At 61.8% G+C, this 50,767-nt stretch carries 37 protein-coding genes, 1 tRNA gene and 2 pseudogenes; 20 read left to right on the top strand and 20 right to left on the bottom strand.

The window, feature by feature from the left end; genetic code table 11:
• Positions 1 to 829: 829 nt before the first annotated feature.
• Positions 830 to 2,041 carry an MFS transporter gene (locus ASF08_RS08530; RefSeq protein ID WP_056143819.1) on the bottom strand — a complete coding sequence of 404 codons (1,212 nt, stop codon included), beginning with the start codon at positions 2,039 to 2,041 and terminating at the stop codon, positions 830 to 832.
• The gene (locus ASF08_RS08535; protein ID WP_056143822.1) at positions 2,038 to 3,240 is read right to left on the bottom strand and encodes an MFS transporter; all 1,203 of its coding nucleotides are present in this window, start codon (positions 3,238 to 3,240) and stop codon (positions 2,038 to 2,040) included. Before ASF08_RS08535 ends, ASF08_RS08530 begins: the two co-directional genes overlap by 4 nt.
• Before the next feature lie 832 nt (positions 3,241 to 4,072).
• Between ASF08_RS08535 and ASF08_RS08540 the strand changes: the two genes are divergently transcribed.
• The 6 genes and pseudogenes from ASF08_RS08540 (at position 4,073) to ASF08_RS24660 (ending at position 11,184) form a co-directional block, all read left to right on the top strand.
• Positions 4,073 to 5,008, top strand: a complete 936-nt coding sequence (locus tag ASF08_RS08540; protein ID WP_056143824.1) for a helix-turn-helix transcriptional regulator — start codon at positions 4,073 to 4,075, stop codon at positions 5,006 to 5,008.
• 163 nt (positions 5,009 to 5,171) lie between these two features.
• A complete protein-coding gene (locus ASF08_RS08545; protein WP_056143827.1) occupies positions 5,172 to 7,367 on the top strand; it encodes a TonB-dependent receptor in 2,196 nt (731 codons plus the stop codon).
• Positions 7,368 to 7,435: 68 nt separating this feature from the next.
• Positions 7,436 to 7,858 (top strand): hypothetical protein, encoded by a 423-nt coding sequence (locus ASF08_RS08550; protein WP_056143830.1) that lies wholly within the window; start codon positions 7,436 to 7,438, stop codon positions 7,856 to 7,858.
• A 202-nt stretch (positions 7,859 to 8,060) separates the two neighbouring features.
• A pseudogene (locus ASF08_RS23925) lies at positions 8,061 to 8,491 on the top strand (transposase); the annotation flags it as partial.
• 683 nt (positions 8,492 to 9,174) lie between these two features.
• Positions 9,175 to 9,360, top strand: coding sequence for a hypothetical protein (locus ASF08_RS25710; RefSeq protein WP_082473131.1), 186 nt, complete (start codon positions 9,175 to 9,177; stop codon positions 9,358 to 9,360).
• An 834-nt stretch (positions 9,361 to 10,194) separates the two neighbouring features.
• On the top strand, positions 10,195 to 11,184 hold the full coding sequence (locus ASF08_RS24660) for a hypothetical protein (RefSeq protein WP_156629515.1): 990 nt from the start codon (positions 10,195 to 10,197) through the stop codon (positions 11,182 to 11,184).
• A gap of 240 nt (positions 11,185 to 11,424) precedes the next feature.
• Here the strand turns inward: ASF08_RS24660 and ASF08_RS08555 are convergent, their stop codons facing one another.
• Positions 11,425 to 12,723, bottom strand: coding sequence for a Y-family DNA polymerase (locus ASF08_RS08555; protein ID WP_056143834.1), 1,299 nt, complete (start codon positions 12,721 to 12,723; stop codon positions 11,425 to 11,427).
• Positions 12,720 to 13,175, bottom strand: a complete 456-nt coding sequence (locus ASF08_RS08560; RefSeq protein WP_056143837.1) for a LexA family protein — start codon at positions 13,173 to 13,175, stop codon at positions 12,720 to 12,722. Before ASF08_RS08560 ends, ASF08_RS08555 begins: the two co-directional genes overlap by 4 nt.
• A gap of 289 nt (positions 13,176 to 13,464) precedes the next feature.
• On the opposite strand from ASF08_RS08560, the gene ASF08_RS24665 reads away from it, so the two are divergent.
• Together ASF08_RS24665 and ASF08_RS25715 are read left to right on the top strand one after the other, a co-directional pair.
• On the top strand, positions 13,465 to 14,469 hold the full coding sequence (locus tag ASF08_RS24665; protein ID WP_162238948.1) for a hypothetical protein: 1,005 nt from the start codon (positions 13,465 to 13,467) through the stop codon (positions 14,467 to 14,469).
• A gap of 52 nt (positions 14,470 to 14,521) precedes the next feature.
• Complete coding sequence (locus ASF08_RS25715; RefSeq protein ID WP_056143841.1) at positions 14,522 to 17,146, top strand: serine protease; 2,625 nt, start codon at positions 14,522 to 14,524, stop codon at positions 17,144 to 17,146.
• 184 nt (positions 17,147 to 17,330) lie between these two features.
• Here ASF08_RS25715 and ASF08_RS08570 read toward each other — a convergent pair whose 3' ends face one another.
• Positions 17,331 to 17,924 (bottom strand): hypothetical protein, encoded by a 594-nt coding sequence (locus tag ASF08_RS08570; protein ID WP_156629517.1) that lies wholly within the window; start codon positions 17,922 to 17,924, stop codon positions 17,331 to 17,333.
• A 2,423-nt stretch (positions 17,925 to 20,347) separates the two neighbouring features.
• Entirely contained in the window at positions 20,348 to 21,277 is a 930-nt protein-coding gene (locus ASF08_RS24670) for a hypothetical protein (RefSeq protein WP_156629518.1), read from the bottom strand.
• A 632-nt stretch (positions 21,278 to 21,909) separates the two neighbouring features.
• On the opposite strand from ASF08_RS24670, the gene ASF08_RS08585 reads away from it, so the two are divergent.
• On the top strand, positions 21,910 to 23,574 hold the full coding sequence (locus ASF08_RS08585; RefSeq protein WP_274534479.1) for a VPA1262 family N-terminal domain-containing protein: 1,665 nt from the start codon (positions 21,910 to 21,912) through the stop codon (positions 23,572 to 23,574).
• Between the two features lie 68 nt (positions 23,575 to 23,642).
• Positions 23,643 to 25,526: a hypothetical protein gene (locus ASF08_RS08590; RefSeq protein ID WP_056143858.1), complete on the top strand. Its 1,884-nt coding sequence runs from the start codon at positions 23,643 to 23,645 to the stop codon at positions 25,524 to 25,526.
• A gap of 46 nt (positions 25,527 to 25,572) precedes the next feature.
• On the opposite strand, the gene ASF08_RS08595 is transcribed toward ASF08_RS08590, so the two are convergent.
• The gene (locus ASF08_RS08595; protein WP_056143861.1) at positions 25,573 to 26,829 is read right to left on the bottom strand and encodes a hypothetical protein; all 1,257 of its coding nucleotides are present in this window, start codon (positions 26,827 to 26,829) and stop codon (positions 25,573 to 25,575) included.
• 259 nt (positions 26,830 to 27,088) lie between these two features.
• Positions 27,089 to 29,158: a calcium-binding protein gene (locus tag ASF08_RS25980; RefSeq protein WP_162238949.1), complete on the bottom strand. Its 2,070-nt coding sequence runs from the start codon at positions 29,156 to 29,158 to the stop codon at positions 27,089 to 27,091.
• Positions 29,159 to 29,338: 180 nt separating this feature from the next.
• Here ASF08_RS25980 and ASF08_RS23940 point away from each other — a divergent pair, with 180 nt between their 5' ends.
• From ASF08_RS23940 to ASF08_RS08625, 6 genes are all read left to right on the top strand, one after another.
• A complete protein-coding gene (locus ASF08_RS23940) occupies positions 29,339 to 29,566 on the top strand; it encodes a helix-turn-helix domain-containing protein (RefSeq protein ID WP_082473132.1) in 228 nt (75 codons plus the stop codon).
• A 370-nt stretch (positions 29,567 to 29,936) separates the two neighbouring features.
• A complete protein-coding gene (locus ASF08_RS08605) occupies positions 29,937 to 30,260 on the top strand; it encodes a HigA family addiction module antitoxin (protein ID WP_056143865.1) in 324 nt (107 codons plus the stop codon).
• A complete protein-coding gene (locus ASF08_RS25735) occupies positions 30,257 to 32,056 on the top strand; it encodes a site-specific DNA-methyltransferase (protein WP_056143868.1) in 1,800 nt (599 codons plus the stop codon). Before ASF08_RS08605 ends, ASF08_RS25735 begins: the two co-directional genes overlap by 4 nt.
• A gap of 4 nt (positions 32,057 to 32,060) precedes the next feature.
• On the top strand, positions 32,061 to 34,652 hold the full coding sequence (locus ASF08_RS08615) for a DEAD/DEAH box helicase (protein WP_056143873.1): 2,592 nt from the start codon (positions 32,061 to 32,063) through the stop codon (positions 34,650 to 34,652).
• Between the two features lie 21 nt (positions 34,653 to 34,673).
• Positions 34,674 to 34,889: a hypothetical protein gene (locus ASF08_RS08620; protein ID WP_056143876.1), complete on the top strand. Its 216-nt coding sequence runs from the start codon at positions 34,674 to 34,676 to the stop codon at positions 34,887 to 34,889.
• Positions 34,886 to 37,384, top strand: a complete 2,499-nt coding sequence (locus ASF08_RS08625) for an AAA family ATPase (protein ID WP_056143880.1) — start codon at positions 34,886 to 34,888, stop codon at positions 37,382 to 37,384. Before ASF08_RS08620 ends, ASF08_RS08625 begins: the two co-directional genes overlap by 4 nt.
• Positions 37,385 to 37,840: 456 nt before the next feature.
• Here the strand turns inward: ASF08_RS08625 and ASF08_RS08630 are convergent, their stop codons facing one another.
• On the bottom strand, positions 37,841 to 38,596 hold the full coding sequence (locus ASF08_RS08630) for a recombinase family protein (protein WP_082473133.1): 756 nt from the start codon (positions 38,594 to 38,596) through the stop codon (positions 37,841 to 37,843).
• A gap of 220 nt (positions 38,597 to 38,816) precedes the next feature.
• Here ASF08_RS08630 and ASF08_RS26200 point away from each other — a divergent pair, with 220 nt between their 5' ends.
• Positions 38,817 to 39,014, top strand: a complete 198-nt coding sequence (locus tag ASF08_RS26200; protein WP_156629522.1) for a helix-turn-helix domain-containing protein — start codon at positions 38,817 to 38,819, stop codon at positions 39,012 to 39,014.
• A 34-nt stretch (positions 39,015 to 39,048) separates the two neighbouring features.
• Here the strand turns inward: ASF08_RS26200 and ASF08_RS08640 are convergent, their stop codons facing one another.
• The 5 genes from ASF08_RS08640 to ASF08_RS08660 form a co-directional block, all read right to left on the bottom strand.
• Positions 39,049 to 40,269: a tyrosine-type recombinase/integrase gene (locus tag ASF08_RS08640; protein ID WP_056143889.1), complete on the bottom strand. Its 1,221-nt coding sequence runs from the start codon at positions 40,267 to 40,269 to the stop codon at positions 39,049 to 39,051.
• A gap of 142 nt (positions 40,270 to 40,411) precedes the next feature.
• Positions 40,412 to 40,501 (bottom strand) — tRNA-Ser (locus ASF08_RS08645).
• A gap of 387 nt (positions 40,502 to 40,888) precedes the next feature.
• The gene (locus tag ASF08_RS08650; protein WP_056143892.1) at positions 40,889 to 42,142 is read right to left on the bottom strand and encodes a glutamate carboxypeptidase; all 1,254 of its coding nucleotides are present in this window, start codon (positions 42,140 to 42,142) and stop codon (positions 40,889 to 40,891) included.
• 162 nt (positions 42,143 to 42,304) lie between these two features.
• Entirely contained in the window at positions 42,305 to 43,603 is a 1,299-nt protein-coding gene (locus ASF08_RS08655) for a sensor histidine kinase (protein WP_156629520.1), read from the bottom strand.
• Positions 43,604 to 43,616: 13 nt separating this feature from the next.
• Positions 43,617 to 44,270 (bottom strand): response regulator transcription factor, encoded by a 654-nt coding sequence (locus ASF08_RS08660; protein ID WP_056143898.1) that lies wholly within the window; start codon positions 44,268 to 44,270, stop codon positions 43,617 to 43,619.
• Positions 44,271 to 44,772: 502 nt separating this feature from the next.
• Between ASF08_RS08660 and ASF08_RS08665 the strand changes: the two genes are divergently transcribed.
• From ASF08_RS08665 to ASF08_RS08675, 3 genes are all read left to right on the top strand, one after another.
• A complete protein-coding gene (locus ASF08_RS08665; protein ID WP_238254145.1) occupies positions 44,773 to 45,666 on the top strand; it encodes an antibiotic biosynthesis monooxygenase in 894 nt (297 codons plus the stop codon).
• Positions 45,667 to 45,724: 58 nt separating this feature from the next.
• Positions 45,725 to 46,207: a nucleoside deaminase gene (locus ASF08_RS08670; protein WP_018043743.1), complete on the top strand. Its 483-nt coding sequence runs from the start codon at positions 45,725 to 45,727 to the stop codon at positions 46,205 to 46,207.
• Between the two features lie 87 nt (positions 46,208 to 46,294).
• Positions 46,295 to 47,689, top strand: a complete 1,395-nt coding sequence (locus ASF08_RS08675) for an FAD-binding oxidoreductase (protein WP_056143904.1) — start codon at positions 46,295 to 46,297, stop codon at positions 47,687 to 47,689.
• A 217-nt stretch (positions 47,690 to 47,906) separates the two neighbouring features.
• Here ASF08_RS08675 and ASF08_RS24675 read toward each other — a convergent pair whose 3' ends face one another.
• From ASF08_RS24675 to ASF08_RS25740, 6 genes and pseudogenes are all read right to left on the bottom strand, one after another.
• A complete protein-coding gene (locus ASF08_RS24675; protein ID WP_156629521.1) occupies positions 47,907 to 48,053 on the bottom strand; it encodes a hypothetical protein in 147 nt (48 codons plus the stop codon).
• Between the two features lie 25 nt (positions 48,054 to 48,078).
• On the bottom strand, positions 48,079 to 48,354 hold the full coding sequence (locus ASF08_RS08680) for a hypothetical protein (protein WP_244474486.1): 276 nt from the start codon (positions 48,352 to 48,354) through the stop codon (positions 48,079 to 48,081).
• A gap of 78 nt (positions 48,355 to 48,432) precedes the next feature.
• Positions 48,433 to 49,566, bottom strand: a complete 1,134-nt coding sequence (locus ASF08_RS08685) for a hypothetical protein (protein WP_056143907.1) — start codon at positions 49,564 to 49,566, stop codon at positions 48,433 to 48,435.
• A 112-nt stretch (positions 49,567 to 49,678) separates the two neighbouring features.
• The gene (locus ASF08_RS08690; RefSeq protein ID WP_056143909.1) at positions 49,679 to 50,179 is read right to left on the bottom strand and encodes a YidB family protein; all 501 of its coding nucleotides are present in this window, start codon (positions 50,177 to 50,179) and stop codon (positions 49,679 to 49,681) included.
• A gap of 161 nt (positions 50,180 to 50,340) precedes the next feature.
• The gene (locus ASF08_RS08695) at positions 50,341 to 50,544 is read right to left on the bottom strand and encodes a CsbD family protein (protein ID WP_018043750.1); all 204 of its coding nucleotides are present in this window, start codon (positions 50,542 to 50,544) and stop codon (positions 50,341 to 50,343) included.
• Positions 50,545 to 50,620: 76 nt separating this feature from the next.
• Positions 50,621 to 50,767, bottom strand: a pseudogene (locus ASF08_RS25740) (PhnA-like protein); the annotation flags it as partial.

Here is a 50,767-nt window from a genome sequence, read left to right on the forward strand (position 1 = left end):
GGAGCGGAGCGATCTCATCCCAGAGATCATCGGGGAGAAGCGGTCTGGCCATGCCAAACCAACGCTGAAAGCAACGCTCGGTGCCGTTCTGTTAGGCGCTCTAAGTCCAGACGTTCGGCCTGCGAACTCGAAACTTGCAGAGGTGGAGCCAGTAGAACCTGTGCTAGGGCCGACTGATCCCACGAGACCCAGGCTTGAGTTGCAAATAGAACCGCGACTGTACGCGTGTACGAGAATGTCGCTTGCCGCATATTTGCACCCTTGCACCTTCCCGCCTGCAACTGAATGAGCAAAGACGGGGTAGAATTAAAAATCTGCTTTATCAGAGATGCAGAATACCTCTCCTTTATAATTGTCCGTAACTTGGTTTAAAAACGCTTAATGACGATGAGATATCTGCTTAAAGTTCGAACTTGTCTCATATTTTCAGTTTATGTATTTACGAATATAACAAAATGACATGAGTAATTGCGAAAAATATCACACAAAGCCCTTCGATAGTAAAATCATCACAAAGTAATGCTGTTTCGGGAAATTTATCGCAGAATACGGGATCGATAACGCTGGAAAGAACGAGCTGGTCTATCGCATGGCGATGAGGATGGCCGCGAATCTTATGGAGGCCTTTTATGCCAATCGGCGATGAGGGGGACTCACGGGGTCTGTTCGGCGGAGCCGTTGTGATTCGATAAGGCGGACCGGGCGGCTTTGGACCGCGCCGGGTTTTCCGGAGGCCCCGACGCTTGCGAGGATGGAGCCATGAGGCCGAACCCCTCGATGATCTCGCGGAGGACGGTCTCGGGCGCATACCGGTCGATGCCGGCTTCGATCATGGTCGGCCCCCTTCCACGGCAGGGGTGGCGGATCTGGTGGTGGACGCGACCAGAGCCGAGGTCGCGACGCCCAGAGCCGCCACCAGGAAGACCGCGGGCCAGCCGAGAGCGGCGACGGCCAGGCCGCTCAGGACGCCGCCGGCGATTCCGGCCAAGGTCCAGCCCGACTGGACAATGGCGTAGTCCGTCGCCGCCTGATCGGAGGCGCAGGTCCGCATCGCGAGGGCGCACAGGGCGGAGTAGAGGATCGCATAGGCTGCGTAGCACGCCGCGACGAAGGCGGAGGCTATCAGCCCCGTAGCCGGGAAGGCCGTGCCCGCTGCAGCAGCCAAGGAAAGCAGCAAGGCCAGGCCGGTTCCGCTTGCGGCGAGCGTCGCACTCGAACCGAGCGTCCGGCCCAGGACGCCGGCGAATGCCGCTCCAACGATGGCTGCCAATCCCCCTGCCACTCCGAAAGCGACGCCGATGCTGGCGAGGGGAAGGCCGATGGCCACGAGAAGCAGGCGAAATCCACTGATGCCGAGACCGAGCGCACTTCCCAGAGCGACGCTCGACACGACGAGACGCAGTCCCTTGGGACGTCGCGTCAGTGCGGAGAGCGTCGGCCAGGGTCGGCGGAGACGCCCGCCGCCACCCGGCTCACAGTCTCGAGCGAAGCCGAGGGGTGCCAGCAGCGCAAGCGCTGCCAGAACCAGTATGGCATTCGTCCATCCCAGCCGTTCGTAGATCGCTAGGATGGCGGTCGAACCGATCAGCATGCCGCCATACACTCCGCCGACCTTGAGCGGTCCACGCAAGGCGCGTTCGGCATCGTCGCGGGCCGTCTCGACGAGGAAGCCGTCCAGGGCGACATCCATGGTCGCTGCCGCCACACCCATGGGCAGCAGGAGCAGCATCGCCGTATGGGGTTCCAGAGCGGCGCAGATCAGCAGCGCCGCGACGACGATCCCTTGGCAGACGAGGATCCAGCCTCGCCGGCGGCCGAACCGCTCCGAACCGTAGCGATCCACGAGGGGAGCCCATAACGCGGACAGGCCGAAGGGCAGGAACAGCAGCGTGGCGAAGCCGACGAGGGTGAGCGGGACACCTTCCCGTTGCAGGATCGCGGGCAGCGCGGTCTGGATGAAGCCCAGCAACGCGCCGAAGGCCACGTAGAGCGGTAGCACCGCAAACGTCGCTCTGCCGAGGGAGATCGGGCGCGTGATCATCCGATCCTCCGGGCGACGGGAGCGAGGCGATCCGATGCGACCGCGGCCAGGAGGCCGATGCTGAGGCCGATGGCCATGAGGAAGGGGAGACGCGGCTCGACGTAATAGAGGGAGGTGCCGAGGATCGGCCCCACCACGAATCCGAGAGCCATGGCGGCGGAGACCAGTCCGGCGGCGGCGCCCTGCTCAGCCTGCCCGACCGCCAGGGAGGCCGTGGTCTGCAGACCCGGCATGATGACGCCGTAGCCGACGCCCAAGGCGATGCAGCCAGCGACGATGAGGGCAAGATTCTGTGCCAATGCGAGGGCGACGAAACCTGTCAGTAGTCCTGCCGCCCCGAGTCTCAGCATCGTACGCGGCGTTGGCGAGAGCTGTCTGACGATGAGGATCTGGCTCGCCAGGGCGGCCAACGCGAAACCGGCCAGGGCGAAGCCGACCTGTCGCGTCGCAGCCGCAGAATCGAGGCCGAGCAGGTCCTGGACGTAGAAGGACAGGGTCTGCTGGGTTATGGCGATCGTGACGAAGGCGAGCGCGGCAAGGAGCAGGGTCGGCCATAGCCGCGGATCGCCGGGTTTCACCGCGGCCTTGGCTGCCTTCGTCTCAGGTCCCATCGGTGATTCGACCCATACCAGGGTCGCGATCGCCGCGAGGCCTGCCAGGCCGGCGGTGGCAAAGAGCGGTGTCAGCAATCCCCAGCCGACGAGACCGGCTCCGATCACCGGGCCGAGGATGGTTCCGAAGACAAAGCCTGCGCCGACCAGTGCCATGCCGGAGGCACGCCCCGCCTCGTCGGTTGCGGCCGCAACGATCGCCGACGCGGAGGGTTGGATGGCGGCGGCGACCAGCGCGTAGAGAACCCGGCTCGCGAGCATCAGTCCGAAGACCACGTAGACCGAGATGTCGCCGATGAGGCCAAGATGCAGCACATAGGCGAAGAGCGCGGTCGTGAGGGCGTAGCCGGCCAGGCCCAGCGTCAGCGTGCGCCTTCGTCCCCAGCGGTCGGCGGCACGCCCCCAGAACGGTGAGACGACCACGACGACAAGCGCCGAGACCGTGACGACGAGACCGACATCGACGACGTCGAGGCCGATATCGCGGGCGACAGGGCCGAGCATCGCGAACAGCACGGTCTGGCCGGTCCCGAACACGATCAATCCGAACAGGATGGTGGCCAGCGTCTGACGGGACAACGAAGTCATGCGGCGATCTCCTGGGTCGCGATGGCGCGAAGACGAATGATGGTGTGACGCGGAGCAGACCTTCATCGGGCCATTCGTGCGCGCGTCCCGGCCATGGCGGGGCGCTCGACCCGCAGGCTGAAAACGGCCGACAATGAGGAGACCTCATCGTCGGCCGCGCGCGCGACTGCGCGGCGGCGGGCGTCCGCCGAATGCGCTGAGGACGACCATCGGTCGGGATCAGCGCCGCTTGGTATTATGTGGCGAAGAGGGAGAGGCGGTCCTCGCCGATGCGGACACGCATCTCCGGACGCTCGATGCCGAGTCCTTCGCGCGGAGCGAGACACGGCCCGGCCGCCGCGCAGGAAACAGCGCATTCGATCATGACATAAGGGAAGAGCTTACCCGAATTCTTGTTATGAAAATGTGATCTCACCCGGCGGACAAAAGCATAATCTGGAATTGTTCCAGTAATGCACATGACTGCCCCGCACTTCCGAAGCCTGGACGGCAAATCCTATGCATCATTGCGAGGGCCGTTGCGCGAAAGATCGCATTTGCGATTCGTCAAAAGATCTTTGCTGCGATCGTCCAAACTGGAAGAATTTCGATCTCGCCCTGCAGTCTCAGGCCGCCCCATAAGCGGTCGGTTGAGGGGCTGCCACAACACAGCGTGGGGTCAAAAATTCTTGTTTCCGGCAAGGCGCGCTGCTAGCACGGCGATTGACTGAGTTTCGGCGCGATAGAACATCGTCATTGTAATAGTTCTACATCGTAAAGACTGTTCACGCTTTCAAGTGCACGGGAGCTGTTGCGTATCTTGGAGCGCGGTCGGCATGGAAGGCGGAATGGCATGGAGTGTCGCTGCGACGCCATCTGCGATTGGGAGAATCCGGATACGGCGGTCCACCCACCGGAGACGCTCAGCGGAAAATCGGCGAAGTACGATGTCGTCTTCAAGGAGGATGGCGTCACCCTGCTCTCCACGAACTTCCAATCGGTCGAGCCGATTTTCGTCGAGGCGCAGACCTTTCCTTGCGTCTGCATGAGCATCGTCCTCGATGGGCGCGCCGAGGGGCAGACGGCTGGGTTCGATGCCAGCTTTTCACCGAACGAGGTATGGGTCGCGACCTCGAACGCGCGCATGCACATCCAGAAAGTGATCATGCCGGACCTCCCGGTCCGGACAGTTGAACTCATCGTCCTGCCGGAATGGTTCGAGCGGAACGAGCAGCGCTTCCTGAAGGACCAGCCCTTCATGCGGATGTGGGCGGCCTTGAATGGCCCGACATCGGTCCGGCGCCGCCCCCTCGACGCGCGTCTGAAACGCATCGCCTGGGCGGTCCACCATCCGCCGCGGACCGACGGACTCATCGCGTTGCACTACCAGAGCCGGGCTCTCGATCTCCTGAGCGCCCTGGCGGACGAGTTCGACCACGTCGATCCCAAACCGAAGGCGCCTTCCCTCAGTGCTCAGTCGATCGAACGCATCATGGCGGTGCGCCAGTGGATCGACGGCAACCCAAGCGGCACGACCTCGATCGTGTCCCTGGCGAGTGAGTTCGGCATGAGCCCGAGCAAGCTCCGGCAGGATTTCTGCGTCGCTTTCGGGATCTGCATCGGCAGCTACATCTCCGACCGCCGGCTCAACTACGGGCGGGAGCTCATCCAGACCATGGGCCTCACCGTGTCGGAGGCTGCCTATCGTGCCGGCTATGCGCATCCAGCGAACTTCGCGACGGCGTTCAAGCGACGATTCGGCCATCCCCCGAGCGCGGCGCGCAGCTGAGACCGTATCCCGAACTCGTCGCCCGCCCCCCTTCGCGGCGGCCCGGGGCGGGGGGCGTCATGCCCCCGCATAGGCCTTTTGTCAGACTGCAAACGGGATACCGGTAACCTTGGCCGTTGTCGTTTGAGAGACTGGCACCCGGTTCTTCCCTCCGAGTGTCATCATGATCGTCCGCGGCAGCCTTGCCCTCATTCTTGCGTCCGCCGCATCCCCGGCTCTCGCCCAACAGGTCGCGGCACCGGCGGGCCCCGTGACCCTCGATGAACTCAGCGTGACGGCGCAACACCGGCCGGAGCGGGCCGGTGACGTGCCGATCAGCCTCGGTCTGCGAACAGCGGCCGATCTCGACCGTCATGAGATCCGCCGCGCCGATCAGGCGATCAACGAAATTCCGAATGCCCAGATGGGGACGCTGAGCGGCAGCCTCTACACCAACTTCACCGCCATTCGCGGCATCGGCTCCGGCCTCATCGACACCGACCCGGCGGTCGGCTTTTACAAGGACGGCGTGTCCGTCGGGAATTCTCAGGGCTATTCGGGTGGGCTGCTCGACGTCGACCGCGTCGAGGTCTTGCGGGGCCCGCAGGGAACTCTCTACGGCCGCAACAACCTCGCAGGAGCGATCAACGTCATCTCCAGCTTGCCCGATCCCGCACGGGTGTTCGGCGAAGTCGGGATCGAGTACGGCCGCTTCAACCAGTTGCGCGGCTTCGGCATCGTCAACATGCCGATCGCCAACTCGGGCTGGGCTGTCCGCGGCGCGCTATCGGGCAGCCGGAACGACGGATACACGCCCAATCTCGCCACGCACCGCGATCTGAATTCGCTTGAAGACCTTCACGGGCGCTTCAGCGTGAAGGGGGACATCACCGACACGCTCGAATTCATCGGCAGCGTCGAGAGCCAGAGTCAGCGCAGCTACGACGCGGCTTTCCAGCGGGATCAGGATTTCCGCGCCGGCCGCGCTCGTGTCGATATCCTCGACCCCTTCAACGGCACACTCAACACGACGACGGCCCGCACCCAATTCACCCTCAAGCGCGAGAACGGCGACCGGATCGTCTCGATCACAGGCTTCCAGGACAGAAACAACGAGTATCGCGGTAACACCTTTCCCCGCGGCTACTTCGCGCCGCTGGAGGCGCAGTATCAAGCCTTCGGAATCGCCGGATTTCGCTACCGCACCGACAACCCGTTCCGCGGCAGCTACCAGCAGTTCTCGCAGGAATACCGATACATCTCCGATGCCGACGACCGGTTCAAATGGCTGGCCGGCGCCTATGTGGAGCACAGCAAGGGCTCGAGCACCTACGGCCTCAAGAGCACGTTCTCTCCCGGTGGCTTCCTCACGGGCGACAGCGTGAGCCTGGCGTCGAAAGCCGACATCGCGACGACCGCCGTCGCGGGCTTCGTCGACGGGTCCTATGCCCTGACCGAACGTCTCAAGCTCTTCGCCGGCGCCCGGGTCGGACATGACTGGAAGGACATCGATTATCGCTTCAGCGTCGACAACCCGTCCTTCGCAGCCCTCGGATTCACCGCCGCCTTCGCGTCCTCGTTCCGCAATACCCTGTCGGAGGCCTACGTGACCCCGCGGGCGGGACTCCAATTCGCGCTGAATCCGGAGGTGAACATCTATGCGAGCGTCAGCCGGGGCTACAAATCCGGCGGATTCAACTCGGCATTCGTCAGTGTGGGTGACGACCGACCATACAAGTCCGAGTCTCTGATGACCTACGAGGCCGGATGGAAGGCGCAGCTTCTCGACAACCGGCTGTCCATCGACGGAGCCGTCTTCTTCAACGATTGGAGCGACCAGCAGGTCCAGGTCAACAACATCGCGACCCAGTCGACCCCGATCCAGAATGCCCTCAGCAGCCAATCCTATGGTGCCGAGGCCGAGGGCCGGTTCCGTATCGACGAGCATTGGTCGGTCCGCGCCGGCGTGGGCTACGTCGATGCGACCTACGAAGATTTCAAGAATGCCATCGCCACCGGGCGCTCGGTCGCGATCGACGCAAGCGGCAACCAGCAGCAATACGTTTCGAAATATAACGGCTCCATCGGCGGAAGCTATGCATGGAAGACAGGTTACGACAATCTGACCGGGACCATCGATGTATGGTACAATGCAAAATCGGGTTTCTACTTCGATGCGGAAAATACGCTGCGGCAACCGGGATACGGTTTGCTCAATGCGCGCATCTCGTTCGAGAACGAGCGTTATGCGCTGAGCCTGTTCGGCACGAATCTGACCGACACGCGCTATCGCAGCATTGCTCTCGACGTCGGCTTCGGTCCTTTGGTCGCCATCGCTCCCCCTCTCATGGTTGGCGGTTCGGTTCGGCTCAAATTCTGACACCGGGATAGGCCCAGGCAGCCAATGCGACGCGCCGCCGAGACATCGTATTCTGACGGGAAAACGGAATGACCGAAGGACGACGCTCCTCCGTGCCGACCGAAGACGATCTGGGTCAAAGCTTCGATGCGCCGCCGGTCGTCGTGCTCGACCTGCCGCCACCGGGCACCCCCGACCGGCTGCGCTCGCAGCATGATGCGCTCGACCGTCTCATCCAAGACAAGAGGGCGTTCGCGATCGTCACGACCGCCTCAGGCGGAGACGAGACCGCGGAGGAACGCGCGGCCCAGGCCGCATGGCTCAAGGTGCATCTCCATGAGTTTGCCCAGGTCTGCCGCGCGTACTTCATCGTTGAACCCGATGTTTCACGGCGTGCTGTGCTTCGACAGCAAGCAGACAAGCTCTCGAAGGCGTTTCCAATCCCGATGTATTTCGCAGAGTCGAAGGACCATGCCGTTGCTCAAGCATATAAATTCATGACAAGCCGGTGAGCGCGAATTGTACTCCATCGACGTATATTGGCCTGCCACCTGAAAAGTGGTCCTCCCTGAAGTATGGCTTCGCACCGTGTGGAGGATGTCATCATGGGGCGGAGGAATCATACGGCTGAAGAAATTGTCGCTAAGAGTGCCTCACAAAATTCCCGACCACGGTCGGTTCTCGCTCCGCGCACGACAGCGCAGCGGGAGTTCTGTGAGAGACACTCGGCTGCGCCAGGTCGATGTCTTGGTCTCGCAAGGCCGCAAGGTCGCTGAAGCAATTCGGTCCAGCGAGGTGACGGACGCCACGTATTATCGCTGGCGCTCCGAGTACGGCGGCCTGAAAGGGCGATCAGGTCAGGCGGCTGAAGTCCCTGGAGACCGAGAACCAACGACTTCGTCGGGCAATCGCCGACCTGACCCTGGAGACGCTCATTCTCACGGAGGCGGCTTCGGGACCCAAAGGGCAGCGCCAGCAAAACTTCTGAGCGCGGCGTGTCGGAACGCTTCGCCTGCCGTGTCCTGGGCCGGCATCGTTCGACGCAGCGCAGGACTGCCGTCGCGGTCGAGGTCGCACCGACGACCGCCATCGTCGCTCTCGCTCTGCAGTATGAACGCTGCGGCTACCGTCGGATCACGGCCTTACAACAGCATCCGTCCGCACTCCTCGCTCGGATACCAGCCACCTGTGCCGGAGGTCGTCATCTGGCCAACGGAACCGAGCGGATCAGCGCCGCTCGCTCACCCCGCCATCGTCACGCGACCGACGATGCCCTAACTTCGGACTTCGGCCACCGCATGGGGGCAGGCCACATTGGCGCGATCCGCCTGGACGCACCGAAAGGTAGAGATTGCCACCGTCGCTGTGCAAGCCGAGGGGTCGCGTCGCGATCTGCTTGGCAGTCAACTTGTTGATGGTGGGCACGGTCCGGCCCCTGCACGACAGTGCCCAATCACGACGTGTGCCCTTGGCAGTCCTGGCGCACCCCGATGCGACCACGTCAGTGCGGAATATGGTGTCAGCTCAACGGGTTCGACAGCCCGGAAAACCACGGACGACCTTGCAGCTCTGATATCTGGCGGAAGGGGTGTCCGCTTCATCAACAGAAATAAATTATATTTTTCAACAGCATAAGCAATAAAACCCGACGGCTACCCACGTTCTTGCCCACATGTAATCGTCGGACGGTAGCGAATAACAACGAATATAGGCGAAGAACGAGGGGTCTGTAGGCTCGACAAGATTATGCCTCGCGCTACCGTACCGATGTCTCGCGCGATCCATCAAACAAGCGTATGCTGAGCGCCAGCCCGAAAGGAGACCCACTTTGTACAAAGTTAAGGCAAACGACCACGCTGGGCGCGCGCGCATCTTTGCGTGCGGAACCGCCGATCAAGCGCTCGAAAAAACATGGGAACTCGCAGGCCGAGGCTTCAAAGACATTTTGGTAGCTGATCCTTCAGGCCAAGAGGTCAACGCCAGCGCTTTTGAACGCTCAATGAACCTTGATTGATATTGATCAAACCCCAGGCACAAAGTCAGCGCTTAGGTAACTAAATAGCAAGTGCCGGGTTCGGTATCTTGATGTTCAACCTTTGAGGCGAGCGCGTGACTGGGGCCGCGACGCGGACGCAAATCACCAACTTCCTGACTTAGACCTAACGCATCAACCTGACGGCGATCCAGACGATGGTGGAAGCAGCATTCAATCAGGCCTAAAGTGGCAACCGTACCCAGGCGCCTCACCCCGAAAGCAACCGCTCCGCCTCCGACCCAAGCTGGCCGTTCGACTCGCTTTGGTCGCGTCCCATAAGCGAACGTTCGTTGGTCGACCGGCAACGTCACCCCGGGGTGCAGGCTGTATGAAAACGTCGAAACGTCGAGACTCAGCAGCGCAATTTTCTACCGAAGGCTGATATACATCGCCTTGGATGACTTTTACAGCGGCTGAAAAGGGGTATCGTAGACGATATTTCTATTTGCGACGCACAGATATTCGTTTTCACACCGCCTCGGTGGGAAGCGGAACCTAGCCAAGCGTCCGAAAGCGGATGCTCCGCCTTCTACAGATATAAGGTGTTCAGGCCGCTACCAGACATTCCTGAAAGCAATCGTTTTTCGTTTATAATGCAAATTCGGCTCGGCGGAAGGTAGAAATGTTTAAAGCAATTCGAAGTTTGCTTGACTTTGATTTGGGCTATCTATGTCGTGCGAAAAATATCAAAGAGACGAATGGGGCTTGACAGCAACGCTTGTTTCGAAAAATCCTGACTAGGTCTGCCTGATTGAGTTTGTTTCTCGAGCTGTAATTTTGCAAGAATTAATGCCACATCGGAGTTGCGGGCGCATGCTAAAGTCTGTCTTTTCTACCACAGCTATAATAATGTCGATATATTCGAGCGCAGCCTTGGCGCAATGCGATCCCAGGCTTTTTATGTCTCAAGATATAGATTTTAGTCATAGCAGTAAGACATTTAGATTAATCTACGCGCGAGATATCACACAGACAATATTTGAAGAACTTAAGAGAAGCGGAAAAATCAGCACTATTATTCCAGACATCGATTTGCCCGTTGATATCAGTTTTTCTGATTTTAAAAAGCTTGTTTACTCTTTGCTCGATAGATCGAATTTAGACGTAACACAGGCCCAAGCCGATACAATTTACAAATCTCGGCTATCTCAAGCTTCGGCGCAGATGTACGCTGAATGTTTGAAATCACATCAAATCTACACAGAGCTTCAAGTGCCAGAAAATGCTTCATCCTTAAAAAAATTCTTTGCTATTTTAACTTGGCATGGTCCGGCTGAAGCTAAAAAAGGCACTATTGATATAGTCGGCCGAGATCGATTCCAAATTTTGGGTGGAGAAATTATTGATCGAGAAAGTTATAACAAGATTGGCGAAATAAAAAGCGGCGAAAGCATTAGAATTCCCGTTGAAAGAGACTTAAATGATGATTTCTCGATGAGCATGTCGGTCGATGGGCATTCTGCTCAAGTCGATCTTCCAAAGCAGGCAGTAAGTATTCCCATTCAATATGTGCTGAAAAGAAGTGCCGATGTATCAGCGTACGGAGATAGTGGTAACGATCAAGAAAATCAAGGATGCCTTAACGCAGATAGCGATGAAGAATTGTTAGTGAGTTCAGCTAATATCGTAAATACAGTAACGCAGAAGCCGAGTGGTGGTCGCATAGCAACATTTTTTGTTGGCCCCAAAACCTCAAAGTCTATATGCATGGCGGCGAAAGCCGACGTGGATGGGCCGGGCAAGGTCTCTAGAATAATTGGCCATATCGAAGCTATAGCGATCAAATCTTTAAAAAGTAAGTAAAAATGCGAGATTTTAAAAAATATGAGAATATAGATCGAATAATTGGTACCGGCTGCGGGTATCAGTCTCAATTGGTGCCCGCGGCAATGTCGACTTCGCTGCATCCGCCACCCAAAAGCAAAGCGGCGGAAGTCCATTCCTGCGGCCCAAGGTCCTCTTACTTACGGTGCAGGAAAGCAGACCTCGCAAGGGCCCGCTGTGGGCCGAAAGCATTCTTATCGCGAGTGAAGTGCAGAGCCTTTAAATCGTCGCGTGCGCAGTCGGCAACTCACTGACTTGCGTTGTGTAACGCGGGCTGCGCATCTCGAATTTGGTCGACCACGTTCGCTTCGCTTCAAGACCAGCCCGCGCCGGCACGACGGCCCCCCGGCCAAAGCGCCGATTGCACTCGTCCATCGCGGCCATCAGCGGCCCGCTCCGCTCGCGGTCGAGCTGCCCGATCAGCGCGCGCTGGCCATTTTCCAGCGGTGCAAGGTCGGTCGTAATGATGCCGGCCTTGCTGAAGCGCCAGGGGCGGTCCCCTGATGACTCGCACCATGTCTTCGCCACGCCGGCCCGGGCCGCTTTGATGAGGGCCAGGGTGTCGTTCGTAGGCTCCGGTAGGGTGACGGTAGTCGAGACGGACCGCATCGGGTCCCCGCGGTCGTGCTCCGACGTGTGGTAGAAGACGGTGACGTGGGTAGTGCCGAGGCCACCGCGCCGGAGCTTCTCCCCGAGCCGGGTCGCATACGCGGACACCGCCTGCTCCATCGTCTCCCGATCCTCGATCCGGCGGGAGAACGAGCGTGTCACCGCGCAGCCCTTACGCTGCGCCGGCAGCTCTTCCAACGGCAGGCAGGCGAGGCCTCTCAGCTCGTGGATAATGCGCTCCCCCACCACCGTCATCGCCTTACGGACGGGCCGGGGATCGAGGTCGCGCAGGTCCGCCACGCTATCGACGCCCATGGCTTCGAGCTTGGTGAGGGAGGCCCGGCCAATGCCCCATACCTCGCCGACGTGGATACGGCAGAGCCATGCCGCGCGCTCGTCCTCGTCCGACAGGTCGCAGACGCCCCCTAGCTCGGGGATCGTCTTCGCAATGTGGTTGGCGAGCTTGGCGAGGGTCTTGGTCGGGCCGATCCCGACGCAGGTCGGGATGCCGGTCCAGGCCCGTACCGTCGCGCGGAGGTCGCGGGCAAGCTCCCGACGCCGATCCTCGCGGACGTCCGAGATGTCGAGGAAGCTCTCGTCTATCGAGTAGATTTCCACCCTCGGTGCGAAGTCGCGATACACCGCGTTCGCCCTGGCGCTCATGTCCCCATAGAGCGTGTAGTTGGATGAGAACGCCCGCACGCCCTCGCGCTTGCATAGGGCCTGGATTTTAAACCAAGGCTCGCCCATGCGGATGCCGAGGGCCTTGGCCTCGGCGGTGCGGGCCACCGCACAACCATCGTTATTGGACAGGACGATCACGGGGACGCCGATCAGCTTGGGATCGAACACCCGCTCGCATGAGCAATAGAAGCTGTTGCCGTCGATCAGGGCGATGGCCCGGCTCATCGAACTAAGCCGGCGCGGGCGATGTGCCACCGGATCGAGAAGCGCACCACGCCCCATATCTCGGCCTCGGCGGCCTCTTCGACGGCGAAGGCGGGAAGGTCGGGATTGTCGAATGCGAGGCGCGCCACACGCTCCTCAACGAGGAAGCGCTTGATCGACATCTGCCCGTCGACAGCAGCGACCACGACGCTGTCGTGTGTGGGCTTGAGGCTCCGATCCACCACGGCGAGGTCGCGGTCGAAGATGCCGGCGCCGCGCATGGAATCCCCGGAGATGTTCCAGGCGAACGTTGCCGGCGGGTTCGGGGCGAGCCAGCGCGGTAGCTCAAGGGCGCCTTCGAGGAAGTCGTCGGCGGGCGACGGGAAGCCGGCGCAGAGCGTCGGCCCCATGATCGGCACGCGCACGACGCTGTCGCCATCTCGCGCCAGCTCCTCGATCCGGTACACGCCCACGACCGTTCCCTTCCCAAAACTAGAACAGAAAGAGAACAACCGCCCTACCGGTTCCCGGTCAAGCTCGTTGTTCGGTCTCGGTGATGACGGCCCCAGCATGTTGGGAGCGCCAAAACATTGTGCCTGGGCTCTGTCGCTGGACGATGCTTCCGAAGCTTTGGTTGTGATCGCGGGCCTGCGTGCGGGCGAGATTCACCACCTCATCCTCGCGTAGGTCGAGTTGTACCCATCCGAAATGACGGCACAGGCGGCTTGGAATGTGGGCGCCGATCCATGGTTCTCGGCTGGAATGACGGATTGGACGTGCGCGTTCTCGGCGGACGGGGCCATTCGCTGGTACTACGCCGCCTGCTGTGGCGTCTTTAATGCCGTGCTGGAGCACGACGGGTCTTTTTCGGTGCTACCCGCCGCAAGCTCGGCCGAGCGAGCAGTGAAACGGTCGGCTTTGGATGTTATCACCCATCAGGGCCTGGATTTTTGGCAACCAAGGCTACCTCCGGCCTTCCTCGACTGCTCATTTGCCCTTGCCATAAACCAACAGCGGGTCCTTACGCTTGCAACTAAATTTTCTCGTCAGGATCATTTGATGACGCTCGCCGAAGCCCTACAGCGGTTTAACCGTAAGGAGCGCCACTGGCTTGTGCGCGATGCCCTCGGGGAGACTTCGCGACGGCTGGACTGCAATTTCCTGAAGCGCGTCGAGGCCGCCGTTCGGTGCCGTGATTCTACCTTCTCCGCGGACCCAGCAGCATGGTGGGCCATCGATTTTCACATTGATTGGCTCGTGGCGGCCCTGCACGCGCATTGTTCGCCGGACGCGGCGACAGCCCGACAGTCAAATGGGGACCGGCGGGTAACCGGCAGCCAACAGGACATCGATCTAGTCGTGGTCTCAGGCACGACCCTGATCCTAATTGAGGCAAAGGGCGTTGGCTCCTGGAGAGGAGCAGGCTTAGATCAGAAAATAGGACGGTTGGCGGCCCTTACGCCGTCTGTGTTCGGTGCCGACGGCCTATTGGGGGACGTCCGGACACATTTTCTACTCTGCTCGCCCGGCCCAGCTCCATCTCTCGACGTCACGCCTTGGCCAAGCTGGACATTGGTTGATGGACGACCACTCCATATCCCGATGAAGGTCAGCGCCGAAGGCGGGCCACTCCTACGGGTTGAGCGATGCAACGATAAGAACCGGTCCGACGCGGGCGGGGAATTTTGGCACGCCGTCGAAGATCGTCCCGGCAACAAGCTCGTGAGAAACGTCGATCTTCGACCAATTCTGAAACCAGTATCTTGACTTGCTCCAGGCACGACGAAATTCGAATGGGCTAGGAGCAGGGGGCATCGGCATGTTCAGGGAAGCCCTGGTCACGATTGGGTTTATTGCTTCGCTGTCCGCCGTGTCGGCAGCCGCTGGCGACCTCACGCTCGCTGGGAATGCCCGGTGGGTGGTCCTCGCGTCTCGCGCCGATCTCAACGAGGCCATTGGCATCGCACGCTATCACCGCTGGCGGCACCCAAACATCCGAGTGATGCGGTCGGCAAATGGTTGGTTTGCCGTCGCCTACGGCCCGGAACAGGCCGCCAACCCTCGTTTGGTTCGCGAGCGGCTCGTCCGCGAGGGAGGACTGCCGAAAGATTTCATCCTGTCCCGCGGCGACAGCTATGTCGAACAGGTTTGGTCACCGCCGCCCCCGACGCGGACCGAGAGCGTCAAATACGATGGCCTCCGTGACAGCGTGATGCGAATTGGCGATCTCTCGGTCGCGATGAGCAGTGCCGCGACAGCCGGTGGGCCTGAGCGCTATCCTGTCGCGATTGGGCGCCTCGGGGGCCGCCAGAGCTTCAGAATGGCGTTGGAGCGATCCGTTCGCGAAGCCCCGGAAAGTCCGGGGACTGATGTCGCCGAATTGAAAGCGGTGCGCCTCGACCCGGCGGCGACGAGACCCAGCCTCGTCTTCACGTCGTTTTGGGGCGGCGCCCATTGCTGCACCGTCACGCAGATTGCGACCGAGGATGGCCCTGCGGGCCGGTGGACCGTGGTGGATGGCGACACGCTCGACGGCACAGGGGGGTATGATTTCGAGGACCTCGACGGGGATGGGTTCCACGAACTGCTCAGTGGAGACCAGAGCTTTTTGTACGCCTTCGGCGCCTATGCGACGGCCAATCCGCCGTCCAAGATTCAGCAGCTGCGCGGCGGTCGCATCGAGGATGTCACCCGGCATCCGGCGTTTGCCTCGTACCAGCGCCAGGAGCTCGCCACGATGGAGCACGGGGCCGACCTCAATCCGGAGCGGTGGCGAGACAACAACTTCCTCGGCGGGTGGGTGGCGCAGAGCATTCTCGCCGGCCGCGGCGATGCGGCGTGGCCGCGGATGCTGCAGCTGTACGACCGCAACGACGAATGGACGTACGAGGTCTGCGCGGTCAGCCTGCCGCTCCACAAATGTCCCGACGGCAAGCGACGCAAGACCGATTTTCCCACGGCCCTGCGGCGGCACCTAGACGAAAACGGCTACGGCTCTTCCGTGCCCGTGTCTCGTCCGACAACGGCCAATGATGTCCCGTTCGGCCCACCGCGATACGAAGCCGCCGCAGCCCAGTTCGACCGCCTTCCCTTTGAGGAACGCATGCGGCTCCAGGTCCTCCTGACGGCTGCCGGCCATCAGGTGGCGGTACCCAATTCCGCATTTTCAAAGCGGCTCTTTGAGACCGTGATCCGCTACCAGACTCAGGCCGGACAACCAGTCACCGGCATGCTCGATGAGAGCGGTCTTGCCACGCTTTCTGCCGAGGCGACGCCGCTAATGCGCAACTGGGGCTTCCGCGAGGCCACGCACCCAACGCGCGGTCGCCCGATCTGGGTCCCGTTCGGTCTCGGGCTGCGTGAAAAGCGCGGTGACCTCGGTGTGACCTGGACCGACCCTGCGGGACGCGTCGTGCTGAGCTACACCAGCGCTCCCGACAGCTTGGAGGACAGCTACCGAAGCGCATTGGCGCGCTTCAGCCAGAACGGTGGCCGCGTCAATTACAAGGTTCTCCGGACCGACTTTTTCGCCATCTCGGCCACCGCCGCAGACGGCCTCGACTGGTACATTCGCTTCCATCGAGATGGAGCGGGCGTTCTCGGCTTTTTCCTCGCCTGGAAGACCGCTGAGACCGATTTGCATATGGAGCGGGTTGCCGTCCTCGTATCCGGCTCCCTATCCGCCGCAATGACCGGCGCACCCTTTACGAGTCCGCCAACGTTCGCGCCAGCACCATCGGCCGTGGCCGTCGCACGCCCGTTCGAGCCGGCCGTACCACCGCCACCCGCGGTCGTTCCGAAACCGCCAGAGGATCGGCCGCGCCAGTCCTCCTCGGGCACCGGCTTTTTTGTCAGCCGTGACGGACACCTCCTGACGAACGCGCACGTGGTCAGCGAATGCACCACCATCGAGGTCAACGGGCCGAGCGGGCTTGTGCCGGCGCGTCTTGCGGCCAAGGACGCAACCAACGACCTCGCCCTGCTAAAGACCGACATTACGCCGCTGAAGGTGGCGGCAGTGCGCTCGGGCGTGCGCCTTGGCGAGGCAGTAGCCGTGTTTGGCTACCCGCTGTCCGGCATGCTGTCGACGTCGGGAAACTTCACCCTCGGCAACATCACGGCCCTCACCGGGCTGGGCGACGATTCGCGGTACTTTCAGATTTCGGCGCCGGTGCAGCCGGGCAATTCCGGAGGCCCGCTTGTCGACTCGAACGGAAATTTTATCGGCGTGGTGACGGCAAAGCTGAATGCGCTGAAGGTGATGGTCGCCACGAACGGCGACATTCCTCAAAACGTCAACTTCGCAATCAAAGGCTCCGTGGCGAGTACGTTCTTAGAGAGCAACGGCGTGGCCTTCACCGCCGGGGCCGAAGCAAATGCGCTACAGCCCGCTGACTTGGCCGAGCACGCGAAATCGATGAGTGCCTTCGTGTCATGCAGATGAATTTGCCCAGCAAACCCATGCGTGCACTTCCTAAAGGCACCCATCGCCTCCCGTAGGGGCGGTTGCAAATGAATGCGGGGCGCACGATTGGGCGCTTTATACTGATTCAACCAGACACTGAAATTCGTTTGGCTGTTTCAGTATATACACCTTAAATACACGTTGCCCCCGCCGCGACCAACCATCAGCCTCTCTCCGGCCCTTTCGGCCTATTCCTGGTCCCACGCCGTGTGAGTACCGACTTGGCCTCCTCCTGATCCGCCTTCGGCTCACTGCGCGACCATCGACCAAAATCCTTGATGGGCACCAAGACCCCGCGGCCCTGCCACTGGTAGCCCTGGAGGAACAAGCGGTCGCGTGCTCGCTGTGTCGCCAGAAATTTCATCATGGGTTCGGCCTCGCGGTTGCTCATCTGCCGCTTGTATGGCCGCCTCCTTCTCGGATCGTGGATGCGCTTACCGATGCAAGCCGGGTCTTTGATCAGGTATTTGGTCCAGCCCAGCTGCGGGCCGGATTCTGAAAACATAAACGGTCGATTTGTAGTTATCGTCGGGGCAAAGGCTCGCCGAAACATGGACCTGATCTCGGCCTGCCGCCCGTCGGTTCGAATGAAGCCATGGACGTGAATCGACCACCGCCCTACGGCGAACTTACCATCCGCAGTGCGGAACACCTCCCAGTCGATGTCGAAACCCGCTACAATGGCCAATCCGTTCAAGCCGTTAGCACGAAGCTTGTCCCGTAGCGCACGCTCACATCTCGCAAAAGACGCCAGCATCAATTGGGCGTCGTCATAGGTTTCCGCTCCCCAAACGAGGGTGAATGGCAGCCACTCGCCGTCGGACCGAATTTGGGCCCGGAGCTGGGGCCATAACCGGGCCAAGAGTGCCGCTCTACAGGTACTGCAATGGGCCAGCCCGCACGGTTCAGATTCGTCGCATTTGATTGGCTTACGAAGGGTGCGTTTGGAGGATTTGCAATCGTCAAGCGCTTTTTTGCGACACGGGGGTGAAGGCCGACGGGGGACATAAACTGACATGCGTGGTCTCCGTGGTTACCACGGTGACTTTACAAGGCCGATAAATTGCGATGCTGGGGTCGGCGTGTCCCTAATTTTTCATGTCGGAATAGCTCGCAGAAGGCGCCGTCTATTTGATGGGGGAACGCGTCCGCCGGACGGGCGCCCCCTGATATTGACCGAGCACCTGCCCCTCGGCCTTTGAGGGGCGATGCGGAGCGGTGAAACCCAACTATCGCATGGTCGTCCACGCGCGGTGCATCAATACCCGAGACCGGCTGTGGAACCGGCGGCCAATAAGCAGCCCCTGTAAAGTCACGGTGCAACCGGAGAAAGTCGCACCGATGAGACCCCTCGACACCCTAGCCTTCGCCCCAAGTGTCTATCCCCCTGAGACGGGTCGGGGTCCCCGTCCTGTCCCCGCTGAAACGAGTTGGTCGTCCCACGTGGGACGAACGTCTAAAGACGCCCGGCCACTTCCACGCGATGGTGCGCCCTCCCATCACAGCGCTTACTCCCGGTTCCGGCAGCCGCGCCGGCCAATGCGCCCCTCTATTCAAACCACCCAGTCCGATGGTGAGCCCGCCAACGCAGGCGAGACCGCGGCGGCCCCTTTAATTTGGCCAGAGCCGTCCCTTTGCGTTAGCGCACTGGCATCAGTTCGAACGCGGACCTCAGGACTTGGCCAATTCCGGGCAAATGCAACAACGCCCGCCACCCTGGCAATCGCCCCGAGCATAACCAATGAACACCCTCAACGGGCATCGGCTGTTGTCGCCGACCGCGATCCCGCACGGGAGATTCTGAGCCGGTGCTTCGTCGCGTTCGAGGCATTCGCTCAAAGCGAACGGGATGGGCGTGAACGGGTTAGCGGCGCCCAAGACCACTTCCTTTTGCTCCTTGCCAATGCGGTGCGGCTCCATCTGCACGAAAGGCAAAATCCAGGTACGCTGGACTCGTTGTACGTGCAGTACCACGTCCCTACGATTAAGGAGGGGCGAAACCCCTACGTCCGGTTGGCGCGACTAGTACTTCGCCCCCGAGTGGGGGATGGAAACGCAGGGTCATCGACCATTCAACGGGCGGCTGCCACGCTGCGGTACGCAGTCGAAAACGAGTTTTCACCTAAAGCACTGCCTAATGAGGTAAAAGCGAGAGGCGGCGTGAAGGGGTGCGCAGCCCTTGACGCAAGGGCGCACGAGAGCCCGGAACGTCAACGTGCAAAACAGCGCGACAAGGACCGAATCGCCGACATGCGTCGTCACGCGCCCCCTCTATCCACGTCTTTGCCGCTCGATCAAATGAGACCAGGACAATTTTACGCTCTCCTCGTCGAGGTCACCGACGAAGGCCTGCGAATGATGGGCTTGAAGCAGGAAGACGAGCATGGAACTCGGAGGTACAATCCGCTTGGCCGCACCGGCTAAAAGAGCGGTTCAGCCCGAGCCGCACCGTCGGACGAGGACAGGGCTCCATGCTCTACGGGTCGCTAGAGTACGCATTTGCGCAGCCCTTCGCTGAGGCCCTTGTCCACGCCTCAGATTTCAGGGCTTGGGTGATCAGGCAGACAAAGTTCGCGGCCTCGGCCGACACAGCGCGGCTGCTCCATGAAGAAATGTGGGCACATCGCAGCCGGGGGGCGGCCACATGGTGGCGATCACACTTCACCGAACGGTGTCGGTGCGAGGGTTGTCGGGGGCAAGAGACGGACGTCCTCGCCGTTTTCGAAGCCCAGTGTGGAGCGCGCTTCGCGCTCCATGTTGAGGTGAAGGGACCAACCGACAGGTTCCCGGCCCGCCGTGATCAGGCAGCAAACTACGGGCTTCGTGCCTCCTGTTGGGCTAAATCTGCGCCGAAGGCCGTGCTGCCACATGGGGATGCAGCGACTATGCTGCTGTGCAGCGCCTCGAAGCTCGCCGAGTACGCGGCCCATCTTCCGAACTTTGGCTCCGTGATCACATTCGAGGCCATCGCTGCCCGCTGGCCGGATGCGACAGCACCCGGCGTCATGAGCCTCAGGGACGCGAGCATACCGTAAATAGCAGTCGGGATATCGAGGCCGCCCCCGGCTGATAGGCCAGAACGTGACAGCGCCCACGTTCGCCCCCAACCATGAGCGAACCGTTTTACCTACAACGCTCGTTCTACATGGCAGCGTGTGGAGCTGAGGCCGCTATGATCTTCTATTGCTCTTGCGCTCCCACCGCGATGAGGGGTCTGTACCGGCGAACGTGTTCGAACGTTTCCGTCCGTAACCCGAGCACCTGCAGATTTCCGTGCTGATCCTTCTCGATCAAAACAGCGGTGAGCCCGCTCTGCAATTCATCAGCAACCTCCGAGAGATCAGCGCCATGAGCCTGTGCTTTTAACGCCTGAAGGTGGGCGGCGTGTTTCGTAGATGCCGCCTGTCGCTCCGGGCTCGGATGAGCCTCGCGGTCTTTCTCAGCGCAGCCGTCAAGGCCCCCTTCCTCCTTGAACAGATGAGGAAACGCATGCGGCTCCACCCCCTTTTCGTGGGCGAAGCGTAAGACGCCTGCGTATCGGCTCAGGTTGGTGCGCTGGCCCTTTTCCACGGCACCAAAAACGAGCTTTACGATGGGCAAGAAGGGGTTATGCGTACGTGCGGTCACCCTAATCTTATGGTGGGAAAGGAGGAGCGCGTAGCCCTCGGGGTCTTGGGATTCCCCATACTCGTAAAGAAGCGCCGCTTTCTGCAGGCACTGCATCAGCAGGTGTTCTTCCCGCTTTTTTGAGTTTTTGAACTGCTGCGCGGCGTCGGTGCATTTACGAAAAAGTTGATCAATAGGCCGTCCATTTGTGGCGCCTTCTGTGACGCGCGGAGAGCGAATTGGGTCCTGTTCGAGTTTCGTGGGGCCAGTTTTGGAAACGTTCGCGCGCGCTAGTGTCGGCCCTCCCACGGCGACCTCCGTGCTCTGAGCCGGCGCCGCGAGCATTGACCGTTGTCCCCGTGTGGGGATCGTGGCGAATGGGTCGTCGTCCAAGCCGAGTACCGGCGGGAGGACCTTCCTTGTGTATCGCCGCGGGGACAGGACACGTAACGGGCCGGGGGTATCCAGCTCATCGATCACGTTGGGTATGGGTTCGTCGCTCATGGTCGCTCATCGCCATAACGAATTGGGAGATCGAACTTAACGGCCCGTTCAGCGGTTGCAAATGTTCCGTGCGGAACAGTTCGTTCAGCGGCAATTTCCATGATTAGCGAGGCTTGCCTCTCTTGCGACGGAAGGCAGTTGCGACGGCGTGCCAAATTTTGGGTGGCTGTGGGGTGACATTGGGTTGGAGTGATCCAGCCCCTAATTTAGGTTTGGCGTACCGCTGGCGGCGGCAAGGGCGCCTAACTGTTCGCACAGGCCCTCTGTTAGGCTGAAAAGCGTATCCTTAAGGTGGCGTTAGAACGGGCAGAACCACTGTCCAAGCGACTAGAATTCCTATCCGGATCACCGTTCGCACCAAGGGGCATCGACGCCCGTCTGTATGTCCAGTCCGGCTGATCTCACGAGAATAAGCGACCGAGTCGGCTCACGCAGACTTGGCGGTTGCACGCCGAACTCCGAGAAAGCCTAATTTGGTTTGAACACGTCTTCGTTCTCGAATGTTCGCAGCGCAGACGTGCTGCTGGTTAGCAGTGAGGCCCCAATGCTAATTTTTGGACGTGAACCAGGGCAGTCCCGCTCACTGCGCGGACAGCGTCCCTCGCCAATTACAGAAAGGCGCACAACGCCCAATGACGCAATTTGACCCCGGCCCTGACCCAGGAGTGGAGCGCGTGCCACCGAAAGGCGCGTGGCCCCTACTCCTAGAAGATTATCCCGAGGCCGTGGTTCGGATCGCAAACCTGCGTGCGGAAGGGGTGCAACATCTCGTTTTCGCGTGGATTGAGCTATTCCCGTTTGACACGACACCGCCGGCTGGTTGGTTCGCTGGCACTAAACCCTGGTCCGTTCCCAGAACAGCGAACTGGTCGTGCGGCTTCTCGGCAACGAAGGTTTCGACGGCCGATGCGGTCCGTTGGTACCTTGAGGCCAGTGCGGGGCTTGTAAACATTGCTCCGGCGGTCAGTAAGCGCGTTCTGGTACAGCCTATCCAATTTGGGGCCGAGCCGGCTTTCGGCAGGTTCGCTCTGGGCGTGGAGGCTCCGTTCTTGCTGCCTTGGCACGACGGGCCGCGGGTCCATCGGCTCGTGCCGCTGCAAGGCCCGCCTCGCGCTGTTCGCGTACTGAGCCGATGCCCGGAGGCGCGGGAATGGATGGGAGAGCACCTGGGTTTCGACCCGTTCGCGTTCGACGAGTGGCTGGGGTCTGTGGCGATGATCGCGCCCGATCCCCTCTGTTGCGCCATCGAAACGTACCCGGGCCAGCGAGAGGCTGACGGTGGTGAAACCCTCAGAATTCGCGTTACGCCGAGGCGGAATGCCGGCCGAACCGCAGACCTGTCGACAGCGACGTTGCTTGTGGGCGAGCGCCGCTCGGGCGCGTGGACGTCGGTAATGCCCCTCCCGCTCGAGCCAACCCGCAGGACCATCGCGTTCCCGCAGATGTTGGGGGAGATGGGCCATGCGCTCGTTTGCACCCAGCGAGGCTTGCTTCGGCTTGTTGAGCCGCACCAATGGTTGCGCCAAGTCAACCTACACCTTCTTATGGGCGTCGGGCGAGCAACGATTGAAGTCCCATCGGGTGGGCGCCGCAAACAGGCACACGACTACGAAGTGAGCTTGCGGACCAACGCGACAAAATCTGTCGTAGGGGAAGCCGTGCACGAGGGAGCGGCCGCCCGGCTGGATCGTTTGATGGGCCGCCGCAAAAGCCGGGAAAAGCGCGGGCGCGCGCCTCAGTACGTCTTCGGACGAGACTCTGGGGGCGTGACCTCGGGGGCGGACAGCAAGGCGGCGCGGGACCTAGCTCACGAGTTCGTTCTTGACCTTATCCGACGCGCATCGCGGCGGCTCATTTTCGTTGACCCCTATTTTGGGCGGCGGGAATTACGTGACCTCGCTTTGCGCAATGAGAACCCGGCTGTGAAGCCTTATATCCTGACGGGCCATCCCGGCCTAAGGGCCAACGTCGGTGATGCTCCGGGATTTCAGGTGCAAGCCGGGCTCGCGCTCGTGTCGGACCTCGTCGTGCTGAAGGAGCAATACGGATCACGAACCCCGGTAGTACGTGTCATGCCGGGGGGGAATACGCCTGACATTCATGATCGCTTTTTGATTGTCGACGATGAGGTTTGGCATTGTGGTCCGAGCTTCAATGAGATCGGCGAGAGAACCGGCGTGATCGTTCGTCTCCCCAACGCGCTCGAAATCCGCCGGGCAGTAAGCCGGGTATGGGCGCGCTCGCAGTCAATCGAGGATTTAGCTCCACAAATTTGTAGCGAGCAGGGCCCCGTATGACCTCGTGGGAGGAAGTACGCGCCGCTGGCGTCACAGGCGCCAAATTTAGACTAAACTCTCGAGACGATATGGAGGTGTTGCGCGGGCACATGGTTGCTTGGATCGAGGCTGCGCGCACTGACCCGGCCACGGACCAAGAAGGCGCCGGTGAGACCACCGCCCTCGTTGACGCCTTTCGAGCCGCCGGCTTACCCGACCTTGCCGCATACGCGTGCTCACCGGCGCCCAGAGAGGGCCCCATTCCGCACGAATGTTGGCTATTTTCGACCCTGCTCGGACGGGCATGCGCCGTCGATTTAGTTAATGGTCTAAAAGTGGGTGTTTGGCGCAAGCCTCATCTCTTGGGCCTTCAGGCGTTCGGTGCCTGGGACGCGTTTCTCGCTGAATTGACCGAGCTTATTGCGTCCAATGAGTGGTCGCGCGTGAGCTTTTGGGCCGCGGTATCCGAGGTCGTTGACACCATGGCGGCCGATCCCGGTGCGTTCGCCTGGGGCAGGGTCGAGGTGAAGAACAGCTTGCGCGCCGCGGTTGACGATTACCGAGCGAAGCCATCTCTCAAAGAGGCCTGGGAAACGCGCCTCGACAGCCACGTGTGGCTTGAACACAGTTTCATTTTTGACATCGCGCGGCAGCTCGACGCCGCGCGCCTGTTCGGCTTGGCTGAGCGGCTGCCCCACCCGGTATTTCTGAGGCTCGGGCTTGGAGAAGCCGATGCCGTGAACGAGCACGAAATCGCTCGTTTGCTAATGCTTGCGCAACCCGCCTTCGACCCCGCAGGCGTGTTCCAGAGCGTCGGCATGATCGCGGCCCACCTACTGAGTAAGGCTTCGCTACGCCTGCGCTGGCTATGCGGAGACGGCCAAGTTTTTGATGCGCCCTGCAATGCGGAGGACGAGGCGCGGATCGTCTCGGATATGGAGCGCGCGACCGCGGGACTCGAGGTAATTCTCGACGCCCTATTCTCGCGGCGCGATGCCACGTTTATTGGCTGGGCTTGGTTGGAGCGGCTCGTCTTCGAGGGCGAGCATCGTGGCTGCTGGCGCCCGCGACACCATGTTGGCGAGGGCCGGTATGTCGATGCCTGGATCATCGTGGTTCACGGCCTTGCCCAACGCCTTGGGACTCGTACCGACGCACTCTCTTGGACGCTGGCACAGAAACCGCTGTGGCGCAGCAACCGTATGACCGCGGTCCTCGCCTCCGTCATTTTCTCTGAATTGCCCGACCGCGCGGCCATCGCGATGCTGCTTCGGTCGATGCTGATGTCGGTTGAGCCACCATACTCTGGCGCTGCCAGAGCAGTATCCGGATCGGGCTCTCCGCTGGCCAAAATCGGCTGCGACTGCGTTCTCTCGCTCGACGAGCCTTCCACGTTTCTCGCGTCAACATGGCAGGACTTAAGGCCGTACAGAGAGCGTGCTTGGCGAGGGCGCAATCGTGCCGACGAGACCGCTGGTAATCCCGCAGAAATCCTCGTGCTTTGGGCGCTGTATGCGCTTGAGAAGGCGCCCCCCGGATCGGCAGCCGAACTGTCTCGAACGGTGAAGGCTATGTTGTGCGACGCCTTCCAAACCGACGCCCAGGGGGCGGTACGTGCTTTCTGGCTTGCGGCGACCGAGCGATTTAGCCGGATATTTGGCGCAACGCGCCCCGAGGGCGCGGACGAGGTCCGCGCCGACGTCGTAGAATTCCTTCGGCCCTATCTCCGTGACGATGAGTACGTCGTACGAATCAGCATGGCGCTTCATAAATCTGGAGTATCGGCGTCGATCATCATCGCCTCACTTAACTCATTCGGCTTTGATTTGACCGAAGCTGTTTGCGAATTTATTGAAAATGAGGCAAAGGCAGGAGTGTATCACAGTCACAACCCATTGTGGATTGGCGAACTCGCGAAAGCATTTTGCTCAGCCACGGCTTCAGCCGCTCCCCACGCCAGGGTTAAGGCTTGAGAAATTGATCTCACACGATCCAGAACTACTGTTATTTAACATGGGACTAGCTCGAGCACGCCCCGGCGACCATGGCCATCGCAAAGCGCCAATCTCTTTCGTTAAACGGGTTGCGGTATTCCGCCGAGTAGCCGCGGACCTCAGGAATGTGGGCTTGGTTACCCGAGGCGATGACGACGAATTCCGCCCATGAGACGTCGGCTTTGTTCTCTGTGCGAATGACGTAGCGGCTCCGGTGGCCGTCTTCCCGGATCGTAACCGTCCGCTCGCCCGGTTTTTTGCTGAGGCAGTCCCGCAAACCACCAACCGTGAGACCGCCGAACTCGGAAATCCCCGGACGAACCGAGACTATCAGATCGTCGACCGGACTTGCGACCCTGGTTGGCTGCGAGCCGGGTCCAGACCTCTCGCCCCCACCTCCTGCCGGAGCCTGACGCTGGCGCTGGTGCGCCTCCAGCTGTTGTTTGATCTCGGTGCTCGCGTCGATCAAATCGGTATCGAGCCCAAAAAGATCGCTGCCGAGTTCGCCCCGCGTCTGGTTCTGAATGGCCCTTATCTGGGAGCGGAGTAACGCGATCTCGGAGATGATCTCGGCTGTGGCATTGCCCTTTGCCCGGCTCAACAGGGACCGCGCCCGCTCGACCAGTTCTCGCGCCTGCGCCTCAGCCTGTTGTCCGGCCGTCGCCCGCTCTGCCACCATCTGCTGCGTTCGGCGCGCGGTCTCTTGGCCCGATGCCACATCCTGTTCCCGGCGCCGTTGCTCCTGCGTTTGGAACTCGGTCTGTTGGGCCCTTATCGCCGCTTGTCGTTCTCGAAGACCTGCCTCAGCCTGCCGTCTCTGTCGATCCTGGTTCGCGTTGACCTCGGCGTACTCCCTCTCGTTCTGGGCGCTGTCGCGATCCCGAATGGATCGGTCTCGCCCCTGCGATTCGGCAATGCGCTCGTCCACGTCGCGGTCACCATCGTCGACAAGCGCGTGGCGTCGGGCCTCGACGACGCCACGCCGGAAGGCGGCGGTCGCCTGCTTGAAGCGCGCGCCGGGGCTCCCAGGCATGACCGGTGGCGGGCCGGCCACGCACGACAGGCCGATGTCCTCCAATTCATCGACATCGCTCTCTGTCCACGCAGACATCGGACGGCCGAATGGCTGGGGTGATGCGATCTCGCGGCCGAGCCGCTCGCGGAGGAGCCCGCACCCGCCATTCGCAGCCATGTAGGACTCGACGGACCCGGCCCCTGCCGGTGCTGCCGCGAGAGCCCCGATGCCGCTCACCAGCAGCAACGACAACGTGAGTGGGCGCATGGTTGTCGTCCTTCGAAAAGTGAAAGGGGGCCTGAGATGCCTCGGCCCCTATGCGGTCACGCATGCCGCAATGGGGCCGTGCATGGTCAAACCGTCGGCGGGACCGTGTCGCTCGGGGCGACCGGGATTGCTGTCCCGGCGCACCCTGTGCTGGCGAACGATGGCGCCGGAAACGCAGGACAGGGGGAGTTATGCAGACGAGTGCCCCGGCCGCCCCGCCAGCAGTGCTGGAGCGACACGAACCGGAGCCGCAGATTTCTCAAACGACGAAGAAATCGGCGCTTGTGATCGTGGCCTTGTCCGACAGGGTGGCAAACTGAACGGCCGCATAGGCGGTCTCGCTGCCGTCTCGGTCATAGGACAACGCCCCGGTGCCGGAATTGTAGATCACGCGGTCATCGGCATCGACCTGACCCGTCGCCAAGTCCTTGAACTGGTTGGGTGTGAGGTAGCGGCCTGGGGTCAGACCGGCGAACACCCCACGGCCGAGTTGGATCACGTCATCGGCCGCGGCAAAATCCTGGATCACGTCGACGTTGCCGGACCCGAGCGCGGTGTTGAAAAGGAACGTGTCCGCCCCCGCTCCCCCGTTGAGGATATCGGCGCCCGTCCCTCCGCTCAACAGGTCGTCGCCGTCTCGGCCGTAGAGTCGGTCTGCTCCTGCGAGGCCGTAAAGGTAGTTGGTTGCTGCGTTGCCGAGAATGGTCTGGGCAAACTCGTTGCCGCTGAGGCTCAGGTTCGCGGTCCCCCTTGCGCCGTCCACGGTCTCAACCCGCTCGACCTCGGCGCCGACGCTGAGCCCCCCTCCGCCGTTGGATGCGCCGAAGCGAACGATGTCCGTCCCACCACCAGCCCCTTCGACCAATTTGTCGTCAGCGTCCGCGTAGTAGACGTCGTTGCCCAGGCCACCCACCAGCCGGTCCGCGCCCGCAGCACCGTCCAGCGTGTCGTTCCCCTCGCCGCCATACAGGGCGTTCGCTCCCGAATTACCGAGCAGCACGTTGTCCCCGGCGTCGCCGGTTCCGGTTGTGTTGCCGGCCCCGATCAGCGTCAGGTTCTCGACCCCGTTGCCGGTGAGTGAGAACGAGAAACTGGCCTCGACGGTGTCGATGCCGCCATTCACGGCCTCGATGACGCGATCAGCCGCAACGTTGATAACGTACGTGTCGTTGCCGCTGCCACCTTCCATGGTGTCGACGCCCAGGCCTCCGTCGAGACGGTCGGACCCCGCCTCGCCGTACAGGTTGTCGTCCCCTGTCCCGCCCTGAAGCGTGTCATTTCCACGCCCCCCGTACAGGATATCGGCGCCCTCGCCACCCGAAAGGCGGTTCGCGTGGCCATTCCCGTACATCGAGTTTGGCTGCCAGTTGCCGAGGGCAATGCGAGCCCCTCCGACAAGGGTGACGTCCTCGACATCGTCCGGCAGCAGCACATCGACGTAGGCGATCACCCTGTCCTGGCCGCCCCCTTGGGCGTTCGCGACCTCTTGGATCGTCTCCCCTCCGCGGTAGACGTAGGTGTCGCCGCCCAGGCCCCCTTTAAGGGTGTCCGCCCCACCGCGCCCGTCGAGATAATCGTTGCCGACGTTTCCGGACAGGGTGTTAGCCGCCTTGGTGCCGATGAGGCTTAGGCCCTCGGAGTAGAGCCGCCCGTCTCCCCCTTCGACTAGGGCGACCTTACGGTCCGACAGACGCAAGCTCGCGTCTCGGACCCCATCACCCTGGAAGTCGAACTCCACGGTCCACCCGAGAGACATCCGGACGTAGCGGAACTCGCCTTCAGTTCCGCTGAACGCGCTACCTCCCCGCGACACGAGGCCAAGGGCGCCAAAGTCGAGTTCGCCGGCGCCGTCGGCGCCGAACGAGACGGTCTCGACGGCCCTTGCGTCGAGGTCCGTCGAGGCCTTGTACAGGACACGGTCGTAGCCGAGACCGCCATCGATAACGTCGGCGCCGCCCCCTCCGGTGATAACGTCGTTGCCATTGAGGCCGAAGATTCGGTCCACCCCTGACCCCACCCCGGATATGATGTCGACGTAGTTGCCACCGTAGAGCGTCGTCCTAGCCGCGTAGCCGGTGATGGTGTTGGAGCCCTCGGACGGCTGCATATTGAGCGGAGCGCGCACCACCTCGCCGGTGATGTAGGCGTCAAACTCACCGGTCTGGTAGATCAGCGCCGGATGCGGGCCGCCCGTGTATCGTTCCGCGTCTTCGGCGTAACTGGCATCAATCCAGCCGCCATATCCGGGATGTAGCGTGATCGCCGCAGGCCCACTGCCAAGCGTGATCTCTCCGGTCGAGTAGTTGAAGACCCGGATTCGCCCGCTCATAGGCTCGCTCACAGACGTTTCGGTTGGATCGGCATAAGCGGGGAACGCCTCCATCACGGCGAAACGTGATTCATCCCTTCACCGACTTGAGGGTGGGGCTGGAACCAATCGCGTTCACGATGCCGAATATGGACTTAAATCCATAACAACTTGACTGCAAGACCCGGTTCGGTTTGCCGCATGGATATCCAGCGGCAAGTGGGTCGGAATGTTCGAAAGGCGAGACAGGCGGCCGGGCTGTCGCAATGGGATTTGGTGTCTCGGCTGGAAGCGACCGGCGATAGCGCTGGGGTTGACCAAGCCTACATTAGCCATCTCGAAAACGGTCGCAAAAACCCGACGCTCACGACACTCTGGCAAATTGCCGTGGCGCTCGACGTGCCATTGCTAGTACTATTCCAAGATTAGGACAAGCGAAAGAATAGAATCAGTCCAGATGCGCCAGAATACAAGCGAAATAATATTTGTGTGGGCTCCCCGCTACCGACCACTCATCGAGAATTTTAAGTTCTTCGCTACCGTGGGTAGTTTGACTCGCTCATGCCTGAGAACAACGCCAAATAAGCTTAGAATCGCATCCAAAAACCGGCATTAGACCATCTAAAGCTACGGCCACCGCCGTTACGGTACACGCCGAGCGTCCTCTGTAGCTGAACATCAAGGTGGGTCTCATTAGGACTATGGCATTGCGTTGAAACCGTAATGTGTCGCTTTACAGGCAACGGCGCACGTTTTAGGCTTTCGCCCACTCTGAAGGGATTCAACCGGTTAATGCACAATGGTGGACGAGGATGACTCTCGGCTGGAGAGGCCCATTCATCCCGGCAGTTTCGTAAAGCACGAGGTGCTAAAACTGCTCGGCCTATCAGTGACGGAGGCGGCAGACGTGCTTGGCGTTACGCGGCCGGCGTTGTCGGCGCTCCTAAATGAGCGCGCACACCTGTCGCCAGAAATGGCGATCCGGATTGAAAAAGCCTTCGGCGTATCGATGGAGACACTGATGCGCATGCAGAACAGCTACGACATTGCCCAGGCCCGTAAATGGGAGGCAGAGATAAAAGTGGAGCGATACACAGGAATGATGACGAAGGGTCAGGCATGACGGAGCTGAATTTCAAGGGCAAAGAGTTTGTCTACAATCACCATCTGTCGGTGCCATTCCGCCCGCTCGTGCCTAATTTAGACAAAGGCATCGGCCCCATTGCGCTCGACGGCAATCTCGTTGTTCACGGCGACAACCTGCATGCCTTGAAAGCGCTCTTGCCACTCTACGCAGGCAAGGTGGACTGCATCTTTATTGATCCACCTTACAACACCGGTAGCGAGGGCTGGTGCTACAATGACAACGTCAACGCCCCAATGATCCGCGAGTGGCTGGCAGCTAATCCCATTGGCGTCGAAGACGGTCTGCGCCATGATAAGTGGTGCGCCATGATGTGGCCAAGGCTCAGACTCCTGTATGAAATGTTAAGCGAGAATGGCAGCATATGGATTACGCTGGACGATAACGAAGTTCACCACGCTCGGAGTATGCTGGACGATATATTCGGCGAAAATTCCTTCGTCGGACAGCTTGCATGGCAAAAGAGAACCTCGCGTGAAAATCGTGCTGTTCTTTCTCCCAGCTTTGATCATATCCTTTTGTACTCCAAGGCTTTGAAAGACACATGGAAGCTCCGTCGCAATCTTCTAACTCCGAAAGACGGCGGATACGCAAATCCTGATAAGGACCCACGTGGCGAATGGGCGTCAATTCCCTTCTCGGCACAGGGTTACCGCGAAAACCAATTCTACGAGATCACCACGCCGACCGGGGTTAAGCACAAGCCGCCCAAGGGGCGCTGCTGGGGAGCCACGGAGACTGAGTTCGAGAGCCTTAAAGCACAGGATATGGTGTACTGGCCAAAGAGCGGGAACGGAAAGCCAAGGATAAAGCAGTTCCCAGATAAAGCAAAAGGCCTCGTGCCGACAACCTTATGGTCCTCATCCGAGGTCGGCACTACGGAGAACTCCAAAAAATACTTACTCGAAATTTTTTCGGAATACGAAGAGGCCGACCTATCAATTCACGCACCAAAAACTGTAGAACTAATCGAACGCGTCATCGAGATAGCAACCCAAAAGGATTCCATCGTGTTGGATTCCTTTGCCGGATCGGGAACGACTGCCCATGCGGTATTGAATTCAAACCAGCGCGATGGCGGCCAACGGCGATTTGTCTTGGTTGAGATGGAAGACTATGCCGATAATCTTACGGCCGAGCGGTTGCGGCGTGTGATCAACGGCTACAATTTTACAGGTACTCATAAGACAGAACTTCATCGCGAGGTAATCACTTGGACTAAGCTAAAGAAAGCCGAGAAACTGACCGATTCCGTGAAAGTGATTGAAAACCTTCACGGTCATGAATACGATACCATCAAGAAGGAGGTGAAAAACGGTGAACTGATCGTGACTGGTGAGAAGGCTGTGGCGGAGAGCGCCGAAGGACTTGGGGGCACTTTTACCTATTGTACGCTCGGCGATCCCGTTGAGTTGGACAAGGTACTGAGCGGTAAAACCTTGCCACCCTATACTGGGCTCGGCGCTGCGCTATTCCACATGGCGACCAATCGTGCGCTCGATGCTGCTATTGTGCGCGAGGACGCTTTCTATCTGGGCGCAACTGAAGGTCAGCACATTTGGCTGATCTACAAGCCCGACCTCGACTGGCTGAAGTCGCCGGAAGCTGCCCTGACACTGGCTCGCGCCAAGACTTTCGCCGCATTCGGTCCAGACAAGCAGCACCTTGTGTTCGCCTCAGCACGGTTCGTGAGCCAGAAAATGCTGGCAGAGCAAAATATCCCCGTGGAATTCGTGCCGTTGCCCTTTGCACTCTACCGGATAGATCGGAGCTGACGTCGTGTTTCGCCAACTCGATTATCAGGACCGAGTGCTCTCGACGCTCGACGCCTATCTCGACCTTTTGAAGGAAAAGAAGGCACGCGCGGACAAGGTCGCGGCACTCGCTGCGCAAGACCCGGACCTCGGCCTTGCCATTCCGGATTTTGCAAAAGACGCTTGGGAATCGATGAAATCGGCGGGCAAGCTGCCTGCTTCCCGCGCCGCTATTCCATTTTCGCCACGCATGGATGGCTGCGAGTGGCCGGTGCCTAACGCCGTACTGAAAGTGCCGACCGGCGGTGGCAAGACATGGCTTGCCGTGTCAGCTGTGTCACGGGTGATGGGACGCTATCTCGACCGCAATACGGGCTTCGTCCTATGGATCGTGCCGCATGAAGCGATTTATACGCAGACGCTCAAGCACCTGAAGGATCGTCAGCACCCCTATCGCCAAGCGCTCGACCGTGCGGCGGCGGGGCGCGTCAAGATCATGGAGAAAACCGACCGGCTCGATGTGCGAGACGTGGAAGCCAATCTCTGCGTTATGTTGCTGATGTTGCAGTCCGCGAACCGCGAGACGCAGGACTCCCTGAAAATGTTTAAGGACCGGGGCGACGTGCACGGCTTCTTCCCGCCCGAAGGCGAACAACAGGCGCATCAGGCTGCCATCGACCGGACGCCGAACCTCTCCGCCTATACGGGCATGTTCCCGATGGTCAAGGATTCCCTCGGGAACGCCCTTCGTATCATCAGACCCGTTGTCGTAATGGATGAAGGCCACCGCGCCATTTCCGATCTCGCCTTCGGCACACTTTACGGTTTCAATCCGTGTTTCGTGCTGGAGCTGACGGCCACGCCGCAGGATGTGCAGCCACGCAGTGGCCAGAATCCGCGAGAGGGCCGTTATGCCAATGTGCTCGTGGAGGTGACTGGCCGCGAGCTTGACCGCGAAGGCATGATAAAGATGCCGCTCAACCTCGATCCCCGGCAGGGCAGTGATTGGAAGGCGACACTGAACGCGGCACTTACCAAGCTGAACGAGCTTGATGCTAAAGCTCGGCAGCTCCGGGCTGACACAGGCCGCTATGTCCGCCCTATTATGCTGATCCAGGTCGAGCGCACAGGTGCCGATCAGCGCGAAAGCGGCCATATCCACGCCGAGGACGCGAAGGACTGGCTGTTGACGGCCGGCTTCGATCAAGCGGAAATCGCGATCAAAACGGCGCAGCAAAACGATCTCAATGATCCTGAAAAGCAGGACCTTCTGTCGCCCACCAACCGAGTACGGGCGATTATCACGAAGCAAGCCCTGCAAGAGGGCTGGGATTGCCCGTTTGCCTATGTGCTGTGTAGCCTTGCAGCCAGCGCCAATCTTAAAGCCATGACGCAGCTCGTTGGCCGCATTCTCCGCCAGCCGGGCGCGATCAAGACGGGTGTTGAAGCGCTCGACGAATGTCACGTCATCACGCATCACGCCGATACCGCCACGGTCGTCGGCGCGATCAAGAACGGCTTAGAACGGGACGGCCTCGGCGATCTGATCCTGCGCGTGACGCAGGATGACAAGAGCGGAGCCGGTAAAACGGCCCGCGTTATTAAACGACGCCCAGCTTTCGCCTCTACAGAAATGTACCTCCCTAGAGTGATGGTGGTGGAAGGCGGTGAAGCGCGCGCTCTTGACTACGAGACAGACGTAGTCTCATCGCTCGACTGGCGGGGCTTCGATCCGCAGGAAATCGCGGATCGGGTGCCCGAAAACGCACAGGCAGCGGAAAGCCAGCTCCAACGGATCAGGCTTTCCAACGACGGCGATGAATTGTTCGTTGGCGAGACCGTCTCTCGGAACGCGGAAATCCTTGCCTTCGATCCGGCGCATGCCGTCCGGATGATTTCCGACATCGTACCGAACTCCTTCGTCGGCCGCGAGATTGTAGGCGCGACGGTCGCGGCCCTCCAGGCGCGGGGTTTTGATGACGCTAAGCTTGGATCGCTTGCCAGCCTGATCGTGGAAGAGCTGCGCAAGGGCCTCGATACCGCAAGGAATGCGCGCGCCGAAGCCCAATTTAAGGCCGAGGTCGTGGCGGGACGCATCCAATTCCGTTTGCGGCTTGATGGCGGCAACTGGCGAATGCCTTTTAACATCGACACGACAGAACCGGAGAACGCGCGCCAGCTCCTAAACCGCGCGGGCGGGCCGCTCGAAAAAAGCCTGTTCACCCCGGTCTACGAGAACGAGCTGAACGACGACGAGCAGGACGTGGCGGTTTACCTCGACGGCGAAGAGGCGTTGTCTTGGTGGCACCGCAATGTTGCGAGGACGCAATACGGCATTCAGGGATGGAAGAAGGCCAAAATCTATCCGGATTTCATCTTCGCCGTGCAGCGCGACGGCGAAGCCAAGCGGATTACAGTGTTGGAGACCAAGGGGGACCAGCTCGACAATCTCGATACGGCCTATAAGCGCGAGGTGCTGTCGTTCCTCTCGCACCATTTCCAGTGGGATCAGGCAACGCCGGTCGGTGAACTCGAACTGGTCAACAGCGGCGAGACCGTGGAAGGTACGTTGATTTTAATGAGTGAGTGGAAAACGAAACTACCCGCGTATCTTTAACGGCGCGATATAGGGGGGCGCATGGAATTTGATCCGGCATTATCGTTTTTAGACAACCTTAGCCGTTTCCAGGCGGAAGCGGAGCGCATTGATCCCGATTGCGCCCGCATTCTTTTCGACAATCTGGCACTCCTTACTCGCGAAGGTGATGCGACTCGCACCCGGCAGGCCGTTCAAGAGTTCAACCGGGCGGTCCTCGCCGCACTTGACGTTCTACGGGAAGAGCCCACGGCATGAGCCGGTATTTTCTCGCCTCCGCCGCCATTGAGGGATTTCGAGGCATCAACAATGACGGCGATCCGCTTGTTCTGAAGTTCAAGCACAATGCGGTCAATTCGGTGCACGCTCCCAACGGGGTCGGCAAAAGCTCGATCTTCGAAGCGCTCCACTTTGCCATGCACGGCACGGTGCCGCGCTTAGAAGGAATGCAGGACGCCGAACAGGGCGGAAGCTACGTCGTCAACAAGTTCCATCCAGCGCAGCAGGCAACAATCGCCCTTGTTTTCAAGAGCGATGACGGCACGCCCGATGTGTCGATCACCGTCGTCCGGACGACGGCAAGCGGACGGGTCGTTACATCTCCTTCCGGCCATGCCGATCCAGACGGCTTCCTCGCCGATCTTTGCGAGGATTTCGTGCTGGTCGACTACCCGCGCTTTTCTTCACTTGTGGACTGTTCAGCATTGGAACGCGGGCGCTCTTTTGCCTCGCTGGTGGGAATGAGCCGGTATTCCCAGCTCAGGCAGGCGCTCGATGGCGCTAAAAACACCCGCAATATTAATGGCGATCTTGGCTTGTCTACGCTGGATACCGAGGTCACCGTCGAAAATCGCGCGCTGGTTGCTGTAGAGCGGCGCATTCTCACCGCACATCAGGAATTGACCGGCGGGGCCGACGGCGAGATGGTGGATACCGGTGCGCTTAAAGCACAGGTAACAGCAGGCCTAACTAGCATCGCGCTTTTCGCACCGCTGTTGGACGACACTTCGGTGATGGACCTCGACTTTGACGTCGCTGAAACGACTGTCGACCAGGAAGAGGGCGGTGTGGCCCGAAAAACCCTCGATAGCCTTAATATCGCCGCCACGACCCTCAGCGCGTTGCAAGTCTCGGCGGCAGAACTTGCAGAGATTGGCGCGCTAGTAACGACGGCGAAAGCGCGCGATGATGCGATGCGCAAAGTCGGGGCCGCCAGTCTGCATGCTTTGCTGAAAAACGCACTGTCAGTTGTTAACAGCGCGGATTGGCACGATCCGAAGGTCTGCCCCGTTTGCGAACAGGAAGGCGACGGAACACTCCAGGATAAACTGGAAGCAAAAATTGCTCTTTACGATGAGGCCGAACAGCTCGACGCGGAACTCAGAAGCCGGGTGCAGAGTGCGGGATGCGTCAGCAAGCTCCGGCAGCTTGAAGAGCTAGCGCGTCTCGACGTCGCCGATACGGATCGCATCGCACCCGTCCTGAAGTTAGCCGCGCGCCAGTCGTCCGTTTCGACTTCTGACTTGAAACGCGCAGCAGATGCGCTTGGGGCGTACGAAGCGAAGCGGGTTGACGTACTCGCGTCAGTCTATGCCGAGATCGCGACGCTGCAAGCCAGCTTGCCGCCGTCGCTTGTAGCCGTAACCCGCACTCTCGGGCAGGCCAAGCAGTTCCGCGACGCCATGCAGGAGTACGAGCGGAACATTCCGGCGCTCGCGGAAAAACGGGCAAAACTCGCGAAGCTCAATCGTTGGAAGACCTTTATCACAAACGTTGCTGGGCAGTTCGCAACGGCTGAAGGCGCACTTGCCAATGCGCGCATCATGGATATCCAAGCCAGTTGTCAGGAGCTTTTCGGGCATCTGGTGCGTGGCGGTCCTGACGTACGGCCGACGCTCAGCCGGGCGCAGAATACGGAGCAGGTTGATTTAAGGCTCTCCGATTTTTTTGGCCTTCCAAACCAAAGCGCACGGGCGCTCTTGTCCGAGAGTTACCGCAACGCCGTCGCAGCTTCTATATTCATGGCGGCGGCCACTAGGCACCGAGGCGTCCCGCGTTTCATGGTGCTGGACGATGTAACCTCAAGCTTCGATGCCGGACACCAGTTTAGATTGATGGATGCGATCCGAACGAAACTTCGCTTTGACGCCCCAAACGGCCTGCCCGGTGGGCTTCAGTTCATCATTCTTAGCCATGATACAAGCCTTGAAAAGTATTTTGACCGGCTCAACGGCACAGCAGAGTGGAATCACCAGAAGTTACAAGGTATGCCACCCCGTGGTCGACTGATGATCGCCGCACAACAGGCGGATCGCTTGAAGGCGCAGGCGGAGCAATACTTGAACGCAGGGCAGCTGGATATCGGTGAGCCGTTCGTTCGGCAGTACCTCGAATACAAACTTGGCCAGATCATCACCCGTTTGGAAATTCCGGTGCCGCCCGATTACGCGACGCGGGGCGACAGGCGCACCCTGTCCACTTATGTGGATGCGATCATCTCGGCGGTCTCGCTCTATCAAGCAGCCGGGAGATGCGTTTTGTCTGCCCAGCAGATCACCGATTTGCAAAACCATCATATGCCGTCGATCATGACAAATTATGTAAGCCACTATGAGACTGGCGCAGGTAATCCATTCAACGCCTATGCATTGCTTGGCATCTTACAAAGCGTAGATACACTCGCCGATTGTTTCTGCTGGACTGACCCCTCTAACAATCTGCGCAAATATTATCGACGGCTTGATCGACAATAGTCACATCACTCAATGGCCGGTGAAATCAGGACAACCGGGTACATTTCCAATCATTTCACCTCCAGGCCAGCATGGCTACAGCCGTGTTTCATCGGATCGTCATGGACAAAATATTTAAAGGCGCTGCCCTCACACGGGGCAAAACATCTCTTTGGTCTTTCGGTTCATAATTGGCTTACCCCCGATAATTAGGTCTCCTTCACTTACTCTACGCTGCCAAAGACTTGGCGGGCAATTTAACATTCGAGTCTCGCCGACGGGCAAGGGTTCAGGGAAGAATATTCGCGGCTCGGAGCTCAAGATCAGATAAAGCCACGCTATGGCCAGGGCGGCGGACAACAATCTCAGCATCTCCGTCGCCTGTCCTGCCGCCGAGAGGCCATTATACACCATAAGTGAGGTGCGGGGCCCGAAAAGCCACCGATCTAAGGCCAATGTCCTAATGCCTATTCGTTGTCAGACATGTAAGATCGGCCAGCGACCGCTTAGGCCTCGCTTCAATATTTTGCCTATCCCCGCGGTGGTAAGGCTGAAGCCCTGCTCAAGCGCAGCGTCCCTCATCTGCTCCCCTGTCGCGTTGCTCAACTTCATCCGGTGAAGTTGAGCTAAAAGGACCTGCTGGGCGGGGTCGGGAACGAGCCTCCCTACCGGGTCAACCGAATATCCAAACGGGACCTGCCCACCCTTGTACCTGCCAAGCTCGGACTGCCTGTTCTTGGCTGCCTTTCGCTCCAACGAGACTGCGTACTTTGTGCCGCCAGCGAGGGCCATGAGAATCGTGGCCAGTGACTCGTCGGTCTCTAGCCCCGATTGTCCCCCGTGGACGTCGAGGGCGCAAATCGCAAACTTCTGCTGTCGCGCGAGGGCGAGGCTGGCGTGGGCATCCTCGGCCGCCCCGAAAAGGCGGTCGAACCGGGCTGCCACGAGGACATCGTTGGGCTGCAGGCGAGCGAGCGCTGCCTTTCCCTGCGTTCGCTTGAAGAGCGGGCAGTCGGCCCCAAACCCTCGCTCGACATAGACCTCGTCAAAAATGATGCCGGCTGAGGCAGCCCAGGCGTCCAAGGCCACGCGCTGAGGCTCGATCTGGTCGGACGCGAGTCGGGCTCGCAATTCCCGACTTCGGACGTAACCGTAGACCCTTGCAGGCGGTGAAGTGGATGCTCGACGCGAGCCCCATTGGGACGCAACGGTCCTTGCCCGGGGAGTCTTCACGCAGGCAGCCCCCGAACTAGCCTAATGAGCGAACGGTGCGACTCATACCATAAACGTGCGCCTGTCTTTATGGTGTGCGATACGGCGGTGGTAATGATGCGCATAAGTTGCATGATAAACGTGCAACCGTCACGCCGCCAGGGCGAATTCTGGTGCTTTGTAAAGGCAAAGTAGACCACAACAGAGGAGGTCTGCCATGCCATCGTTCACCCACACCCAAATGCGCTACACGGTCCCGGAAGCCCGTCACGTCCTGTCCATTGGCACGACGCGAATTTACGAGTTGTTCAAGAGTGGGCAGCTCGAATCGATGACGGACGGTCGCCGACGGTACGTCTCAGCCCGTGCGCTCGACGCCTACATGGAACGCATAGCCTCCGAAAATGCTCTGAAGCAGCTGCCACAAAGCAAGAGGTAGGGACGCGGCCTCGCAGCAGATTTTGTTTGGACGCTCAATCCGCCCCCGCCATCTCGGCGGGGGCGGATTGATGATAGGCCCCGCAGTAAGCGGCCCAATCGTCCATCAGGGCCCGGCGCTTTGAGAGCAGATCGCCGCGCCTGTACGCTGCCTCGACCTTGCTCTCGATGGTGTGCGCCAAAGCCATTTCGACGACTTCGGACGGAACGTGCGTCGTCTCGCTTGCCCAGTCGCGGAACGAGCTCCGAAAGCCGTGAACGGTGATGTCAGCCCGCCCCATGCGCTTCAGCACCGCCAGCATCGCCATGTTGCTAAGCGGTTGGCCACGCTTGCCGCCGGGAAATACGAATTCGTCGATGCGGATTTCGGCCATTGCAGCCAGAATGATCTGAGCTCCCTCAGACAACGGCACGCGGTGCTCGGTTCTCGCCTTCATTCGGTCGGCCGGCACGGTCCATACTCCCGAGGCGCGATCAATCTCTGCCCAGCGTGCCCCGATCACCTCGCCGGTACGGGTTGCGGTCAAAATAACAAAGGTCAGCGCCCGAGCCGCAGTTCCAGGCTGTTTAGCGACCGACCTGAGAAACGCAGGCACTTCGTCAAACGGTAGGGCAGGGTGGTGCTCCACCTGCCGCACTCGCGACTGCTTGGGGAGCAGGTTGGCGAGATGCCCTTTCCATCGCGCCGGATTCTCGCCCATCCGGTAGCCGCGCGTTGATGCCCAATCGAGAACCGCCTCGATCCGCCCCCGCACTCGGCCGGCAGTTTCACTCTTGCTGGCCCAGATAGGCTCGACCGCCCGCATCACGAGGGCGGTGTCGACGGCCTGCACAGGTAGGCTACCGAAGACGGGGTAGGCGTAGGTTTCGAGAGTCGCCGTCCATTGTGCCGCGTGCTTCGGGTTGCTCCATCCGGCTTTGTGGGCTTCGATGTAAGCGGCGGCGCAGTCACGGAAGGTGACGGCCTTCGCTGCCTCGATGGCAGCCTCCTGGCGCTGGCGGTTCCTGACCTCGATTGGGTCATGCCCCTCGGCGCGGAGCTTGCGGTACGCGAGCGCCTTCTCGCGAGCCTCGGCAAGCGAAAAGGTATTGGCCGACCCCAGCCCCATCTCCCGGGCCTTACCGCGGAGGGTGAAGCGAAAAATCCAACTTTTCGCCCCTTTGCCAGTCACCTGCAGCCAGAGACCGCCACCGTCACCATACATGCCGGGCGTCTTCTGGCGCTGAACTGCAAGGGCAGTGAGCTTTCCAGCCATGCAAACCAACCCACGTTTCTACCCACAGCATAAACGCGAAATCGGGCAAACGCCAGCGGCCGTCAGCGAAAACGCGACGGCATAAATTCGTTCTGTTTTGAATGGCTTAGCGGGAATAAGCGAAGGCCGGCGAAAGGATCACTGGCGGAAGGGGTGGGATTCGAACCCACGGTGGAGTTGCCCCCACGGCGGTTTTCAAGACCGCTGCCTTAAACCACTCGGCCACCCTTCCAAGCTGGTGCAAAGGCTGAATAATTTGCCTTTGCGGATGCTTGGGTTTCTCGCCCTTGCTACCGGATCGCGACCCGATCGTCCGGCTGCCTTGTCTATGGCGGCACGCAGGGCAGCGTCAACCTTCGCGGCCACACACAAGGCAGCGGGTCCGGGGTTAACGGAAAGCGATCATGAGCGCCTCACACCACGCTCGGTCACCGTCGGTTCTCGCTCACGGCAGACGGGGAAGCGGGAGTTGTGTGAGAGACACTCGGCGAACGGCGGAGGTGGGCGTCGCGCCCTCTGTCGGCAGCCAAGCAGGCTCTTCGATGTGTCACGGGCGTCTATAGCAGAACCGGGACCATGTCGGCGATACCTGCTCGGGACGACGCCCTGGCCGGGCCGATCAACGGCCCGTGTCCTGCGCCGCCTCCATCACGAGGCGGGTCGCGAGGTAGAGCCGCGGCGTGATGCTGGCGAGGACCGCGAACTCATCGGTGCTGTGATAATGGCCGCCGACGATGCCGAGCGACTCGAGGATGGCGGGTTTTGCCGGGCTGTCGGGCTGGAAGGCGTAGCCCGCATCGGTGCCGCCGCCGATCTCGGCCAGCGCGAGCTCCGCCCCCAGTTCGGCGTAGATCGCCTTCGCGCGGTCGCCGAGCGACGTCGATGCCGGATTGCGCGGCAGCGGCGGACGGCCTCTGGCGAGATCGAAGGTCACCTGCGTGTCGGGAACGCGATGCGCACCGACGATCCTGCGGGCCTCCGTCAGGATGCGGTCGTATTCGCTCGGCACGAAGTAGCGCATGTCGCCCTCCGCCTTGGCGGTCTCGGGGATGATGTTCGGCTTGGTGCCCCCCTGGATCATGGTCCAATGCAGGCTGGTCCCCTTGCTCGGGTCACCGAGGTCCTGCAGTTGAAGGATCTGGTGGGCGAGTTCGACCACCGCGTTGCGTCCGGCTTCCGGCGCGCCCCCGGCATGGGACGCGCGTCCCTTCACCGTCAGGCTCGCGTAGTTGATGCCCTTGGTCGCCACCGTGACGGCGTCGACGCCGGCCTCGGCGAAGGAAGGCTCGAAGGACAGGACCACATCCTGTTCGCGGGCGATCCTGGCGATCTCGTCGCGTGACCCGCGCGAGCCGCGCTCCTCGTCCGGATTGAACACCACCGTGAGGGTGCCGTAGCCGTCGAACCGCAATGTCTCCAACGCGCTGAGGACATGCAGGATCATCGCCACGCCGCCCTTGGCATCGGCAACGCCCGGTCCGTAGGCGCGGCCGTCGCGCTCGGTATAGGGGCGCTTGGCCGCGTCGCCCGTGCCGAACACGGTGTCGTAATGCACCAGGAGCAGGATCTTGCGCGTGCCATTGCCGGATCGCGTGCCGATGAGGGTGTTGCCGCCGAAGGCGGGGGCGGTCCGGGTGCTCACGGTCAGCCCCGACGCTTCGAGGCGCTTCGTCAGGACCGCTTCGACCTTGGAAAGGCCGGGCACATCGCCGGTTCCGGTGTCGACGTCGACGAGCCCTTTCAGGGTCTCGCGATACGGGCCATTCTGGGCCTCGGCCGCTTCCAGAACGGCCTTGTCCGGCGCGGACAGGGCCGGAAGCGGCGCCAGGGCCGCGAGCAGCGTGAGGGCGAGCGAGGAGGCGATCGTGCGCATGGAGATCCTGTTCGTCGGCGGCCGACGCGGCACGTCATGCCGCACGCGCCGGGTCCGCGTTCCTCGGGGATGGCGTATCATTGCTCGCAAAACGCCGACGCATCAATTCGATGGGCAGGATCGATCCGCTCGCCCTCGATGGGGAACCGGGCATCGGGCGCTCTACGTCTCGGTCCCGCCCGCGGACAGCGTCACTACAAAAACCGCGCCCCCATCCGTCGCGGGCTCGCACCGCACCGCGGCACCCATGCGGTCGGCGAGGGTCGCGACGATGAACAGGCCCATGCCCGTGCTCGGCGCCCCTTCGGAGCGTGCCCCGGCGGCCTGATGGAATTTCTTGAACAGGAGAGCGTACCCGGCCGGATCGATGCCCGGTCCGCGATCCCGGACCTCGATCGCCACGGACCCGCCATCCCGCGCGGCGCCGATCGTCAGGATGCCGCCCGTCGGGCTGAACCGAACGCCGTTGCTGAGGAGATTGTCGAGGATTTGCGAGAGGGCGCCCGAATCGAGGGTGGCGATCAACGGCCGGTCCGGCAGATCCACCTCGATCCGGACGTCGGCCGATTGGGCGAGGGGCTGGATCCGGTCGACGGCGGCGAGCACATGCCTGCGCACATCCTCGTTCGCGAGGCGCGCGAGCGGCCGATGCTCGGCGGCGTGCGCCTCGAGCAGACGCGTGGCGAGACCCAGCATCGCGTCGATGCTCGCCTTCGCCTCTCGCAGCACCACGAGCGGCAGTTCCGGCTCCCGCGGCGCGCGCCGGACGGCGAGGTCGAACAGGTTGCGCAGGCCGTAGAGGGGACTGCGCAGGTCATGCGCGGTGATCGCCATCAGGGTGTCGAGTTCGCTGTTCCTTTCCGTCAGCCGATCGTTCTGGAGACGGATCGTCCGCTTCTGCTCGTAATCGCTGCGCCGTCCGGAATGGATCAGCGCCGCGGCCACGACGGCGATCACCGAGACGATGGCGGCATTGACGATGGCGACGATCTGCTCGGCGGGAAAGGTCGCCGTGGCGAGCACGATCCAGCAATAGCTCACCAGCAGCGGGATCAGGGCCAGCGCGAAAGCCAGGGGCGGCAGCACGAACAGCAGGGTCAGGGACAGGAGCATCATCGGATATCCGCTGGTCAGCCGTCCCTTGGCGCCCATCGCGGCGATCGCCCCTTGGGTGTCGAGCAGGGTCAGGACCAGAAAGACCGCGACGAAGCCGCGCCGGAGCCACGGTCCGCCGCCGCGCCGCAACGCCAGCGAGGCGAGGAGGAAGGCGAACGCCAGCACGATTTCCACGACGATCTGAACGGTCCTGAGTCCGGTGGCGAACTCGATCGCCTTGGTGAACAGCCCCAGCATGCAGGCGATCTCGACCCGTCGGATATTGACGAGGGTCAGCACCTCTCCGAACGTCATGCCGGCCTGTTCGGCAGGGGTCACATCCCAGCGGGCCAGCCAGCTCTTCATGACGGACTGTCCTTCATGACGGATCGAGACGCCCCGCGACGTGATCCGCCGCATGGCGTTCGAGCATCCTGACGCTGTCCAGCCCGAGCTTGATCTTCAGGCGCTCCCTATAGGTGCCGACCGTCTTCACGCTCAATCCCAATTCCTTGGCCAGCGATTGCAGCGTCGCACCGCTGCCGATCAGCCGGAGCACTTGCAGTTCGCGGCCGGACAGGTCGCCGATCTCCGTCCGACGGTCGCGTCGCCGCGCGAGATCGCCCATCAACAGCTGCTGCACCGGCTCGCTGACATGGATGGCGCCCGCCATCACCCGGTCGAGGGCCACGGCGACGGTTTCGAGCGGCTCGGATTTGGCGACATAGCCATGCGCGCCGGCATAGATCACATGCGGACCCCAGACCGTCTCGTCGCGGCTGGAATAGACGACGATCCTGGCGGCCGGCAGCATGGCGCGCAGATCCTCGATCAGCGCGAGGCCGTCGCCGTCTCCCAGGATCAGGTCGGTGATGATGACGTCGGGCTGCAGCCGCTCGGCCTCGATGCAGGCCGCCTGCGCCGATCGGGCTTCTCCGCACACGTCGAAACGGCCGTCGCCACGCAGCAGCAGCTTCAGGCCCGCCAGCACGATCGGGTGGTCGTCGACGATCAGCAGCCGAAAGAAGGACATGTCTACCCCGAGCGAGCCGGCCAACCAGGGTAGTGTTCCATAAAATCCGTGCCGCTGCTGTCGGTCATCGACCTACAGCAGCCTCCGGCAAATGCCCATCGCTCGCGATCATGAACAGCGAGCCTTCGAACAGGGATCGAGACGCTGAGGACAGCCGGACAAGGCGGCATGGATTGCAGACCAGCCGTTTACCATCACGGCGATCATGCTCGTCTCGTCAATAAATCAGAACCGACGCGGCGTAGTCCGTTTACAGTTCTGGGCGTAGCTGACGATGTGCCTTCGAAAGAGGCGTGAGGATCGAAGTCTTGTAGGTCATCGACCTACAGGGCGGCCTCATGGGTGGCGTATTCTGGAAGCTGCCAATGGAAGGGCTTCGTCGACGATGTTCGAAACGGGTGCGATCGATGTCCCGAATGCAGGCGAAGCTCCGGGCTCCCGCCGGGATTCGTCGCGTTCGATAAAAGTCGGGGCGACGAAAGCCGTCGCGACGAAGCTCACCGTGCCGCCCGGCATGGAGGCGCGCTTCGCCGCGTGGCAGGCCGAGTTCACGCGGGTCGTCTCGGCCTCTCACGACTTCGTCAGCCTGGAGATCATCCCCGCCTTCTCCGGCTCGTCCGAATGGCAGATCATCCAACGGTTCCGCTCGCCCGAAGCGTTGACCCGATGGATCGAGGACGAGGCGCGCACCGCCCTCCTCGGCGACCTCGCGGCCCTGGAGGGCGACGGCAAGACGTCCCGTGCCGACGAGGCGGCACCGGATTACCATTCGACGACCACCGTCACGGAGGTCATCACGACCATCGTGAAGGCGGGGCAGGAGGAGGCGTTCCGGCGTTGGGCCGAGCGCATCCAGCAGGTCCAGGCCCGCTTTCCCGGATACATGGGCACCCTCGTCCAGGCGCCCCTGTCGTCGGACGTCCCCTACTGGACCACGCTGGTGCGCTTCGAAGGCCCGGCCTTCCTCGATGCCTGGCTGCAATCGGCGGAGAGGAAGGCCATCCTGGCCGAATCGACGCCTCAGGTCTCGACCTGGCAGAGCCACCGGATGAGCAACCCGTTCGCCGGGTGGTTCGCCAACGAGCAGCGTCTCGCTCCGCCTCCGGCCTGGAAGCAGACCTGTCTCGTCCTGCTCGTCCTGTTTCCCGTCGTCATGCTGGAAATCCGCTTCCTCAGCCCTCTGCTGAACGGGTTGCCCCTGGCCGCCTCCACCTTCATCGGCAATGCCATCAGCGTCTCGCTGGTGTCGTGGCCCCTGATGGCGGTCGCGATCTTCGGCCTGGGCTGGTGGCTGAAACCGGATCCGCAGAAGCGCTGGCGTACGGAATCACTGGGCGTGACGATTCTGGCCGTCCTCTACGGGCTCGAAATGTTCTTGTTCTCCCACCTGTTTTAACAATTCATCGACACCCGTGACAGCATCAGCTGACCACACCTAACGAGAAAGACTGGAAATGGCTCACGACCACACTGATTTCATGGCTCGGGCAATCGCCTTGTCGGAGAAAACCTCACTGGTCGAGAGCGCCGGCGGCGTCTTCGGCTGCGTCATCGTTCAGGACGGCGAGATCATCGCCGAGGGCGCCAACCGCGTCGTCGCGGAAAACGATCCGACCTGGCACGGCGAGATCGAGGCCATCCGCAAGGCCTGCAAGTCACAAGGGACGTTCAAGCTCCGCGACGCGACGCTCTACACCAGCGCCGAGCCCTGCCCGATGTGTATGGCGGCCGCCTACTGGGCCGGCATCAAGCGCGTGTACTACGCCGCCCAGGTCGAAGACGCATTGGAATACGGCGGCTTCGACGACAGCATGATCTATGCCGAGCTCAAGAAGGATGTCTCCGAGCGTTCCATTCCGACAACGCAGATCATGCGCACGGAAGCCGTCGAGGTCTGGAAGAAGTATGCCCAGAAGGCGGACCGGGTTCCTTACTGAACCGACAGCTCGGATTCCACCTGAAGCAAGATCTCCCGCCCGGATCGTTGTCGTCCGGGCGGTCCCTCCGTCCTACTGCGTGACGCCATGAACATCGACGGTCTGAGGGATGCCTGCAAAGGCGAGGTCTTCACTGCGGGTGATCCGCAATTCCTCGAGGCGATTCACGGGAATCTCTGGAACAGGCTGATCCCGGATCGCGCCCCCGAGGCGATCGTGAAGGCCTTGGACGAGGACGACGTCGTCGCGGCCGTGCGGTTCGCCCGCGCGAGCGGGCTGAAGGTCGTCGTGCGCGGAGGCGGCCACAACTGGTGCCAGCCGAGCCTGCGTCACGGCGGCATCCTGATCGATCTCTCGCAACTCACGCAGATCGTCTCCGTCGATGCCGATAACCTGAAGGCGGTGATTCAGCCGATCGTCAGCAACCGTGACATCCAGAAGGCACTCAATCCCCTCGGGCTGGCCTTCCCGACCGGCCATTGCCCTCAGGTGAAAGCCAGCGGCTATCTGCTCGGCGGCGGCATGGCCTGGAACCCCACCGTCTGGGGCTCCGGAGCGGAGAGCGTCGAGGCCATCGAACTCGTCACCGCCCAGGGCGACCTGATCACGGCGAGCGCGACGCAGAACACGGACTTCTTCTGGGCCGCCCGAGGGGCGGGGTCCGGATTCTTCGGTGTCGTGACGAAGTACCATCTCAAGCTTCATCCGCTGCCGAAAGCCATGCATGGCAGCACCTCTTACTATCGCCTCGCGGACGCTCCGGCGATCGGGACCTGGCTCGGCAAGCTGGCCCCCGGCATTTCCCCCTCGGTCGAGTTGAGCCTGTTCGTCGTGCAGGCTCCGCCGGAGTTGAGAGAAGAGGCCGCCGCCGAGCACGGCTGGCTCTGCATGGTGACGGCCACGGCGTTCGAAGACACGCCGGACGCCGCGAGGACCGCATTGCAGGTGCTGGAGCACTCTCCGATCACACCCCTTTCATCGTCCTTCGCGACGCCGCTCACCTTCGAGCAGCTCTTCGACGCGTCGGGATCCTTCTGGCCGGAAGGCGCCCGCTCGCGCGTGGAAGCGACCTATTCCGATCACAGTCCGGGAGAGCTGGTCCAGGCCATCCTGCCCCTGCTGCCCGATGCGCCGTCCGCGACCTCCGTCTTCCTGCTGACCATCTTCTGCGGCCCGGATGTCCCGGCCGCGCAGAAGGACATGGCCTATTCCGTCTCCGCCAAGGTCTATGGCGGCCCATGGACCATGTGGTGGAAGGCCGAGGACGACGCCGCCAACACGGAGTGGCATCGCCGGATCACGACGACGCTGCGCCCCTACAATACGGGTTACTATATCGGCGAGACGAATACGGTCGAGCAGCCCGCGAACGTCCCACAGGCCTTCACGCCCGAGAAATGGGAGCGATTGTGTGCGCTGAGACGCAAGCACGATCCGGAGGGCGTGTTTTTCGATTATTTCGACGCACTCGGCGACGAATGAAGCACGTCGCTCGAGACGCCCGAACCGTCCTCCCCCGCGGCCCGACCTTCACAAGGGCCGACCGCCGAGGTCACCGACACTCTCGTTCCGTCAGTGCGGCTATGAGCTCGCCAGCATGCTCGTCGATTGAAGGACGACGATGACGAGCGTGACGACGGCCGCGGCGGCCAGGACATAGGTGACGGTCTTGGTGAACGTGGTCATGGGTGCATTCTCCTCAGCCGCGCTTCTCGTCCCGCACGGCATCGTCGACGTCTTCGCTCGGCAGCACGGAAACCTGGCCGGGACAGATTGGGTCCGGGTCGCGGCTCTCGTCTTGGTTGGCGTCGCCGACCGCGGTGTACCGGCCGCCGGCCAAGCGCATCCACCTGCCTTCCTCATCTCATGAGTCAGTCGTCGGCCTCGCCGGAGGATCCGCCGCGGGAGCGTTCGTAGGCGGCGATGGCCCGTGAACATCCCTCCGACAGGTTCGGGCGATTGCGCTTGAAGCAGGCTTTTACCTCGGGACCACCCGGTTTCATGCCGGCGCACAGGCGAAGGTAATCGCCCCCGCAATTCGCCCGGAGGGTCTCCAGCTCGGGCCCCTCCTGCGCCACGGATGGCCGGGAGACATGCGGGGCTCCCACGAGAGCGAGTGCCGTGAGGGTGAGGATACGGAGCTTCATCGCGAGATCTTTGCGTGCGGTGGGGCCGGATGGGCGACCCACGCGAGCGCGCGGCCGCCCGCGTGGGTCGAAATCGCCTCAGCGAGCCGGCTGGCTCGGCGCGGGGGCAGGCGGGGCGGCGAGTTGCTGGCGGATTTCGGCGAGCTTCGCCTGGGCGGTGCTCAGATCCTGCCGGGCGGAAGCCAGACGCTCGTCGAGGGAAGCGGCCTCCTTGTTGCGGGTGGCCAGGGTCTCGGTGAGCGCGGCCAGCTCTCCCTGCGCGTCGGTCTGGCGCTTGCGGAGGGCATCGAGGGCGCTGGCGCCGGCATCGCGGTCGGCGGAGAGCGTCTGCAAGGCCTGCTCGGCCTGACCACGCTCGGAGACGACGCGGTCACGCTGTGCCTGGGCCTCGGCGAGTTCCTTGCGGACGTTCGCCAGGGCGTCGCGGGCCTGCTGGGCGTCGCGGTTGGCGAGGTCGATCTCGGACGTGAGCTTGTCCTTGCCGACGGTCAACGCGGCGACCGCCTGATCGGTGTCCGTGCGCTGCCGGGTGGCCTGCTCGGTCGCAGCCCGCGCGTCGGCCAATTCCTTCTGGGCGGCGGCGGCGGCCTCGCGGGCGTTCTGCTGACGTTCCTCGGCCTTGGCGAGGTCGGCGGTCTTGGCCGTCGCCTCCTGGGTCATGGTCGCGAGATCGGCACGAAGCTTGGCCTCCTGCACCCGGGCGTCCTCGAGGCGGCGTCCCACCTCGGCGAGATCCCGGGCACGGTCGACGGCGGATGTCTCCGCACCGGTGATGGCCTCCTGCAGGGGCGCCAGTTTCCCCTCGGCCTGCGCGACCTGGCTCTGCAGCTCGGTGAGCTTCCGGGTCTCGGCCTCGGCCGCCTTCCTCGCCTCGGCCGTCTTGGTCTCGGCCGCCTGCTGCTCCTGGGTCAGGGTCGCGGCACGGGACTTCGCCTGCTCGGCGGCCTGGCTCGCCTGTTGGTCCTGCTGCTGGGCGGTGGCGATCTTGGCCTGGAGGGCGGTCAGGGTGCCGGCGGTCGAGACCTGCCGCTCGAGGTCGGCGCGGAGCGCCGTCTGCTGGGTCTGCAGGTCCTCGATGCGGTGGTCCCGGGCGCTGCGCTGGCGCGCGCCCGCGATGGAGGCGACGATGAGCCAGACCAGCAGGATTGCGGCCACGACCGCGAGGCTGAAGGGCAAGGGGCGGCGCAGTTCCGAGCGGTAGTCGATGGCCATGGGGGTCTCGCGAGGGTCGGGGGAAGGCTGTGGATCGAACCCCGGCGCGGGCTCGCCCGGAATCGTGTGTGGCCGGCGCCCGGTGGCACCGGCCTCGTGTCGTGTCGTGTCGTCAGGCCGGCCTGCGGCTGTCGGCAGCGTAGCGGTCGATGGCCGAGGGCAGCTCGCGGGAGAGGCGGGACAGGAGCGCGGCGCGGCTCAGGCCGGTCTGCTGGGTGAGATGGTCGAGGGTGTCCGGGCCGATGGCACGTTCGAGGTCCGCCTCTGGAATGTCGCGGTTGGCGCCCTGGTTGACCCAGGAATTCGCCGTCTCGCCATGGCCGCCCTTGGTGAAGTGGTCGACGAGCTCGCTCAGGCCGCTGGCGATCAGCCCACCCACGCCGGCGGTGCCGAGGCCGCCCAGAAGGCCGCCGAGGTTGCCGAAACCACCCGTGGCTCCGGTGTTCGATCCGGTGCTCGGGATCGGCGGGACGGTGCCATGGTTCGGGCTCAGGGAGGGGGCCGACGGGGCGTCGTGGCCCTTCAGAAGCTCGGCGAGCTTGTCGCGGTTCTGGTAGCCGGCCACGGCCAGCAGGCCCAGCAGCGCGGTCATCGAGGGGTAACCCTTGCTCATCGGTCGTCCTTGTGGGTGGGAAGGTGGAGGAGTTGACCGCCGCGTGGGCAACGGCGAGGTCTGACCCGGCATGGGGCCCGGGCCAGGGCGACGGCCATCATGCGATGACCGGATGGCGGTCCTGGACGGCGGGTCGGCGTGGGACGGTCAGCGGTGGCGGATCACCGCTTGCCGGTGACCTTGTCGACGACCGAGGCSACACCGTCCTTGGCCTCGCCGACGGTGCGCTGGGCCTCGCCCTTGAGTTCCTGGGCCTTGCCCTCGGCGACGAGCTTGTCGTTGCCGGTGACCTTGCCGACACCCTCCTTGAGGTTGCCGACGGCTTCGTTGGCGAGACCCTTCAGCTTGTCYGTGGTGCTGCTCATGGGATGGCTCCTTGGGTTCGGGGTGATCGTCGAAAGGGAAGGTCCGGCCGGTCGCGGTGACCGGCCGGCGATCGGCTCAGACGCGGCGGGCGTCGTAGCGATCGGTGAGGGTGGCGAGGGTCGGAGCGCCGAGRCGGCCGCCGAAGAAGCCGGCGAGCGCGCCGAGGATCAGGGCGAGCGCGCCGTAGAAGGCGCCCTGGGTGGCGGCGGACTTGGCGGCCAC

Source organism: Methylobacterium sp. Leaf85, assembly GCF_001422125.1.
Classification (GTDB): Bacteria; Pseudomonadota; Alphaproteobacteria; order Rhizobiales; family Beijerinckiaceae; genus Methylobacterium; species Methylobacterium bullatum.

Bases quoted from the DNA above. Each gene is read 5' to 3' on its own strand.
- ASF08_RS08530 (WP_056143819.1), bottom strand. From the start codon at position 2,041: ATGATCACGCGCCCGATCTCCCTCGGCAGAGCGACGTTTGCGGTGCTA.
- ASF08_RS08535 (WP_056143822.1), bottom strand. From the start codon at position 3,240: ATGACTTCGTTGTCCCGTCAGACGCTGGCCACCATCCTGTTCGGATTG.
- ASF08_RS08540 (WP_056143824.1), top strand. From the start codon at position 4,073: ATGGAGTGTCGCTGCGACGCCATCTGCGATTGGGAGAATCCGGATACG.
- ASF08_RS08545 (WP_056143827.1), top strand. From the start codon at position 5,172: ATGATCGTCCGCGGCAGCCTTGCCCTCATTCTTGCGTCCGCCGCATCC.
- ASF08_RS08550 (WP_056143830.1), top strand. From the start codon at position 7,436: ATGACCGAAGGACGACGCTCCTCCGTGCCGACCGAAGACGATCTGGGT.
- ASF08_RS24660 (WP_156629515.1), top strand. From the start codon at position 10,195: ATGCTAAAGTCTGTCTTTTCTACCACAGCTATAATAATGTCGATATAT.
- ASF08_RS08555 (WP_056143834.1), bottom strand. From the start codon at position 12,723: ATGAGCCGGGCCATCGCCCTGATCGACGGCAACAGCTTCTATTGCTCA.
- ASF08_RS24665 (WP_162238948.1), top strand. From the start codon at position 13,465: ATGACGGATTGGACGTGCGCGTTCTCGGCGGACGGGGCCATTCGCTGG.
- ASF08_RS25715 (WP_056143841.1), top strand. From the start codon at position 14,522: ATGTTCAGGGAAGCCCTGGTCACGATTGGGTTTATTGCTTCGCTGTCC.
- ASF08_RS08570 (WP_156629517.1), bottom strand. From the start codon at position 17,924: ATGCTGGCGTCTTTTGCGAGATGTGAGCGTGCGCTACGGGACAAGCTT.
- ASF08_RS24670 (WP_156629518.1), bottom strand. From the start codon at position 21,277: ATGAGCGACGAACCCATACCCAACGTGATCGATGAGCTGGATACCCCC.
- ASF08_RS08585 (WP_274534479.1), top strand. From the start codon at position 21,910: ATGACGCAATTTGACCCCGGCCCTGACCCAGGAGTGGAGCGCGTGCCA.
- ASF08_RS08590 (WP_056143858.1), top strand. From the start codon at position 23,643: ATGGAGGTGTTGCGCGGGCACATGGTTGCTTGGATCGAGGCTGCGCGC.
- ASF08_RS08595 (WP_056143861.1), bottom strand. From the start codon at position 26,829: ATGCGCCCACTCACGTTGTCGTTGCTGCTGGTGAGCGGCATCGGGGCT.
- ASF08_RS25980 (WP_162238949.1), bottom strand. From the start codon at position 29,158: ATGAGCGGGCGAATCCGGGTCTTCAACTACTCGACCGGAGAGATCACG.
- ASF08_RS23940 (WP_082473132.1), top strand. From the start codon at position 29,339: ATGGATATCCAGCGGCAAGTGGGTCGGAATGTTCGAAAGGCGAGACAG.
- ASF08_RS08605 (WP_056143865.1), top strand. From the start codon at position 29,937: ATGGTGGACGAGGATGACTCTCGGCTGGAGAGGCCCATTCATCCCGGC.
- ASF08_RS25735 (WP_056143868.1), top strand. From the start codon at position 30,257: ATGACGGAGCTGAATTTCAAGGGCAAAGAGTTTGTCTACAATCACCAT.
- ASF08_RS08620 (WP_056143876.1), top strand. From the start codon at position 34,674: ATGGAATTTGATCCGGCATTATCGTTTTTAGACAACCTTAGCCGTTTC.
- ASF08_RS08625 (WP_056143880.1), top strand. From the start codon at position 34,886: ATGAGCCGGTATTTTCTCGCCTCCGCCGCCATTGAGGGATTTCGAGGC.
- ASF08_RS26200 (WP_156629522.1), top strand. From the start codon at position 38,817: ATGCGCTACACGGTCCCGGAAGCCCGTCACGTCCTGTCCATTGGCACG.
- ASF08_RS08640 (WP_056143889.1), bottom strand. From the start codon at position 40,269: ATGGCTGGAAAGCTCACTGCCCTTGCAGTTCAGCGCCAGAAGACGCCC.
- ASF08_RS08650 (WP_056143892.1), bottom strand. From the start codon at position 42,142: ATGCGCACGATCGCCTCCTCGCTCGCCCTCACGCTGCTCGCGGCCCTG.
- ASF08_RS08655 (WP_156629520.1), bottom strand. From the start codon at position 43,603: ATGAAGAGCTGGCTGGCCCGCTGGGATGTGACCCCTGCCGAACAGGCC.
- ASF08_RS08660 (WP_056143898.1), bottom strand. From the start codon at position 44,270: ATGTCCTTCTTTCGGCTGCTGATCGTCGACGACCACCCGATCGTGCTG.
- ASF08_RS08670 (WP_018043743.1), top strand. From the start codon at position 45,725: ATGGCTCACGACCACACTGATTTCATGGCTCGGGCAATCGCCTTGTCG.
- ASF08_RS08675 (WP_056143904.1), top strand. From the start codon at position 46,295: ATGAACATCGACGGTCTGAGGGATGCCTGCAAAGGCGAGGTCTTCACT.
- ASF08_RS24675 (WP_156629521.1), bottom strand. From the start codon at position 48,053: ATGCGCTTGGCCGGCGGCCGGTACACCGCGGTCGGCGACGCCAACCAA.
- ASF08_RS08680 (WP_244474486.1), bottom strand. From the start codon at position 48,354: ATGAAGCTCCGTATCCTCACCCTCACGGCACTCGCTCTCGTGGGAGCC.
- ASF08_RS08685 (WP_056143907.1), bottom strand. From the start codon at position 49,566: ATGGCCATCGACTACCGCTCGGAACTGCGCCGCCCCTTGCCCTTCAGC.
- ASF08_RS08690 (WP_056143909.1), bottom strand. From the start codon at position 50,179: ATGAGCAAGGGTTACCCCTCGATGACCGCGCTGCTGGGCCTGCTGGCC.